At 40.7% G+C, this 57671-nt stretch carries 55 protein-coding genes and 1 riboswitch (1 of these 56 running past the window's edge); of the genes, 39 read left to right on the plus strand and 16 right to left on the minus strand.

The window, feature by feature from the left end:
- Positions 1-82: 82 nt before the first annotated feature.
- On the minus strand, positions 83-1363 hold the full coding sequence (locus tag ACI3E5_RS10280) for a 2-hydroxycarboxylate transporter family protein (protein ID WP_005230514.1): 1281 nt from the start codon (positions 1361-1363) through the stop codon (positions 83-85).
- A 13-nt stretch (positions 1364-1376) separates the two neighbouring features.
- Positions 1377-3038 carry a malolactic enzyme gene (locus tag ACI3E5_RS10285; RefSeq protein WP_276525021.1) on the minus strand — a complete coding sequence of 554 codons (1662 nt, stop codon included), beginning with the start codon at positions 3036-3038 and terminating at the stop codon, positions 1377-1379.
- Between the two features lie 116 nt (positions 3039-3154).
- Here ACI3E5_RS10285 and ACI3E5_RS10290 point away from each other — a divergent pair, with 116 nt between their 5' ends.
- From ACI3E5_RS10290 to ACI3E5_RS10360, 15 genes are all read left to right on the plus strand, one after another.
- The gene (locus ACI3E5_RS10290) at positions 3155-4051 is read left to right on the plus strand and encodes a LysR family transcriptional regulator (RefSeq protein WP_428208086.1); all 897 of its coding nucleotides are present in this window, start codon (positions 3155-3157) and stop codon (positions 4049-4051) included.
- Between the two features lie 269 nt (positions 4052-4320).
- Positions 4321-4464: a putative holin-like toxin gene (locus ACI3E5_RS10295; RefSeq protein ID WP_428208085.1), complete on the plus strand. Its 144-nt coding sequence runs from the start codon at positions 4321-4323 to the stop codon at positions 4462-4464.
- 1165 nt (positions 4465-5629) lie between these two features.
- Complete coding sequence (locus ACI3E5_RS10300) at positions 5630-6031, plus strand: hypothetical protein (RefSeq protein WP_005230519.1); 402 nt, start codon at positions 5630-5632, stop codon at positions 6029-6031.
- Positions 6000-6551 (plus strand): ATP-binding cassette domain-containing protein, encoded by a 552-nt coding sequence (locus ACI3E5_RS10305; RefSeq protein WP_005230521.1) that lies wholly within the window; start codon positions 6000-6002, stop codon positions 6549-6551. Before ACI3E5_RS10300 ends, ACI3E5_RS10305 begins: the two co-directional genes overlap by 32 nt.
- A gap of 17 nt (positions 6552-6568) precedes the next feature.
- The gene (locus ACI3E5_RS10310; RefSeq protein WP_231435919.1) at positions 6569-7168 is read left to right on the plus strand and encodes an ABC-2 transporter permease; all 600 of its coding nucleotides are present in this window, start codon (positions 6569-6571) and stop codon (positions 7166-7168) included.
- A 1537-nt stretch (positions 7169-8705) separates the two neighbouring features.
- Complete coding sequence (locus tag ACI3E5_RS10315; protein WP_005231945.1) at positions 8706-9257, plus strand: hypothetical protein; 552 nt, start codon at positions 8706-8708, stop codon at positions 9255-9257.
- Positions 9258-9666: 409 nt separating this feature from the next.
- Positions 9667-10158, plus strand: a complete 492-nt coding sequence (locus tag ACI3E5_RS10320; RefSeq protein WP_034869487.1) for a helix-turn-helix domain-containing protein — start codon at positions 9667-9669, stop codon at positions 10156-10158.
- Between the two features lie 114 nt (positions 10159-10272).
- Complete coding sequence (locus ACI3E5_RS10325) at positions 10273-10479, plus strand: hypothetical protein (protein ID WP_005230526.1); 207 nt, start codon at positions 10273-10275, stop codon at positions 10477-10479.
- Between the two features lie 54 nt (positions 10480-10533).
- Positions 10534-10740, plus strand: coding sequence for a hypothetical protein (locus ACI3E5_RS10330; protein ID WP_228077414.1), 207 nt, complete (start codon positions 10534-10536; stop codon positions 10738-10740).
- 222 nt (positions 10741-10962) lie between these two features.
- Positions 10963-11355 (plus strand): hypothetical protein, encoded by a 393-nt coding sequence (locus ACI3E5_RS10335; protein WP_034869483.1) that lies wholly within the window; start codon positions 10963-10965, stop codon positions 11353-11355.
- A gap of 518 nt (positions 11356-11873) precedes the next feature.
- On the plus strand, positions 11874-12122 hold the full coding sequence (locus ACI3E5_RS10340; RefSeq protein WP_005230532.1) for a hypothetical protein: 249 nt from the start codon (positions 11874-11876) through the stop codon (positions 12120-12122).
- 135 nt (positions 12123-12257) lie between these two features.
- Positions 12258-12542, plus strand: a complete 285-nt coding sequence (locus tag ACI3E5_RS10345; RefSeq protein WP_005230534.1) for a hypothetical protein — start codon at positions 12258-12260, stop codon at positions 12540-12542.
- A 116-nt stretch (positions 12543-12658) separates the two neighbouring features.
- On the plus strand, positions 12659-13030 hold the full coding sequence (locus ACI3E5_RS10350; RefSeq protein WP_498855868.1) for a hypothetical protein: 372 nt from the start codon (positions 12659-12661) through the stop codon (positions 13028-13030).
- A 643-nt stretch (positions 13031-13673) separates the two neighbouring features.
- Positions 13674-14024, plus strand: coding sequence for a winged helix-turn-helix transcriptional regulator (locus ACI3E5_RS10355; RefSeq protein ID WP_118214627.1), 351 nt, complete (start codon positions 13674-13676; stop codon positions 14022-14024).
- Positions 14025-14170: 146 nt separating this feature from the next.
- Positions 14171-15115 carry an NADP-dependent oxidoreductase gene (locus ACI3E5_RS10360; RefSeq protein ID WP_005230541.1) on the plus strand — a complete coding sequence of 315 codons (945 nt, stop codon included), beginning with the start codon at positions 14171-14173 and terminating at the stop codon, positions 15113-15115.
- Between the two features lie 267 nt (positions 15116-15382).
- Here the strand turns inward: ACI3E5_RS10360 and ACI3E5_RS10365 are convergent, their stop codons facing one another.
- Positions 15383-16249 (minus strand): aldo/keto reductase, encoded by an 867-nt coding sequence (locus ACI3E5_RS10365; protein ID WP_060791879.1) that lies wholly within the window; start codon positions 16247-16249, stop codon positions 15383-15385.
- 75 nt (positions 16250-16324) lie between these two features.
- On the minus strand, positions 16325-16744 hold the full coding sequence (locus tag ACI3E5_RS10370; protein WP_005230545.1) for a MerR family transcriptional regulator: 420 nt from the start codon (positions 16742-16744) through the stop codon (positions 16325-16327).
- Positions 16745-17133: 389 nt separating this feature from the next.
- On the opposite strand from ACI3E5_RS10370, the gene ACI3E5_RS10375 reads away from it, so the two are divergent.
- Positions 17134-17586, plus strand: a complete 453-nt coding sequence (locus ACI3E5_RS10375; protein WP_005230546.1) for a GNAT family N-acetyltransferase — start codon at positions 17134-17136, stop codon at positions 17584-17586.
- A gap of 130 nt (positions 17587-17716) precedes the next feature.
- On the opposite strand, the gene ACI3E5_RS10380 is transcribed toward ACI3E5_RS10375, so the two are convergent.
- Positions 17717-17875, minus strand: a complete 159-nt coding sequence (locus ACI3E5_RS10380; protein WP_008380281.1) for a hypothetical protein — start codon at positions 17873-17875, stop codon at positions 17717-17719.
- 62 nt (positions 17876-17937) lie between these two features.
- Positions 17938-19545 (minus strand): ATP-binding cassette domain-containing protein, encoded by a 1608-nt coding sequence (locus ACI3E5_RS10385; protein ID WP_005230550.1) that lies wholly within the window; start codon positions 19543-19545, stop codon positions 17938-17940.
- Between the two features lie 95 nt (positions 19546-19640).
- Between ACI3E5_RS10385 and ACI3E5_RS10390 the strand changes: the two genes are divergently transcribed.
- From ACI3E5_RS10390 to ACI3E5_RS10415, 6 genes are all read left to right on the plus strand, one after another.
- Entirely contained in the window at positions 19641-20909 is a 1269-nt protein-coding gene (locus ACI3E5_RS10390; protein ID WP_005230552.1) for a radical SAM protein, read from the plus strand.
- 10 nt (positions 20910-20919) lie between these two features.
- Entirely contained in the window at positions 20920-22182 is a 1263-nt protein-coding gene (locus tag ACI3E5_RS10395) for a radical SAM/SPASM domain-containing protein (RefSeq protein ID WP_005233213.1), read from the plus strand.
- A gap of 1132 nt (positions 22183-23314) precedes the next feature.
- Positions 23315-23956: a hypothetical protein gene (locus ACI3E5_RS10400; protein WP_005230557.1), complete on the plus strand. Its 642-nt coding sequence runs from the start codon at positions 23315-23317 to the stop codon at positions 23954-23956.
- A 25-nt stretch (positions 23957-23981) separates the two neighbouring features.
- Positions 23982-25391, plus strand: coding sequence for an amino acid permease (locus ACI3E5_RS10405; RefSeq protein ID WP_005230559.1), 1410 nt, complete (start codon positions 23982-23984; stop codon positions 25389-25391).
- 29 nt (positions 25392-25420) lie between these two features.
- Entirely contained in the window at positions 25421-26815 is a 1395-nt protein-coding gene (gene gad, locus ACI3E5_RS10410) for a glutamate decarboxylase (RefSeq protein WP_498821664.1), read from the plus strand.
- Positions 26816-27353: 538 nt separating this feature from the next.
- Positions 27354-28802 carry an AcpB/EbpR/MafR family transcriptional regulator gene (locus ACI3E5_RS10415; RefSeq protein ID WP_005230563.1) on the plus strand — a complete coding sequence of 483 codons (1449 nt, stop codon included), beginning with the start codon at positions 27354-27356 and terminating at the stop codon, positions 28800-28802.
- A gap of 296 nt (positions 28803-29098) precedes the next feature.
- Here ACI3E5_RS10415 and ACI3E5_RS10420 read toward each other — a convergent pair whose 3' ends face one another.
- The 4 genes from ACI3E5_RS10420 to ACI3E5_RS10435 form a co-directional block, all read right to left on the minus strand.
- Positions 29099-29488 (minus strand): YxeA family protein, encoded by a 390-nt coding sequence (locus ACI3E5_RS10420; RefSeq protein ID WP_005230565.1) that lies wholly within the window; start codon positions 29486-29488, stop codon positions 29099-29101.
- A gap of 421 nt (positions 29489-29909) precedes the next feature.
- On the minus strand, positions 29910-31331 hold the full coding sequence (locus tag ACI3E5_RS10425; RefSeq protein WP_034869476.1) for a cryptochrome/photolyase family protein: 1422 nt from the start codon (positions 31329-31331) through the stop codon (positions 29910-29912).
- Between the two features lie 242 nt (positions 31332-31573).
- The gene (locus tag ACI3E5_RS10430) at positions 31574-31939 is read right to left on the minus strand and encodes a DUF2512 family protein (RefSeq protein ID WP_005230569.1); all 366 of its coding nucleotides are present in this window, start codon (positions 31937-31939) and stop codon (positions 31574-31576) included.
- Between the two features lie 363 nt (positions 31940-32302).
- The gene (locus ACI3E5_RS10435) at positions 32303-32776 is read right to left on the minus strand and encodes a DUF3955 domain-containing protein (protein ID WP_050759621.1); all 474 of its coding nucleotides are present in this window, start codon (positions 32774-32776) and stop codon (positions 32303-32305) included.
- Positions 32777-33031: 255 nt separating this feature from the next.
- On the opposite strand from ACI3E5_RS10435, the gene ACI3E5_RS10440 reads away from it, so the two are divergent.
- The 8 genes from ACI3E5_RS10440 (at position 33032) to ACI3E5_RS10475 (ending at position 40234) form a co-directional block, all read left to right on the plus strand.
- Complete coding sequence (locus tag ACI3E5_RS10440) at positions 33032-33154, plus strand: hypothetical protein (protein WP_255209316.1); 123 nt, start codon at positions 33032-33034, stop codon at positions 33152-33154.
- Positions 33155-33201: 47 nt separating this feature from the next.
- The gene (locus ACI3E5_RS10445; RefSeq protein WP_005230579.1) at positions 33202-33516 is read left to right on the plus strand and encodes a rhodanese-like domain-containing protein; all 315 of its coding nucleotides are present in this window, start codon (positions 33202-33204) and stop codon (positions 33514-33516) included.
- Positions 33517-33518: 2 nt separating this feature from the next.
- Positions 33519-35177, plus strand: a complete 1659-nt coding sequence (locus ACI3E5_RS10450) for an FAD-dependent oxidoreductase (RefSeq protein WP_005230581.1) — start codon at positions 33519-33521, stop codon at positions 35175-35177.
- Positions 35170-35469, plus strand: coding sequence for a rhodanese-like domain-containing protein (locus tag ACI3E5_RS10455; RefSeq protein WP_060791880.1), 300 nt, complete (start codon positions 35170-35172; stop codon positions 35467-35469). The genes ACI3E5_RS10450 and ACI3E5_RS10455 overlap by 8 nt, the downstream gene beginning before the upstream one ends.
- Complete coding sequence (locus ACI3E5_RS10460; RefSeq protein WP_498821658.1) at positions 35466-35726, plus strand: metal-sensitive transcriptional regulator; 261 nt, start codon at positions 35466-35468, stop codon at positions 35724-35726. The genes ACI3E5_RS10455 and ACI3E5_RS10460 overlap by 4 nt, the downstream gene beginning before the upstream one ends.
- A gap of 306 nt (positions 35727-36032) precedes the next feature.
- On the plus strand, positions 36033-36875 hold the full coding sequence (locus tag ACI3E5_RS10465) for a PRD domain-containing protein (RefSeq protein WP_005230588.1): 843 nt from the start codon (positions 36033-36035) through the stop codon (positions 36873-36875).
- A 5-nt stretch (positions 36876-36880) separates the two neighbouring features.
- Positions 36881-38749, plus strand: a complete 1869-nt coding sequence (locus ACI3E5_RS10470) for a beta-glucoside-specific PTS transporter subunit IIABC (RefSeq protein ID WP_005230589.1) — start codon at positions 36881-36883, stop codon at positions 38747-38749.
- Between the two features lie 18 nt (positions 38750-38767).
- Entirely contained in the window at positions 38768-40234 is a 1467-nt protein-coding gene (locus ACI3E5_RS10475; RefSeq protein ID WP_005230590.1) for a glycoside hydrolase family 1 protein, read from the plus strand.
- Between the two features lie 86 nt (positions 40235-40320).
- On the opposite strand, the gene ACI3E5_RS10480 is transcribed toward ACI3E5_RS10475, so the two are convergent.
- Positions 40321-40527, minus strand: coding sequence for a hypothetical protein (locus tag ACI3E5_RS10480; RefSeq protein WP_005230591.1), 207 nt, complete (start codon positions 40525-40527; stop codon positions 40321-40323).
- Positions 40528-40889: 362 nt separating this feature from the next.
- Positions 40890-41630 (minus strand): SDR family oxidoreductase, encoded by a 741-nt coding sequence (locus ACI3E5_RS10485; RefSeq protein WP_005230592.1) that lies wholly within the window; start codon positions 41628-41630, stop codon positions 40890-40892.
- Positions 41631-41795: 165 nt separating this feature from the next.
- Between ACI3E5_RS10485 and ACI3E5_RS10490 the strand changes: the two genes are divergently transcribed.
- Positions 41796-42233, plus strand: coding sequence for a MerR family transcriptional regulator (locus tag ACI3E5_RS10490; protein ID WP_005230594.1), 438 nt, complete (start codon positions 41796-41798; stop codon positions 42231-42233).
- Between the two features lie 142 nt (positions 42234-42375).
- Here ACI3E5_RS10490 and ACI3E5_RS10495 read toward each other — a convergent pair whose 3' ends face one another.
- The 4 genes from ACI3E5_RS10495 to ACI3E5_RS10510 form a co-directional block, all read right to left on the minus strand.
- A complete protein-coding gene (locus ACI3E5_RS10495) occupies positions 42376-43125 on the minus strand; it encodes a SagB/ThcOx family dehydrogenase (protein ID WP_005231944.1) in 750 nt (249 codons plus the stop codon).
- A gap of 352 nt (positions 43126-43477) precedes the next feature.
- Positions 43478-45361 carry a glycosyltransferase family 2 protein gene (locus ACI3E5_RS10500; protein ID WP_005230599.1) on the minus strand — a complete coding sequence of 628 codons (1884 nt, stop codon included), beginning with the start codon at positions 45359-45361 and terminating at the stop codon, positions 43478-43480.
- 168 nt (positions 45362-45529) lie between these two features.
- Complete coding sequence (locus tag ACI3E5_RS10505) at positions 45530-46630, minus strand: iron-containing alcohol dehydrogenase family protein (RefSeq protein WP_005230601.1); 1101 nt, start codon at positions 46628-46630, stop codon at positions 45530-45532.
- On the minus strand, positions 46566-47567 hold the full coding sequence (locus ACI3E5_RS10510; protein ID WP_005230603.1) for a bile acid:sodium symporter family protein: 1002 nt from the start codon (positions 47565-47567) through the stop codon (positions 46566-46568). Before ACI3E5_RS10510 ends, ACI3E5_RS10505 begins: the two co-directional genes overlap by 65 nt.
- 600 nt (positions 47568-48167) lie before the next feature.
- Between ACI3E5_RS10510 and ACI3E5_RS10515 the strand changes: the two genes are divergently transcribed.
- The 8 genes from ACI3E5_RS10515 to ACI3E5_RS10550 form a co-directional block, all read left to right on the plus strand.
- Positions 48168-48803 (plus strand): NAD(P)H-binding protein, encoded by a 636-nt coding sequence (locus tag ACI3E5_RS10515; RefSeq protein WP_005230609.1) that lies wholly within the window; start codon positions 48168-48170, stop codon positions 48801-48803.
- A 341-nt stretch (positions 48804-49144) separates the two neighbouring features.
- Positions 49145-51793 (plus strand): HAD-IC family P-type ATPase, encoded by a 2649-nt coding sequence (locus ACI3E5_RS10520; protein WP_005230611.1) that lies wholly within the window; start codon positions 49145-49147, stop codon positions 51791-51793.
- A gap of 193 nt (positions 51794-51986) precedes the next feature.
- Positions 51987-52125, plus strand: a riboswitch (FMN riboswitch).
- A gap of 112 nt (positions 52126-52237) precedes the next feature.
- A complete protein-coding gene (gene ribD / locus ACI3E5_RS10525) occupies positions 52238-53314 on the plus strand; it encodes a bifunctional diaminohydroxyphosphoribosylaminopyrimidine deaminase/5-amino-6-(5-phosphoribosylamino)uracil reductase RibD (RefSeq protein WP_005230615.1) in 1077 nt (358 codons plus the stop codon).
- Positions 53299-53886, plus strand: coding sequence for a riboflavin synthase (locus ACI3E5_RS10530; protein WP_005230617.1), 588 nt, complete (start codon positions 53299-53301; stop codon positions 53884-53886). The genes ribD and ACI3E5_RS10530 overlap by 16 nt, the downstream gene beginning before the upstream one ends.
- Entirely contained in the window at positions 53864-55075 is a 1212-nt protein-coding gene (locus ACI3E5_RS10535; protein ID WP_005230620.1) for a bifunctional 3,4-dihydroxy-2-butanone-4-phosphate synthase/GTP cyclohydrolase II, read from the plus strand. The genes ACI3E5_RS10530 and ACI3E5_RS10535 overlap by 23 nt, the downstream gene beginning before the upstream one ends.
- 21 nt (positions 55076-55096) lie before the next feature.
- Positions 55097-55570, plus strand: coding sequence for a 6,7-dimethyl-8-ribityllumazine synthase (gene ribH / locus ACI3E5_RS10540; protein WP_005230622.1), 474 nt, complete (start codon positions 55097-55099; stop codon positions 55568-55570).
- 471 nt (positions 55571-56041) lie between these two features.
- Positions 56042-57115 (plus strand): FecCD family ABC transporter permease, encoded by a 1074-nt coding sequence (locus ACI3E5_RS10545; RefSeq protein ID WP_005233272.1) that lies wholly within the window; start codon positions 56042-56044, stop codon positions 57113-57115.
- Positions 57116-57119: 4 nt separating this feature from the next.
- Positions 57120-57671: the 5' portion of an ABC transporter ATP-binding protein gene (locus ACI3E5_RS10550; protein WP_005230626.1), read on the plus strand. It continues 231 nt past the right edge of the window; the window shows 552 of its 783 coding nt (coding positions 1-552); the start codon lies at positions 57120-57122; its stop codon lies beyond the right edge, outside the window.

Raw genomic sequence — 57671 nt, forward strand, 5'->3', positions numbered from 1 at the left:
CCTTTTAAGGGGCTAGCGAGTGGTGAGCCCTTCTAGGGCTGTTAAAAAGCCACCCGTTTCACGGGTGGATATTTACTTTAGATCAAGAATAGAAGAAACGGATCAAGATCCCACCTAAAATCAGCACGATCGCACCGCATAAACGGTTGGCCATTTGGGCAAAAGCAATCATTTCCATTCTATCAGAGGCAGACAATACAGCGATATTGCCTGTTCCCCCCATGGAGTTGTTGATCATACCGGCGCCAATTGCGGTTTCAACGGGGTACATCCCCAATACCATCCCGAAGAACCAGCTGGCAGCCCCCATAGATACGACACTGGTTAGGCAAAGCACGACAAATTGCCAAGTAAAGGCAGAAGCCAATGTTGACAGATCGATCAATGCCAAACCAATCCCCGCCAAGACCGCATGGGTCAAATTCGTCATCACAACATTGTTGAACATCACCACAGAATCTTCGAGTTTCTTAGGGACAATGTTCAAGGCTTTTAGAATAAAGACAATCACGATCATAAAGGCATACTCGTGAATTTTAGGGAAAAAGTCGCTTAAAATCGCACCAACGACCAACAGTGAGAAGGAAAACAGCATCCCGACCCCGATTTGTTGGGCATCAAGCGTTATTTTTGGTTTTTCTAATTCTTCTTTCGTGGCATTGATCAGTGTACCATGGCCATTGTATTTGGTTTTAGCAAAGGCCTTTGCGATAAATAAAGCACCAATAATGGCAAGAATATTCCCGAAAGTAACTGCTGGCGCTAATTGAGAAAAGATGGCGGCTTGATTGCCGTTTGCCAAGCCATCAGCATAAATTTGTGAAAGTGGGGTGATTCCCGCCCCCATCCCGCCAGACATCATTGGTAGAGACACATACATCACCGAATCAGCAAAGCCATTGCCTAGCAGCATACCGACAAGACCGACGGAGAAAAAGCCTACTACCATAGTGATCAAAGCAACAGGAATGAATTTCGTAGAAGCTTTCACCAACAAATTACGGTTCATACCTAAAATCGAGCCGCAAATCAAAGCGGCAATATAGAAATCAAGAAAGCCAAAACCGCCCCCCATGAAGTCACTGACCGCGTCAATGACTTTCGTGGGTACGAGATGGAAGGAGGCTAAAAGGGTGGCACCAAGCAGGGTAAAAACTGACCCACCGCCAAGATAAGAATTCATGATCGGGAGTTTTTCCCCAATGAAATACAGCAGGTGTCCTAAGGCAACCAGTAAAATGGTGATCCCAACCATATTTAATGGCAACTTGTCTAAGGCAATCGCACTGAATATGACAACCATGAAAAAGAGATACAAGGGAAGACTAATTCCCGAAATCGTCATCGTTTTTAATTTATTCATTTTTCAGACCTTCCTAGTATGTTGGATACCATTTAAGATTTTGGACAGCTTTTGCCATATCGGTTTCTTGCGCTTGGGCTAATCCTTGTTCTTTGGCTTTATTGGCAACTGCTTCAGCCACTTTGATAGAAACGTCCGCAACGTATTCAAATGGTGGAAGAACAGGTGCACCGGGTTGGCTCAAATCAACCAAACCACTTAATGAGTGAGCAGCGGCACCAATCATTTCGTCGGTCAAGAGAGAGGCTTCTGAAGCCAACATACCTAATCCTAGACCAGGATAGATCAAGGCGTTGTTTGCTTGACCGATTTGGTAGTCGACCCCTTTGTATTGGATCGTTCCTGAAGGGACACCGGTTGCTACAAAGGCTTTTCCATCAGACCATTCGATCACTTGCTCAGCTGTTGCTTCTAATTTTTTTGTTGGATTCGAGATAGGGAAAATCACTGGACGAGCAGTGTTTTCACACATCGCTTCCACAACTTCTTTGGTAAAGGCACCGGCATTGGTTGAAGTACCGACCAAAATCGTTGGTTTTGCGACTTTAATGACATTGATCAATTGCGTCATATCGCCAGCATTGGCAAAGTCAGCCCGTTTTTTGGCAAATGGTTTTTGTGCAGGAGTCAAATCGGACATATCATCGAACAAAAGCCCTTGTTTGTCAACCATAAAGAAATGATTGTAGGCTTCTTCTTCTGAAAGCCCTTCGCTGACCATTTCGGCATGGACTCGACTGGCAATCCCAGCACCAGCGGAACCACCGCCATAACATAAGTAGACTTGATCCGTTAATTTTTCACCTGTAATATCCAGTGCACCGAAGATACCGCCCAGCACAACGATTCCCGTTCCTTGGATGTCATCGTTAAAAGTTGGAATCGTTTGTTTGTATTTGTCCAAAATCGTTGCAGCATTTGAACGGCCAAAGTCTTCCCAATGCAAGTAAAGTTTAGGGAACAATGATTCTGCCGTTTGAACAAATTGATCGATGAATTGGTAGTAGGCATCACCGTAGACACGTTCTTGACGATTGCCTAGATACAAATGATCCTCTAACAATTCTTTACGGTTGGTCCCAGCATCGATCACGATTGGTAAAACAGAAGCAGGGTCGATCCCAGCAGCTGCTGTATAAATCATCAATTTACCGACAGAAATATCGACACCTTGGACACCCCAGTCACCAATCCCAAGAATTCCTTCAGCGTCAGTGGCTACGATCAAGCGAATGTCCCGATCGCCAGCGGCGTTTTTCAACGTTTCTTCGATGTTTTCTGGATGATTGATATCTAAGTATGCTGCATATTGAGGATCAACGAATAGGCGGCTGTAATTTTCAATTGTATCAGCAATCGTTGGATCATAGACGATCGGATTGAATTCAACGATATGTTGGTTGAACAAATAGTAGAACAATGTCCGATTGGTATTAAAAATCTCCATTAAAAAGTGACGTTTTTCAATGTCTGATTCTTTGGTGACATATTGCAAATAGGCTTGTTCTGCTTGTTCTTCGATCGTTTGCACGTGTGGGGGCAATAAACCGATCAGCCCTAGTTCTTTTCGTTCTTCTTGTGTAAACGCGGTTCCTTTGTTTAAAAATGGGTTATTTAAAATGTCATGTGCTTTCATTATGTTCCTCCAATGGATATATTTTGAGTACTCGTTCATTTCCATTAGCTACTTTAATCCTTGCATGGAATTATAGTCAACTATCGGTGGTATAATAAAAATTATTTATAACAAAACCGATGCGAGCTTGAATCGGCTAAGGGAGAAATCAGACGATGAACATACGAGATTTAGAATACTTTAACGCTTTGGCAGAGATGCTTTCTTTTACGCAAGTGGCGCATAAATTTGCCGTCAGTCAACCAACCGTCAGCTACGCTATCAAACGCTTGGAAGAGCATTATGGCTGTGATTTGATCGTGCGAGAAGCCTCTCATCGCTCCATCTCATTGACCACAGAGGGGGAAATTTTGAAGGCTCATGCGCAATATATCTTAGATGAATTTGTGACCTTGCACCGAGCCATCGACCATGCTAAAAACAACCGGACCCACATCGGCTTGCCGCCAATCATTCGTTCCAAAGTTTTTTCAAAACTCTTAGATGAAAAAGAGATCATCCGCTTTATTTCGAATTTCCACTTAGTATCTGGGGGATCCAATGAATTGCTTTCGAAACTATTGTCAGGAAAAATCGATTTTAGCTTGCTGGGCAGTGTCAATCCCCTCGTCCACCCGAATCTGCAGGTGAAATTATTGCACCAACAAGAGTTTTTTATCTTTGTGTCAAAAGAAAATCCATTGGCAGAAAAAAAGGAAATCTCATTCGAAGAAGCTGCCGAATATCCCTTTATCCTATTGGAAAAAGGCTATACCCACATGCGCGCCTTTCAGAATTTAAGTGAGAAATCAAAGAAGAAGCCAGAAGTCCCCTTTTATTTTTCAGACGTTCAGACGATTGGCCAGCTGGTCAGTTCCAATATCGGCATTACCTTGATGACCGAATTTCCTGTGTTTCAAGAAATGGAAGGCTTAGTGAAAATACCACTAGTCCCTGAAGATAAGGAAATCTTTTATATTCAATATGCCTATTTAAAGAGTGCGATGTTGAATCAAGAAGTTCAGAAGTTGATCAGGATCTTGGATGAGCTGTCTTGGGAGGATGAAGGGTGAGGAATGGGGATCTCTTGAGGTAAGGTCGGAGAAAAATGGTGTCAGTATGTGTTCTTGAGGTAAGAAAAATCTTTCAAAGTAGATAAAACGAGGGAATGGTTCCTTTAAACGATGAAACGAGAAAAATTTCCCTTTATTTTAGCCCTTTTTATCGCATGAAAAAACGCTAAAAACCTTGATAAATCTCGGTTTTTAGCGTGGATTTTTGGTATAATAGTAGGACAGTAAAGTTTGTGACGGTGGCTATCTTTTGAAAGGTGGTGGTGCTTATGAAAGTAAGTGCTCACTCTTTAGAAAGGAGAAGCCTTTTGTCTGTAGCTGAAGCATTAGGACTAATGATTAGTTTCGGTTCTTTAATCGCAACGATTATCTTTGGCATCCTAACTGCAGCAAAAAACGACAAAAAAAAGTAACCAGTCACTAAACTTTGGCGAGTTGACTGATTACTAAAATAATATAAAACTTGCCACCGTCTTAAACGGTGCTGTAGGGGAGTTGTTCACGCAACTCCTCTTTACACAGTAATTATAGCAAGATTTCGGTGAGATATCAATCATTGACGCTACAGACGTGCTATTGCACGTCTATTTTTTTGCCCTCCTAAGTGGTGGGGAGCAGCTGGAAGGTGGAGGGCAAAAAAGATCGCTTTTCTTTCTTAAAAATTTCTAAGTACTACCATTGTTCCATAATTTAATAACACATTTTCTCGGTATTATTAATCTATCGGGTACTTAAAATATCTTTCATGTGCATGAAGAAACTGAATGAACAATGGAAAATACCAATAACGCCCTACAATCGGCGCTTATACTGGCTGCCTAGCTGGACAAAATGTGATTGCGGTGAGTTAGTAAAACAAGTTTATGTGAAAAAAGGGGATTTTTTCTATCCTGATGGGCTTTTTAAGTAACGCTGCGACGGTTGAGAATCTGCAATTTACGCAAAGAAAAGAAGAGTTAGGTATTTTTAAGAAGAACGAAGCAAAGGCAATCCTTGATGCCATACATGCACTATAAGATGAAGAGGATGTGATCCGCAAAACTTTTACAGATAGCGGTCATGTTGACTGGGTATCTGGAACGTATTTTGATTTTGAGATTGCAAAATTAACGTTTGAATAATTACTGAAGGAATGGTCAAAACCAATTAGAGGAGGAACAACAATGGATGATTTATTTCTAAATAAGGAACACTTTTCTGGGCGCCATTTTTGGAGTTAGTAAAGAGTCTTATATAGGATTGAATAGTTTGATTAAGTCGGATAATCACTTAGTAAATATTCTAATAACCAAGGTCAATCCTTTTGAAATTATCAGTATAATCATACTCGCATATCTGTTTACAAAAAAATAGAAGGAAGTAAAAAAGATTTTACACTTATTATTTCTATATGGTATATCCTGGATTTGCTTATTCTTTACTTTTTTTCTAACTAAGAGGGGTTACTTTTCTGATGTTCCAAGATTACAAGAAAGAAATGCAAAATTAATGTGTTATTTTTTTTAACTTACTTTATTATTGTTATTATTAGTTTGATGTTCATAAACTTAGATCGGCCAGAAGTAGTAATGGGCGAAAATGATTTTTACTTTTTCACAAAAGTTTTTTTCAATAATTTCATTTTTTTTTATATTATGTAGCGGATGTGTTCTAAATAAGTATGTTACCTATGTTGTAATAATATCTAATGCTTATCTTCTAGGCATTAATACGCCGCTAATTATTATGTTACAAATGGGTGCAGTATCCGTTCTACTTCATGGAGGGATCGAGTTTTTTGGTTTTTTCTTGGGTGCACTTATTGGTTTGAAAAGTATTGAATATCATGTGGCAAACGTCAAAAATACAAAATTAATTTTATTATTAGGAATTATCGCTATTTTTCTAGGTGCATTGGTAGAAGCATATATCACCGCTATTTTTAATGATTTAAATAAGGAGAATTACTATGCAGGAAATTTTGAAAGTAACAGATGTTAATTTTGAGAGGAGCGACTTTAGTCTCAACAACATAAGTTTTAAACTCTACAGTGGGGATATTGTTGGTTTGATAGGTGAAAATGGTGCAGGGAAAACAACTTTATTTAACGTAATATTTAAAAATTTAGAGCCGTCCAATGGAGAAATATCTTTTTGGGGCGATCAGCACACAAAAACAGACAAATCAGAAATGGCCATTATTCTAGACAAAAATCATTTCAACGCATCATTTACAGCTATTGATATAAACTCTATTTTTAGCAAAGTTTTTAACAACTGGAACAAGGAGCTATTTTTTTCATACATAAAGGAATTCGACTTACCAAAAGATAAAAAAATTAACGATTATTCACATGGTATGAAAGTGAAATTAAATTTTGCCTATGCTTTTTTTCGAAAGCCCAAATTGTTGTTGCTGGATGAGGCAACTAATGGATTGGATCCCGTATTTAGAGATACATTACTATCTTATATATCAGATTTTTCAAAGGAAACTGGATGTGCTGTGTTTATTCCTTAAGGAATAAGATTAAAATAATGTATGTTATCTCATTTTTGATCATATACTTTACTGCTGTTTTGATATTTAAAGAAACTGGGCTTATAATAGCTAATATTATTAGTATATTTTTTTCTGTATCGATTGTACTACCATTATTCACAGATGATCATAAAGACGATTGGTACTATTTTTCTACTACTTTGCCTATTAGACATACGGATATAGTCCTATCAAGATATACTGTTATGGGAGTTGTTCTAGCAACTATTTCACTATTCAATTTGATTGTAGATTCTATATTTTTACTTTTTTACAACCAATACTCAATTTTGGTATACTTAAGTGTTATAGGATTATCAATAGCTATTAGTGTAATATACACTTCCCTTTTAATACCAGCGGTTTATTTAGCTGGAATAAACGGAAGCTCAATCGTTTTTCTGATACTGATTGTTATATTCATGTTAGTTCAAAACTTATTGAAAACTTCTATGATAAATGAAATATTTAAATTATCAAATTACATTCTCTTTTTCTGCTTGTTCTTAGTTTGTTTATTGTTTTTGCTTATATGGATATACCTATCTTTTAGAATTACAAAAAAGATGGTTAACCAATGTCCAAATACAGATTAAAGGAGCTTTAACATGTACGATGTAAAGTCAAAAAAATTTTATTGTAACAGATGTAAGAAAGAAATAAGTACTTATGAAACATGTTGGACTAAATGGCAATTTCCTCCCAAAATCAATAGCGCTCAAGAAAAATCCCTCAAGGCTTTAGAGAATCAAAATGCATCTATCTTATGTTTAAAGTGCGCCAACAATATTTTCTCTGAACCGTTTTAAAAAGTTGATGTATTTATACTTCCCGTTATTAGTTACCAAATAAGATGTATTTCAGGATAAAAAAGGTGTCAGAAACTTAATAGTTTTTGATCCTTTTTTGATCCCTCGTTTAAGGGGGCACTGGAACATCCGTACAGAAAATAGCGGTAGTTTTTGGGAATGATTAATTAGAATCATTTTGACAATGACTTTTTGAAACTATAAAACATTGTTATAATAAGATTTTATAACTTATTTTACTGATTGCCAAAAACTAATGTTCCAGTGGCCCTTATAGAGACAAATTTATAACAAGAAAAGTCTATTCTGAAAAACACTATATAATAAATATATACACGTTATAGTGTTTTATCACGAAGGGATGATTCATATGGTTTTTGAGCGGAAATGTTACGGTGACCAAGGGAAAGTACCTGTTACACCGTATAATCAACGATGGTATTGGCCACCTGATTGGATAGAATGCGATTGTGGTGATCTAGAAAAAATTACGGTAAGGAAAGGAAATTCTTTTTACTCAAATGGACATTATCTATGCAAAATTTGTGACCGAGAGTATCGAAAAATTGATGGTACTAATCGATTTGTTTTAGTGAGAGATAAGGTAAATTAAAAAATTTATTAATCCATGTATTCTTAGAGCATTGCTAATAGTGCAGTGTTTTTTTTATGAAGATGATGCAACTACTTTATAAAATTTACCTAATAATGTATTTCCCTTCTATATCAGTAATCGTTTACAGTATTGTTTTATTACATCTTCAAACTGTTATCTAGACTAAGACATGTTTTTTTTATATAATCAAGATAATTAATTACTTGAGGGGTTTAATAATGAAAAAGAACTATCAAAAATTATTTTTGTCAGTGTAATAATGGTCTCAACTTTGTTGATAATCAGATTCCAAAAAAAGAAGTTAGCTACCTTCCAGTTCATTATTTTACAGAAGTTATTACAGATAATAAACAAGAACTAATTGATAGATCGAATATAAACAAAGTCTCAATTGCTGATAAACAATTAATTGTAGAACTGAAAAATGAATTGAACAACTATGATGAAGTATCATATTTACTCGATGGAAATGATGATGAACTAACGTTGTCACTTTATATTAATCAAAATAATAATAGAAGTAATAATTCTCAGAGTCACAGTAAATCAACCTTAGTTTTTCCATTAACTAACAACATTGAATCTGGTATCAATATAGTGAATATATAAGCTAATAATTAATAAGAGAGCTGAATCGATTCGAAAAGAGTAACAAGGATGATTTTGAATTTTAAATTATTAGATTAGGTGAGTGAGGAATATAATATAATGATTATTTATATAGTATGTTATTGGGTGTTACTCATTGCTTGTGGTGTACTAATTAGACAAAATGAAAAAGGAAATAAACAAATTTACCAAAAAATTGCAAATGAGTTTGGCTCAATGTCTTTAAAAGAGGCTGAAGGATTGTTAAAAAAACAAACCAATTATTTTTTTAAAGAAAATCCTAAAACTGGTTTTTTCTTGCGTCACCTAGCGTATTTTTTTCAACTCATATTCATACTCCTATATTTTTTTACGCCATTCTTATCAATGGTGTACTGGTTAAGTGTCCTTTTTATTTTTTTTCAGTTAACTCTTATAGCGGATATTATAGCTATTTTATATGTAAAAAAAGTATATTCGAAGAACGAAATTGAATTGTTTTGGAAAGAATATTTAGACAATCATCCTACAAACTTATTGAAAGTAGCGTTAGATAATGGATATTACACACCTAAGTCAAATGTCCTATTAATTAATCGTTCTATATTGTTACTTGTTTTTTCAGCTACTGTAGCGTTAATCCAATTCTTCTATCACAACTTTGGTGTATGAGAAAATGACTTAGGTTTTTTTAGGGTGTTTATAATGCTGGTGTATGTATAGAATCATATAGTATACATTGAAGCGAAAAAGCACTTTGGTTTCTTCTAATAAGAATGATAGATAGAAAATCTTCTATTAACAAATTTTCTTGAGAAATGAGGGAGGGCAATAACCGGGAAGTTTTTGCTCCTCCTTTAATTATTTACAGATGCTTATAATTTCTGGTTTGACATTGTTTAGAAGATATTAGAATGCACAGCAACTATTGTTGTAAGGAAGGATTCGGTAGTATGTTTCAGGCAAATCGCCAGAAATAGCCATGAAATCCCCTCTATTCTACTCTCTTTTTCAAGAATTCCTGTTAAATGATAGGTTTTATGTCAAAATGAAGGGTAGAAATGGATGAGGAGTGGTTGGAATGAAAGAAACGATATTAGCAATGAAGCTGAAAGAATATAGAGAAAAAAACAAGCTGACGCAAAGTATGCTAGCAGAATTATTAGAAGTAAGTGACAAGACGATCTCAAAATGGGAATTAGGTGCTACGTACCCTAGCAAAAAAAATATGATCAAAATAGCCGAAGAATTGGATATCTCATTAGAAACATTACTTTTGGAAGAAACTAAGAAAGACAATGAGGATTTAAAAGTAAGTATCAAGTATGGGGTGATCAGTTTTTGCTTGATCTTTTTTGTCACGATGATCATAACTTCGTTCAATCAAGACTTCAGCACGATTATGAATCTTTCTATTCAAGAAAAATTTGGTGTATTGTTAACCACCGCTTTAAAACTATTGAGTATCTCTGTGCCGCCAGCGATTATCATTGGCTCCGTGTTTTATTTTTATATCTTCCCTAAAAATAAAAAAGAGAACGAACCATTTCCTCGATTTCGACGGAAATGGTAGATTAGATTATAGGAATCAAGTCATGGACAGAAAAACAGCATTTTAGATAAAAAAGAGTACTTCAGTCTGGCTGGTGTGAAAAGCGCATAAATTTTACAAGAAGGAGAGAGCAGGATGGGACTATTTGGTAAAAAGAAAGAAGTCAGAAATTTAACGAAGGAAGAAGAAGCAGAAATCAAAGAAGAAATGGCACGACAAATGCTTTCAAAAAACGAAAATGATATTGGCATGGTCAAGAAAATCAAAGATCTGACAAACATGAGCACAGGACAAGCGAAAGAGCTATTCCTGAAATTCAGGGATGAGTTAACCGAGAGATAGCGGATAGGGAATCAGCCAACAACAGTCTTTCAAATGGGAGCCAGATTCGCTTCATTGACAGCTTATGCGGTTGAAAAGGATGTTGTAATCTGGTCAGTTAGTTTTATAAAACTCGGTTACGCCGTAGCAATTCTATTACAATCAAGATTTTTATCTTCTACTGGAGGGCATAACGATGTCGAAAGAGTTAAAAAAGGTTTACAGTATTACGGTTATTCAGGTAGTGATTTACGTGATCGCATTCGCCATGGCTTTTCTTAATCGTGGGGTCTCACCGAACTGGCCCTTCTACTTGGTCCTAGTAGGAATATTAGTAGGATTTTTTCTCCCCAAAAAATATCGCTCACAATTTTCTTCGACTGCTCCGGGTATTTTTTTTTAAGAACCGTACGAGACGTACAGAAAATATAATCGAACTGACCGTCACTTGTTTCGTCATTTTTCTGGTTATTTATTTAAATCTTGTCTAGAGGGGGTGTGACCATGAATACTATCAAAAAGAAGCGACGGTTAGGATTGGTGGGTCTTTATTTACTTTTAGCTATACTGTCCTCACTTATACGACAAGTGAAGTACTATGGCATAACGGCGGTACTTATGATCATTCTCACTTTCCTCGTACTGGTCATTTTATGGGCGTCTTTGCTTCGTCACAACGTTATTCGTGTCACTTGGACAAGTATGACTTATGAACCAAATCTTCATAAAAGTGAACGGGTGTTTTTGTTTAGCCTCGTTACTTTAGTAGCGCCGGTTCTTAGATTTCATGACCTGACTGTCTATGACCTAATCGTTTCTGTTGTAGCTATATTGGTAGGGATAGTTGGTTTTGTAATAAATGAGCATCGATTAAATCGGAAAAAACAGAAAGGATAAAGAGAATTTTTGTGGTGGGTTAAAAAGATAAATTTACTGACTCCTTTCTCATTGCTTAAAGAATTATAATCAACTATTTATAGTTCAAAATATATGTTAAGAAAATAAAAATCAAGCATAGAGAAGAATTTCTCTGTCCTAATTCCTAGTATGATACATTGCTAACAGTATCATATTTTCTTTTATAGAGTGGAAAGGCTTACCCCGTCTTGATTAAATCAAGGATACCTCTTCATTAGGCAATTATAGTAAATATATAGTAGAGCTAGCGTGCCTGATAAAACAAATCATCTCATTCCTCTCTAAAATCCAGCTTTAAACAATTCTGTCAGTATACCAGTTGGTTCTTATGGACTGTTAATTAGTAATGATGATACAACGACAAACTGACTGTTTTCGTCGTTTTAAATAATTCTTTAAAATGAAAGCGTAAAAATAATTTAAACTTCTTTTTTGAGTGGTCGGCATATATAATAAGAACATACAGTAAGAAAGTGTATGCTGAAAAGAGGACTCTTATGAAAAAATTTGCAATTGGCTGTTTTGGGATCAGCCTTTTTATGACGATCGTTGGCCTTTTTTTACAGACGATTTTGATCCCTATTCAAGATTTTGACACAATCAGCAAAGAAGAACTTAAGAATATCCAACTTGATCTTGCTATTAATTATCCATTAGGAACTGGTATGCTCTATATCGGGCTTCCTTTGTTAGTATGCTCGAGTGGTTATTTGGTTTTTTGTTATTTTAGAGATAGGAAGAACTGAAGCTTATCTTGAAAAAAATGCTTAAGAGGAACGCAATATAATATGATGTATGTTTGTATTTAAATGAAAAGGTAATTATTGTTTGTTTGGATCTGTAATGTTTGAGGAAATACTAACTAATTAAGGAAGTGCTTTATGAAAATAAATGATGTTTTGCATAGACGCCAGTATACGATTAATTTATCTTCTAATACTCCACCGCTTGATTTAGCTTCTTTAAGTAATATGGGGGTCTGGAGTAATCCAAAAGAGAAACATTATATATTGATTTTGACACACAATGACGATCCCATTAACGATTCTTCTATGTTTGAGAAAATTTTTAAGGAGCGTACTGGATTACAGTCAAAAGATTTTATATATGAAGCAAAACATGGACCGATGACCCTACAACGTGCTGTTGATTCGACTTGGTTTTGAAAATATAGAGTTTTTTGAATAGATGCAATAGCACAATGCATGAAATCATGGTATTGAGATTATTTTGAAGGAATTGAAAATAATGAATTTTTTTAGGGAAGCAGGTCTGAATAGCTATGAACAATCACGAAAAGAATCGAAAACAACATTCAATTAGCAATCTATCTAGTAATTCCTTTAACGTAATGAATACAAAATCTGATCCTTCACAAACTGGATCACCAATACCTTTTCAAAATGGCGACTTTTCATCAGTTGATCGAAACATTCATTCTTCAAAAATAGTCGCTGAAATGCTTTGTTTCTATTTAGCAGGTAGTATTATTGCGGCAATTGGGTGTTATTTGTATATTAAGCTGCCCTTATTTGCTAATTTACTGGAGAATACGATTTTATCTTTTGCTATTACTTTTGGGATTATCATCCTAAGCTTTGTTTTGTCTCATTTTATAACGAAAGTACTTACTGCTCATATCAGAAATAAATGACCAATATGAAATGAATTGTGAGGATAAATAGATGTATTCAAATTACCAGAAGCTGCCGCACTATTTAAAAAAGTGGTATGCATTATTTTATATTTTACCATTGATGCTTCTCTTATTTGTTAATGCCCTGACAGCTTGGTTATCTTTTCCCATAAACATAGGAATTCTATTGATTCTTTATGGAGTAAGTTGTTTGATTGCTACCAAGGCGTCTCAAGGTAAAAAAGAATGGTTTGTTCTAGATGGCATCACTTTTGGGATTGCCTTGATCACTCTTTCTATCATTTAATTGAAATAAAGAGGTAGCCTTTGATGCAGAGATAATAGTGGAGAACCGATTATTGCGCATGTCGTCTCTTCTTTCGTTGTGATGGCAGCAGCCATCTTGATCTAAAAATTACTGTGCAGTGGCTGTCTATAAGCGTAAAGGAATTGAGGATGGCTTGGTTGTTCGCCTAGAAGCTCTAAAATTAGGTTGATTGAAGCCGATTTGAGAGTTCAGATAAGCGTTACGGGCTTGCTATTTTTTGCAGTCGTTATATACTGATGTCTATACTTCATGGTTTCGTATGTCGTCATCATTTCGGTAGTATTGCTGATATGAAAGACCGCAGCAAAAGTGAGCGAATAGGAGGAAGTAGTGATGCAGCAAACAGAAGAAACTGAATTTTTTGTAGAATGCCCAGTGGCTAGCGTCCAGAAGGTCGTACGCGGCAAGTGGTCCATGGTCATCTTGTCCTTTTTACGGCACAAAACGCTTCGTTTCGGTGCGCTTAGTCGTAAAATGCCCATGGTGACCCAAGCAAATTTGACAAAGGAATTGCGCATGCTTGAAAGCTATGGCCTCATTCATCGTGAAGACTATCCGCAAGTGCCGCCAAAAGTTGAATACTCACTGACCGAAATGGGACATAAATTCATGCCAGTTTTGGATGCCTTAGAAACATTTGCTTCTACCTATGAGTCAGAAAACGAAAAAGTAGTCAATCCTTGAAGCGTTCAAGGATTTTTTTTTGTACCTGAAATCCGTATGATTACACAAATCTATTGAAAACGATAGTACCTATCAAAAAATATGGTACTTTTTATTATTGAGGTAATAGGTCATAATGAAATCATCTTAAGAAAGAAGGGTTTTTTATGAAAAAAATGATACTGAATCAATATGGCTCTGTAGATGTGATGCAAATTGTTGAAACTGCTATCCCTGAGCCAGCTGCTAAACAAATTGTGATCAAAACCGCAGCGATCGGCGTGAATGATCCTGATATTGTTATTCGTGCGAATGGACCATTTCCAACGATGCCAAAAGAATTGAAACCTGTGCTTCCACACTCTTTGGGACAAGACTTTTCTGGTATCGTAACAGCTGTCGGAGATGATGTGACCCGCTTTTCAGTAGGTGATCATGTGGTTGGGATGGCGTTTATGAGTACATATTCTGAATACATTTTGTTAGACGAGTCAGCAGTTGTTGCTGCTGTACCGAAGGAGCTGGACTTGGTGCCGTTAGGTGGATTTTTCCTTGGCGTAGCCACAGCTTATGGTGCAACCATTCGTGATGGTCAAGCAAAAGATGGACAAAAAGTACTGATTCATGGCGGTGCTGGCGGTGTCGGGTCTAAAGCTGTTCAGCTGGCAAAACATGCCGGAGCGTATGTCATAGCAACAGGCAGCGCTGAACAAGCTGACTATATGAAGGCACTAGGTGCGGATGAAACGATCGATTATCAGACAGAAGATTTCACAAAATTGGTTTCTGATGTCGATTTAGTGGTCAACTTGACTGGTCCTAAAACATTGGAGAACAGTTATCAAGTAATCAAAAAAGGTGGACGCGTCACTTCTGTTAATGCGCCAATCAACCAAGAAGAAACGGAGCGTAGAGGAATTACTGGTATGTATTCTATGGGGTTCATGACTGTTGAAGAGCTGGAAAAAGTCATTGATCTTTATGCGCAAGGAAAACTTGATGTCCTTGTAGACAAGACATATCCCTTTGAATTAGAAGCAATCAAGCAAGCTCACCTTGATTTCCAAGCAGGCGGAAATACTGGCAAAAAGATCATTGTCTTTGATAAATAGGGAGTAGTAAATAGAAATCGTACAATAGAGATTTTAAGAGCGAGCGTAACAGAACGCTGTCCGTTGTTTAGCTACAAGCCCAGTGCTCCAGAGAAATGAGTTTAATCGATGGATTCTTCAGTTACTTGATCAAGGCAGAATCTCCAAAGAGTTTTGTGAGAATTACAATGAAAAGAGACAAGATACGACTCAGTAAGGACCAATACAAGTCCGCTTCCTTTCGAAACGGAAGCGGACTTGTATTGGTTTCCTTCAATAAAAACCCTATTAGTTTTCAGTATCTAACATCCGCACCATAAACCATTCCACTTGTTGCGGTGCATCGTGGTCAAAGAATGCGGACTCTTTTTTATCTAAAGCGGCTATTTTTTCAATGTCTTTCTGGGAAAGCTCAAAGTCAAAAATAGCAATGTTTTCAGCCATCCGTTCTGGACGAACTGTTTTTGCTAAAGCGACGATCCCTCTTTGCATCAACCAGCGAAGGACAACTTGGCCAACCGTTTTGCCATATTGCTTGCCAATTTCTGCTAATGTCGGATTGGTAAATAGGTCATGACGTCCTTCTGCAAAAGGTGCCCAAGCTTCCACTTGGACGTCATATTTTTCATGCCATTCCTGATCTTCCACTCGTTGATTCCAAGGGTTCACTTCGATTTGATTGATTTGAGGTTTCACCTCATTCAAGCCGACAAACTCGATCATCTTAGCTGATTTGAAATTTGAAACGCCAATTGCACGTAATTTCCCTGTTTTTTGAGCAGCAACCATTGAGCGCCAAGCACCATAAATATCTCCATATGGTTGGTGAATAAGGTAGAGATCAAGATAAGTTAATCCCATTGTTTCAAGCGAATGTTCAATCGTTTCTTTCGCTTTATCTTCGGAAGCTTGGAGAATAAATAATTTAGAGGTAACAAAAAGTTCTTCTCGAGTGACTAGACCTTCAGTGATGGCGCGCTTGATTCCCTCGCCTGTTTCTGTTTCATTTCCATAAATAGAAGCAGTGTCGATCAGTCGATACCCAGCTTTGATTGCTTGGTAAACAGCTTCTGCTGTTTCTTCCAAAGGAATTTGATAAACGCCAAATCCTAGTTGCGGCATGGTGACACCATTATTGAGTGTGATTGTTTGCATAATGTTTCCTCCTCTAATTTTCATTGCATGTTCTATCCTAAACCTTGGAGTTAAGTCCATAGCAAGTGAAAGATGTTACTTTTTTCGTTCCCATAATTTTTCCACTTTATCAGGGGTCATATTTCCTGCTTTAAATTTTGCGATATGCTCATCATACGTTTCTATCTTATAAATAAGTAGGTCTCTTACTTCCTGCATTGCTGCTAACTTTTTCTCTAATTCTTCGAGTTGATCGGCTAAAATCTGTTTCTGAGCTTTTTCGACATTTTGACTTTCACGTACTTGTGCCAATTGAGCAAATTCAATTAGCGATTCGATCGACAATCCTGCATTTCGTAAATGTTTTGCTAAATAGATCCAGTTTAGATCATTTGTTGTGTACACCCGATAGCCACTCTCATTGCGTTGGACAGGTGGAATCACACCGACTCGTTCATAATAGCGCAATGTGTCTACGCTCAAATCAAACATTTCCGCTGCTTTTTTTATATTCATCGTTGGTTCTCCTTATCTTTTCTATAAGTAATCATAAACCCTGAAGTGGACTCTAGGGCAAGTGGTTTAAAATCGTTTATTGAAAAGAATATATTTTGTTCGTTATGGCGACTATTCGGGAAGAAAAAGCTACAAGCATTTTTATTTCAACAGAATGATTTGAGAAATCATCAGTATTGAAAGCTCCTTTCTTAGTGTGTTTCAAAGCAAGTCATACTCTCTTAGAATTGATTGTTTCGTTATCTATTTGAGCGAGGCAGTTTTTATCCATAGATTTTAAATAAATCCATCTCATGTTATGATGATGTTGAAAATTCTTAACTTGGATCAATGAAACAGCGATTCTTGTTATGAAAAACGAAAATAAGCTGATGAGAGTGTGACTATCCATGAATATAAAAGAAGTAAGTAGTATGAATCAAAAGTTAGAGCAACAATTAATTGAAGTATGGGAGAGTTCTGTTAAGGCGACGCACACCTTTTTGTCAGAGACCGAAATCCAAGCCATTAAGCAATACATTCCAGAGGCATTGCATCATGTGCCACATTTGATTATCGTAGAAAGTGAAAATGGAGAGCCAGCTGGCTTCATGGGGATCTCGGATCGAAATCTTGAAATGCTTTTTATAGCAAATGAACAAAGAGGCAAGGGACTAGGAAGAAAACTCTTGGCATACGGGATGGAAAACTATTCTGTAAATGAACTGGGAGTAAATGAACAGAATCCTCAGGCGAAAGGATTTTATGAGCATATGGGATTTGAGGTATACAAAAGAAGCGAGTTAGACGAACAAGGAAACCCTTATCCAATTCTTTATATGAAGAAAGTTGATAACAAGTAGCTGTTAAAAATTATTTGCGTTTGCGGGAAATATGTAAGAAGGAGTCGAGACATATATAGCTAGTCACGACCCCTTCTTTGATTGCTATTATCCTTATTAATAAGTAAAGTAAGGATCAAATGATTTTCTCTTAACTAGCTTTCTCTTCTTTTTTTATCTCTTCTTTTTTCTGATTTGAAAATGGTGTATCAGTCTCTTCAGGTAAGATGATTGGTGGATGATGGGAATGCTGATTACTTCCACACATGGTGATGATTTGTTCTTTTGAAGCTTCAGAGATTACTTTCATTGTATACCTCTCCTTTCTTTTATATTTCCAGATGACATAAGGTAGGCCTATATCATCTAAATTCATGATTTATTTAACTGAATTAGCTCATCAAATGAACCTAGAAATTCCTGATTTGTTGAGTGAGTAACGACAATGATTATTTTATCTGTAAGTGAGCAGATTAAGTCACTGATAATCATCTCGTTTATACTGTCTAGACCAGATGTTGGTTCGTCAAAAAGAATAACATCGGAATCTTTAAAGATTGCCCGAGCAATCTCAAGCCGTCTAAGCTCGCCGCCAGAAAGAAAGTTTATCCATGTATTATCTTGCGTATCGGTTAAATCATTGTTATCAAAGCGATCATCTAATCCACTTCGTTTTAAAACATCAACGATTTTTTCAAGTTCGTATTCACTAAAAATAGAAACGTTGTAAGCAATACTCGTCTGGAAGATAGCAGTTTTTTGTTGGACAAGTGCAACTTTCTCATAAAGGGAGTCTCTAGATAGCTGATTCATCTCTTGCTGGTCAACCAATACTTGATGATCGTCGATAGGGTAAATTCCCGCTAAAATATTCAATAGTGTCGACTTCCCGCTACCGCTTGCGCCAGTGATAGCATATTTTTTTCCACGCTCAAATGTTTGAGTAAAACCATTAAAAATCAAACGATTTCCATGATGGAAATGCAGATTTTCAATCGATAAAGTAGTTATTGGTTCTGCAAGTTCAAGTGAGCGATTGGGCTCATCATCATCGGTACCATCAATGAAAGCTATAAGATCGTCCGCGACCTTCTTGCTCGCTAAAATATCTGTAACTGAAGTACTGAAATACTCTAACGGACCGGCAATCGTACTCATTAGTGTAGTCATCGCAATAAGATCGGGAATGGTGATTATTTTGGCAGCAACAAAGAAACCACCAACGATCCATGTCCCTGAATAGGCAAGATCCCCAAGTCCAAAAGAAATTGCATAAGTCAGTCCTTGTAAGGTTTCAAAAGTGATACTTTCCTTTTTTAATCGTTCACTACTGTTAGTAAAAATTTTCGTATATGTTGGAAAACCTTTGCCGACACGTAAGGTCAGGTATCCTGAGAGAAGTTGGTCAAATAAACTAAGTGTACGATCTTGCTCCAGAACAACGGACTTGCGACGATCACTAAGGATTCGCTTAGCGAAATAAGGGGCTAGCAAAGGACTAAAAGCTAAGAGCAGCATAATCAATGAAAAAGAAGTGTTTAATTTTAGTGTGAATAAAAGAGAGAATAGAAAGGTAAAAATGCTTAAAATCAGTCCAAATCCGGGCTTTAAAAATTCTAATTCAACGACTTTCATTTCATTTGCCAACTTTGAGAGATACTCGTTTTTCTCATTTTTAAGAAATAGTACCGGATTCATTCGAACGATTTTCTGCGAGAGACTCTCTCTCAGTTGATTCATTATTGATTGAACTAAGACGGATTTACTTCTTCTTGGAATAAAATCGCTCATCGTGTTCAATAAGATGTAAAAGAAGGCGAATATACCAATAAATAAAAGTCTTTTTACATCTCCTGACATAGCAACCTCGGTGATTTGTCTATACACCAAAGCAACCCCAACTTGAATGAGCGCTGCCATTGCGCATAAAATCACATGCAAAAAGAAAAGTGGTTGGTTTCTTTTTAATATTTTTTTCATTCTCTCCCTCCTATGTAAAAACTATATCACAAATTAAAAAAAAATTGAAATATTATTTTGTGAAATGTATAATTATTGAAAAAGGGGGTTAGGTGATGCGTTTTTCACGGTATGTCGATATCATTGAGAACGGTAACGAGACTATTCTTTGCAATACATTAACGCAAGAAATAGTTACTATTGATTCAAAAAAAATGAAAAGTAAAACGGAGATTTCGAGCGAAATAAGTGAAGGTGAACGAAAATATTTATTTGAAAATGGATTTATACACGGTGATTTGGAAAGTTATAAACAGAAAACAATCAATTTAAAGAGAGACTTAGTTACTATCACTATAAATATCACAGAAGATTGCAACTTTTCGTGTACTTATTGTTACCAGAATGATTTCCTTTCTAAAAATGTTATTACTGATCAGACGATAAATAATATAATGCAATACATTTTAGACATTGCTCAGCTAGGCGTTCGGAGACTATATATCTATTTTTTCGGGGGCGAGCCACTTCTTTATAAAAAAAGAATTCTCGCAATTAAAAGTAAGATTGATCAAATTGCGTCAGAGAAATCACTCTCAATTTCTTATGGTTTAGGAACAAACGCCTATCTACTCACTCCAGATTTTATAAATCATTTTGATTCTTTAATTGTCGATACTACACTAACATCTAGAAAAGATCATGATAGAAATAGATCTCTTAAGAGTGGAAGCGGAACGTATGATAAGATTTTTGAAAATCTAGCGGTAGCATCTAAGAGCGGACGTGTTAAAATCCATATTGGTTATAATACATCTGATAAAAATACAGAAGAGTTTCAGTCTTTTCTCGTTACGATCCGCCAAAGTGATATCAAAGCCCATATCAATTGCTATTACATTAATAACTATGAGTTTAATGAAAATTATTTCAATGCATTATCCTATGAAAAATATCTAAAGTGGGTATCTTCAACTGCAATTGATCACCTAATTGAAAACGGTTTCCTAGTGAATGTCTCTCCATTTTCTTCGTATCGCTTTGAGTGCGATGCGTATAATCCTTGGTCTGTAAAGTTTTTCTCTGATGGATCTATAGGGTTATGTAATGCAACAAATTTTTATGAACGTAGAATAATAAAAAGTTTTACAGAATCATCTTCTTTTGCAGAAGATGTTCAATATAGCCTTTATGACCAAAAGAGTGTTCTTCCGAAAAGCAACAATCAGTGTAATTCATGTGAATTAATTGCAGTGTGTCGAGGAAAGGTACAGTGTGATACTTCATGTAACCCCAACTATTCAATTGATAGAGAAACATTCATACGTTCTTTTGTAAAGCATACAAATCTAGGTAACAGAAAATTTTTTACCCAATTTAATTAGGAGTGATTTTATGAAATTATCGCAATATACGATTGTTGAAGAAGTGGATAATGAAATACTTTTGTACAATTCGGTATACTCTGCTATCGTTTTACTAACTCAAAGCGAGTTCCATGATCTACAGACTTTTATTAATAACGATAACTTTGAGAAAACAGAATTATTCTCTTATTTAGAAAATCAAAATATCATTGTTTCCGATGAGATTGATGAAGAAGCAAGATTAGTGTCTGTGGCAAATGAAAAACGATATAATCCTAGTCAAGTAACTTTCACAATTGCCCCTACGATGAACTGTAATTTTTCCTGTTTTTATTGTTACGAGCAAGGGTTTAGACAACATACTATGACTACTGAAACTGCTAAGAAAACAGCTGAGTTTATTCTTAAAAATGTATTACCCCATCAGTCATTGAAAGTAATTTGGTATGGAGGAGAGCCTTTGATGGGATTGAACTCTATTAAAGTTATAAGTGAAATAATAATGAAAAACGAAAAAAAATATAAAAATTTCAACGCAGAAATTGTATCCAATGGTTATTTGCTAACAGAAAAAGTTGCACAACTTTTAAAAAGTTATCACGTTAATTATGCTCAAATTACTCTGGATGGGGATCAGATAAATCATGATTCTAGAAGATGTTTAACAAATGGGAAAGGGACATTTGCAAGAATATTACAGAATATAGTTAAAACTCTAAAATATATTCCAGTAACTGTAAGAGTAAATATAGATAGGGAGAATAATCATGAAGATGTTATTCGTTTGATGAACTCGCTGGATAATTTTAATTTACTTAAGAAAGTTGGCTTTTATCTTGCGCCGGTAGAGGATTTTGATACCTACAAAACACCCACATGTTATACATCCCAAGAGTTTTCGAAAGAAGAAATAATGGTTTATAAAAGTCTTTTGGAAAGAGGGATAAATATTGTTGCCATACCACGGACAACGATTGGGTTCTGCGAAGCTATCAATCGAGATGACTATGTAATCGACCCTAATGGATTTTTATATAAATGCTGGGTTCATATTGGTAAAACGATTGGACGAGTTGGAGATATCTATACAGGAATACAATTGAACAGTGTGCATAAAACATTTACAGAGTACAAATTTTTTTCGAAAGCGAAATGTTCAAGTTGTAAAGTTCAACCTTTGTGTTTAGGAGGCTGTCCGTTAATTCGAATGAATACAGGTGAGTCGAAGTGCGTTAGCTATAAGTACAATATTGAAGAGCATATAAAAATGGCTTCGGCAAGACTAATATAATCTGGTGGAATATTTTTGCTTCAGAAGATTGATAAGGTCTTCTTAAAAAAATAGCTTAGTTAAATAAGGTTACTATGTTACATTGTGAATAGAATCTATACTTACTTATGAAAATAGAAAGCGTAACTCAATTTTCTCATTCATATTGTAATAAATGATTTCTCATATTAAAATTTTTATAAGAAAACTAAATAGTGAGCAAAGCTCACCCCAAGCAGCCTCCGAAACTGTTTTCGGGGGCTGCTTGAGGTTTGGGGGGCTTAGCTAGCTAAGTAATGATCGATCACTAAAAAAATGATCAAAACAGAATAGGCAATTTTTTCTTTTCAATCAAAAAATTTTGATCATTTTATCAAGCAGAGGATGGCACAAGTAAGTGGAAAGTAGGTAGTGGCTATTTTTTTGTTCAGGATGGGGAAGTAGATTTGTCTAGGATACGCCGGAGGATAAACGTTTTGAGGATCATTTGTTTTTGACTTACCTATGTGCCATCACTGCGGAAACCCTGTGGATGAAGGCGTCATGTACGACACCAGATACTCGGATGAGAGCTAAGGACGTTTGATTGCCGTGCCTGACACGCTTTTTCTAACCGCAAAGTCGTAGGGGCTAAAGAGCTACAGCGCTGAGACAGATGACTGCCCCGTGCGATTTTGGGTGTTTTTTGAACCCTACAAGCTGCTATTGCTACGCGTCTATTCGTCGCAAGCTTGGAAGGTCTTCTCATAAAATGCCCGTCAGCTGTCAACAGGCTGCCTTTTGCATCAGGAAGCATCAGCGTTCCAACAAATCTTTTTGATCCAGTAGTCGCCCACTCATTTTGGGCAACTTCTATCCGAGAAAACATTGCGTTAGAAGTATGTCTGTCCGTCTTTTCCAGATAAAAGTCAGCTGAAAGAGGGCTGATACTTAACAAAACGGCAGTTAGGACGACCACAAGCGCTCTCAAAAAAACTCAGTCCTTTCTTTTCAATGGTCATTGTTCTTATCTGCACTTCATGATAGCACCGAAACGCGAATTATTTTTCGCGTTTTTTTGTTTTTAAAATAAAAAATTAGGTATTCGCTTTTTTGGGTTAAATGGTATACCTGAGATGGAATAAAAATAATAAAAGAAAGGACAGGATTTACAATGAAGAAAACATCATTAGTTGCAGGTTTCGTTTTAGGTGTAGGCGTTTTGTTTACTCTAGGTGCATGCTCAACAGTGGAAGAATCAGGGGAAGTGGTCTCTGGGTCTGGAACGGAAACGTTGATCAGCGATTCGTCAGATGAAGTAGTTGTGGGAAGTGAAAAATTGAGTGATGACGGGTATTTTGAAGAAATCGTAACTAAGGGAATCGATCCGAAAATCAAAGACGTCGTTTGGTATGAAACGAATTATGAAAATGCTGGTTGGGATCACATTCGCTTTTTAGTGAATCATGTAAAAATCGTGAATGTAGAAGAATTCAAAGACAAAGACAAAGAATACAAAACATTGCTCTCACTGAAATATCAATTGTTTAATGAAGATTCGAAAGACAAAAAAATCAAACCTGACAAAGCCTATTTGGTGTTGAATGATGGCAAAAAAGTAGAAGCGGAAGTGTTTGTGGACTACTTAGATGATGAGATTTTGACCCATGACAAACATAAAGATGGCTTTATTCATTTTAAAGTGGCGCAAGAACAAAGTTTGCCAGCGATCAAAGCGGTCGAAATCGAATTTAAAGCAGATGGAGATTTGACACATACGTACCATATTGATCTATCTTCCGCTGCTGAAAAATAGTATCTAACGATAGGAGGTAAAAAAAATGGATACTAGCAAGAAAAAACTATCATTGTTGAGTTTTTTTGCAATAACTGCTTCAATGGTGATGACGGTATATGAGTATCCAACCTTTGCGACATCGAAGATGAATTTAGTTTTTTATTTACTCGTCGGCGGTTTCCTCTGGTTTATCCCTGTAGCCCTTTGCTCTGCGGAGATGGCTACTGTAAAGGGATGGGAAAAAGGGGGACTCTATACCTGGGTCTCAAAAACATTAGGGAGAAAATGGGGCTTTGCTGCCATTTTCTTCCAATGGTTCCAAATCACGGTAGGCTTTATTACGATGATTTACTTTATTGTCGGGGCGCTTTCCTATGCCCTAAATTGGCCGGCTCTTAATACGAATGTTTGGCTGAAGCTGATTGCCACTTTAGTGATCTTTTGGCTGATCACGATCTCGCAATTTGGCGGAACAAAAAATACTGCGAAGATTGCCAAAGTAGGGTTCTTTGTGGGGATCGTCGCAACAGGGATCATTCTTTTTATCTTAGGAATTGTCTACATTGCTCAAGGGAATCCCGTCAAAGTTTCTTTTGGATCAGGCGCTTGGATTCCTGATTTCACGAAAATCAATACGCTGGTCGTTTTTGTTTCCTTTATTTTAGCCTATGCAGGGGTTGAATCTTCTGCCAGTCACGTAAAAGATATGGACAATCCTGGAAAGAATTACCCGAAAGCTATTTTGATTTTAGTTGTAGCAACGATTCTTTTGGATACGTTAGGTGGGGCAACGGTGGCTGCCACGATTCCCCAAAATCAATTGTCTCTTGATACTGGCGTGATTCAAGCCTATTCTTATTTGATCCATCATTTTGGCGGCGGAGAATGGCTGGTTCGTTTGATTGCCGTGGTCATCTGTTTAGGTGTCATTGCAGAAATTGCTGCTTGGGTGGTCGGCCCATCGACTGCGATGCTTGAAGCAGCTGAAAATGGCTTGCTGCCAAAACAAATGGCCAAAGTCAATCAACACAATGTCCCAATCAATATCGTTTTGGTACAAGGCATCATTGTTTCCATTTGGGCGGTTGTCTTGACATTAGGCGGTGGAGGCGCCAATCTATCCTTCTTCGTTGCGATGGCGTTGACGGTCTGCATCTATCTGGTGGCTTATGTCCTCTTGTTTCTTTCCTATATTAAATTAGTCAAAGAAAAAGACGACTTAACAAGAACGTATCATATTCCTGGTGGGAAAAATGTGAAAATTGGTGTTGCGATGGTTGGTTTGCTTGTTTCTATTTTTTCTTTCTTTATTTCCTTCTTTCCACCGAGCGATATCGGCACCGGAAAGGGCGGAACCTATTTAGCCATCTTGATCATCAGTTGGCTGATTATTGTCGTGATACCGTTTGTCATCTATAAATATGTAGGTGAAAAAGCAAGCGATAAAAAATAAAAAGCACAACCTATGAGGAGGAGAGCTGCATGTTATTTAGTAAAAAAAATCGAAAAGAAGCCCAATATTTGGAGCCTATCTATGGGAATGAGGCAATGGATCAAGCGATCCCTATGTACAAATTACCAAAAGAGTCCTTGGTACCGCGGGATGCCTATGAATTAGTCAAAGATCAATTGATCGATGAAGGGGTCTCAAGACAAAATTTGGCGACGTTCTGTCAAACCTACATGGAACCAGAAGCAGTCAAAATTATGAGTGAAACCCTTGATAAAAACGCCATCGATAAAACCGAGTACCCACGGACAGCAGAAATTGAAAACCGCTGTGTCAATATGATCGCTGATTTATGGCATGCCCCAGAAGCGTCCGATTTTATCGGTACATCAACGGTAGGCTCAAGTGAAGCGTGTATGTTAGGTGGATTGGCCTTAAAATTTGCTTGGCGCAATCGGGCAAAAAAACTTGGCTTAGATATCAATAAACAAAAACCAAACTTAGTGATTTCTTCTGCCTATCAAGTCGTTTGGGAAAAATTCTGTGTCTACTGGGACATTGAAATGCGAACGATCCTTATCGATGAAGAACATGGCAGCATTAATGTTGAAAAGGTCACGGACTATTTAGATGAATATACGATCGGGGTCGTTGGTATTTTAGGAATCACTTACACTGGACGATACGATGATATCAAAGCACTAGACAAGAAATTAGAGGAATACAACAAACACACCGACTACAAAGTCTACATCCACGTGGATGCGGCTAGTGGGGGATTGTACACGCCATTTATGGAACCAGAACTTGAATGGGATTTCCGTTTGAAAAACGTTCGTTCCATCAGTACGTCTGGACATAAATATGGGTTAGTCTACCCTGGTATCGGTTGGGTGCTTTGGAAAGAAAAAGATTTCTTACCAGAAGAGTTGGTCTTTAAAGTAAGTTATCTTGGCGGTGAAATGCCAACGATGGCCATCAACTTTTCAAGAAGCGCCAGCCAAATCATCGGACAATATTACACCTTTATCCGCAATGGGTTTGAAGGCTACCGCTTGATCCACAAAAAGACCAGCGATGTTGCCCAATATTTAGCAAAAGAGATTGAAAACATGGGTTACTTCGATATTTATAATGATGGTTCACGGTTGCCGATCGTCTGCTACAAATTAAAAGAAGATGCCGATATTTCTTGGAATCTGTATGATTTGACGGATGAATTTGCGATGAAAGGCTGGCAAGTCCCTACCTATCCATTACCTGATAATCTATCACATATCAATATCCAACGCTTTGTTTGCCGGGCAGATTTAAGTATGCAAATGGCAATGGATCTGGTGCAAGACATGAAAGAAGGAATCGAGCGCTTGAACAAGCGACCAAGCCGTCATGTTTCATCCGATCAAACCTATGGCTTTTCACATTAAGAAACGGTATCGCTAGAAACCCTTTCATTGTTTTTTTCAATGAATAAAAAGTCCCTTTATGAAACTTTTTTTGCAAGACTGAATGAACATTGGTTTATAGAAAAATCAAAGGCGGTTGCATCGACTGCCTTTGATTTTTTTTGTTTATAAGAACGGGTAAGCACTTGATAGTGTCATTTTTTAAGAGTAAGTAAAAAAATGGCGCTTGATAATTTCATTTATTGACATTTCTGGCTTGTGATAGTATTAATTATTATGGTCTAAATATATTTTTTTAGAGAAGCATGTTTTACATATGCAAAAAGAAAATCCGAGAACATTGTCGCGAGAAAATTCTGAGGAAAGTTCGTCTGGCAGGGCGCATTTTTGTTCGTTCGTTTTGGTTTATTTGGGGAGTAAGTGAAGGAAAAGTATGTGTAGAAAGGGCATGTTTTTACTGCATTTGTTTGTTTCATAGGAAATGTACTGCTATCTTTTTCTGTAAATTGGTTGTAACTATTCGAAAAGAATAAGGATTTACACAGGAGGAAAAACAGTCATGTATAAAGAAGACTTACTGGATAAAGACTTGAAATTGGAGTATATCTTGCTCAAATTCTTGTATTTATCGACTGGTCATATCAAAAAAAGTGATGCTTGTCGGGAATTAGATATTACGATGCCAACCTTGACGAAACTATCAGAAAATCTTCAGCAACAACTAAAAAATGAGAAGGTCTCTTTTGCAATCAACCGTTATACCCTTGATCTGCAAGTAAACGACAGCGTCTCATTGGATGATTTGACCGACACGTTATTGAAAAAATCTGTAAAATATCAAATCATCCATTATTTGTTTCAACATGCAGGCTATGATGCTTTCGTATTAGCTGATGAATTAAAAATAAGCGTCGGGACACTGAATCGTGTGATTGCAGAGTGCAATCAGCTGCTGCAGCATTTTGAATTAAAGATAAAGAACAAAAAGCTAGCGGGAACGATGACGCAACGCATTTATTTTTACTATAATTTTTTAAAAATGGGGGAAACAGCGATCGACTCTGTCTTGATCGATGACCTAGTGGCGGAGCTAGCGAAAAAAATAACCCTCTCGATTGCGCAACAAAAGCAGTTGAAGATCTGGCTATTTGTGATCATGAAAAAAGTCACGCCTCACACAACCTTGGGAAGCTTAAGTCCGGAGGAACAAATCAAAATCAATCGCTGCCAAGAAATGCCGATTTGTCGCTTTATTCGACAAGCCTATGTGTCGAAAAAAAGCATCTGTTCAGTAGACGAAGCCAAGATCGTCCCCTTCTTTATCTGTCTTTTTCTCGTTACGGTAGGAGGAATTCCTTACGAGGAGCTTCGCTTAGGGCTGTATACCAATAAAAATCCTGTCTTTGAGATTACCGATGAAGTCATGGCAGCGATCCAGTCCATTTATTGTCTTGAAGCCTCGCATACGACGATCGATATTAAAGCCAGTGTCTTCTCCTTGATCGCACAAGTCTATTACTTTCATGGGGTAAATTACTCCATTGACAGAGTCACCTTGAATTATTACCACAAGCTGTTTCACAATTCCTTGCGAGATCAAGTGATTACAGACATCCTGCAACACATCATTGCACCAACCAACTTGTTTACGCCCACGAAACTCAACTACCTCAAGAAACGTCTGGTCTTTTTAATCTATCTGTTATCACCGAAAGAGGAATATCGGGTACGGATCGGGGTCTTAAATATGGGCTCTAGTCTTTTGGCAGATGCTTCCATTTACTTGTTAAAAAATGAACTAAAAGGGAAACAAAATGTGACTATTTCTCCTTATAACAATGAGGAAGAATACGATTTGCTGATTTCAAACGCCCGTGTCCCTCAACTTGGCAACAATTATGGTCAATTTTATCAAGTGACTGCCATCGGTGCCGATTTAGATGTCAATCAGGTTTCTGCGATCGTCGATCAAATTGCTTACTCTAAGTACCATTCTTTTGTGGTGTGAGCCATTACTTGTTAGTTAAAAAGCAGTGAGTCAACGGATAGGTGATTCGCTGCTTTTTCAATTATCTGCAAAGGATGAGAAGGAAAAGGAGCTTGAATTGCTCTTATCATGGATGACGGAATGAAAACAGGGATCAGTCAAGCAGCTTTCTGCTAGATAAATGTGCCCAGTATCCTTGTATAACGTATCGCAACAGAGCAGAAGACATCAAGCGTGAAAATAATAGAAGGGATTCAAAATGCTGATTTTGGAAGGATGTAAAAAAAGACCCACATAGAGATGTGGGTCTGGCATCGTTAGTTCTGATTTTCTAATCTCTCTAGAATCTTTTTGGGAATTGCGTCTTTTTCAACGCCATTCGGGCCTTTTATTGTACGCTTTTCACTGATCACCGCTTTTACATAAGAATTTGGTGTTAAGGGTTTTGCGTTATCTTCTGATAATGAAACCTCAAGGGTTTGGGTGCTGCCATCTTCTTTTACAAAGTCTAATGTGTAATCGTAAGAATACCAGGGAGACTGGTCGCCGATGCCGCTCTTACTTTCGTGTTGGACCTTAGGCGGAATCTCAGACGGGACATACGCGTAAGCTGTTTGTCCTGAGTAGGTGGATTGATAATATTCATAGCCTTTGTATCCGACAAACCCTAAAAGTACGACTAAGATGAATCCGATTATTTTTTTCATATAAACCATCCTTATCCTCAAATATGGAGCTATTATAACAGAATGGTTCTATAGATGACCTTTCATCAGACGAACAGTTTTGCAAGGAGAAACGTTACTAGCCAGTCGTGAAAAAGCAGGGAACGCCGCTAGTAAAGGGTTCAATCTATAAATTGTCAGGGGATTGTTGCTTAGAGCGACTAGAAATAAGAGGGGAAGTAGACAACAAGACCTTAATTAAAAAACACAGCATGGAAAATGCTTCTTTTATGTATGCCCAGCAACAGACAGCTTGATGAGACGTGCCGTTTGTTTTTTCACTATAGAAAGGCGAAAGAGGGCGCACCAGTTTCATAAAAAACCAGCAAAGACGCTCCGTAAGAGACCGTCTTTGCTGGTTTTTTTCTACCGAAAATGCTTGAGAGCAGTCCATGGCAGCTTTTTATGGTTCGATTTTACTATACAAATCGAGGGCTCTTTTCCTGGCTTCGTTATGGTCGACTATAGGCAACGGATAGTCGGTGCCTAAAACTATTTGTAGGTCGGCTTGTTCTTGGTTAGTCATCAGGTAAGGTTCGTGGACGAATTTTAGTGGCAACTGGGCGAGTTCGGGAACAAATTGTTTGATGAACGTCCCATCTTTGTCGAATTTTTTCCCCTGAGTGATAGGGTTGAAAATTCGAAAGTAAGGAACTGCATCGGTGCCGGTCGAAGCTGCCCACTGCCAGCCGCCGATATTGCTGGCAGCGTCGTAGTCGATCAATTGTCGAGCAAAATAGGCTTCTCCTTGCCGCCAATCGATCAGTAAATCTTTGGTTAGAAAGGAAGCGACGATCATCCGTAGACGGTTATGCATCCAACCGGTCTGATTCAGCTGCCGCATCGCGGCATCAATGATCGGATAGCCGGTTTGTCCTGCTTGCCATTTGTTTAGCGCCTCTTCATCTTTTTGCCAATCCATGTTTCGATATTTCTCAATGAGTTCATAGTTTTTTTGTTCTGGATGAGTGAAGTAGATCATATGATAAAAATCTCGCCAAGCCAGTTCTTTTAAAAAGGTCGCTTTGCCAGTGCTGGATGGCATTTCTTGGCAAGCGGCCCAAACCTTCCGAATAGAGATTTGTCCAAAAGACAAGAAAGGGGATAGACGACTGGTTCCTTTGATTGAAGGGATATCACGGTCTTTTTCATAGGCAGCCAAACGCTTTTGCACAAATGCCTGCAATTGCTTATGCGCATAGTCTTCCCCAACGATCGTTGAGAAATCAGTCTTTCTATTTTTTATCAGCTCAGCTAGCAGCATTGTCCCTGCTTTGAAGTGAGGGGCATCATTAAAATGAGCGGCTTTTTCAAAATCAAGGGCATGCTTTTGATACACCGGTTTGGGCAACTGGATCCATTTCTTATAATAGGGCGTAAATTTTTTGTAGTATGTCCCATCCTCTTTGGTGACTTCCGTTGGTTGATGCAGATGATGGTCTTCAAAAGAATGAACGGTGATGCCTTTTTGCTCGACCAATTCTGTTATGTAGAGATCGCGTTTACGACCATATCCACGGTTATCAAAGTTGAAGTAAAGCTGGCTCCATTCTGGATAGCAAGCGAACAACTGATCAAAGGCTTCTGTCAAAGTCCCCGTCAAGAGGTGGATCGTCAGATTTTGCTTTTTGGCAGCCTCGATAAAGTGAGCAACCGCGCTAAAAAAGTAATCATGGCTTGGTGCATCGGGGAGAAACTGCTTGTCATTGAGATGAAACACACACAACAATTGGTCGTTTGCTTGAAGAGACGCAAGCGCCTCAGTAAGTGCCGTGTTGTCCTCTAAGCGTAGATCCTTTCTAAACCACATCACATGAATTGCCATACAAACCTCCTTGATAGTATAACCGTGCAAAAAAACGATCGGATTTCGTTTATAGTAAAGGAAAGATGGGATTTATTCAAATTTGGCGATTGCAACAGCTAACCAGAAATCTTTGCAAGCGTCCGTGATTATAGAAAGCATATGGAACAAGAAGATGCGTCGCTTTTCAATAGCCGATCTTGTAAACAAAAAAAATCGAACACAGAACAAGAGTCTGCGTTCGATTCTAGCAATCAACAAAATTATTTTATTTTCCGTTCATCTGGCACGATGTCTGCTTTTAACAACCAGATGTGGAAGAACCATTCTGCCGCACCGATCAATACTGCTGGGATCAATACTAACATCCAGATGTCATTTGTATAGTCCATATAAGTCAGATACAGCCATAGGATAAGGGCTGCTGCGCCGGCATCTGCGATCGTTGCCGCAATGTTACCGATCTTCCGCAAAATGACCAAATCGCCTAGCACATAGATCATCACCACAATGATCACACCGACGATCGTCGAGTCCATAAAACTGACATCGTAAATTCCTGACAACACAATCCACAAAATCGCCCAAATCATTAGTGCTTTGACAACCAACGCTTTTAGATGTTTCATTTCATACACTCCTTTTTATTATTTATTCCAAAAGCAAGAAGGTCATCTTAGAGATAACCTTCTATTTCAAGGCTATCATCTGACATTTTTTTGTGTCAAAAATAATGATTGGAATGGTTTTTTATGCTATTTTAAGCATAATTACTTGACGAATGGTCGTGAATAGTTTAAACATTTTAAGGAATAAGTAGTGGGATTAATTTGTGAAACGAAAGAAGAATAGAGGGGTTTTTGTAAGGAGATAAAGTATCGGTACAGTATTTATTGGAGTCAAACAATTTAACAAGGAAATTTAAATGAAGCGACCCGCAAAAGTCAGGTTTTGATCTGCTTTTCGAGGGTCGCTTTATGCCTTCTTCTTATTTATTTTCTTCTAACAGCTCGAAAATAATTGAGCCCGGTTCCTGCAAATACTACGAAACTAGCCAATAGGAACAAAAATCCTAGGGGGATTAGATAGAAATTTTCATGTAAAATGCCGGATTGATCGATGTATTCCACGGAGCTAGCTTTGATGAAGAAGCAGGCAAAGCCGAAAAGTAGTAAAAATGTTCCGATCAAGGTAGTGATCAAATTGAGTTTGGCGCGTCGGGTCTCGCTGCCGTCTTTGATTAGTTTTTCAGTGATCTTGTTCACTTGAGTTCCTCCTAAAATCAATTCATCAAGCGAGAGTTGAAAAATCGTGGCGATGGCAATCAGCATTTCTAAATCTGGTAGATTGCGATTGTTTTCCCAGTTCGAAACGGCTTGTCTCGTCACGTGTAGTTGAGTGGCAAATTGTTCTTGGGTCAAGTTATTTCTTGTGCGTACTTCTTTGATTTTTTCGCCAAATTCCATCTTTTCTTCCTTTCGCTGATGTGACTTAAGCATAGTCGAACCCCGCGTTGGTTCCAAGAAAGCAGGGCTTGCTGCTTGATAAATCAAGGGAAAGTGGTGCTTGCGTCGCTTTTTTGTCCGCTCTTGGTTAGGGCGGGAGCCAATCATCTTTAATAATCAAAGCGATCAGCTGCTAAGTAAACGATTTGATGTGTGTTATTTTTACAATATATCTTTTCTTTTATTATAGCATTGTGATCGAGGGGAGGGAAATGTGTGATTCAGGCCTTTCGCTGCTTGATCGGTAGCTGTCCGGCAGCTGTCGAGAGTATCGAGTGGGGGATAGCGCAACAGCAAGTTTCTTTTCTTAAAGAAATTCACTTAGTTGACAAATCGTAAAACATCTTGTTTAATATACCCCGAGGGGTATACGAAAGGAGCAAGAAATGTTTTCACTATTTAAACGCATACCAAGTATGTCAACAGCAGATTTACAAAAAGAAGGAGCCAAAGAATGGACGGTTCTGGATGTACGCACGCCGGCGGAGTACCGCAGCGGGCACATTGCCTATGCGAAAAATGTACCGTTAAATAAGATTGCGGGCTTCACTCAAAAAGGCGACAAGAAGCTGGCAGTCATTTGCCAATCGGGGATGCGAAGCAAACAAGCAGCCAAAATCCTAAGTAAAAAAGGTTTTGATGTGGTCAACGTTCGTGGCGGCATGAATCAATGGCGCGGAACAACCAAAGGAGGAAAGTAATGATGGAAAAAATAGTTATTGTCGGTGGGGTAGCAGGGGGAATGTCGGCAGCCACGCGCTTACGTCGGCTTAAAGAAGCAGCGGAGATCATTGTTTTTGAAAAAGGTCCTTTTGTCTCTTTTGCGAATTGTGGGCTGCCGTATGCTATTTCTGGTGAGATCAAAGAGCGAGATGCCCTATTGGTCCAAACACCTGAGGCATTAAAAAAACGGTTTAACCTAGATGTGCGGCCTTTTCATGAGGTACTGGCGATCGATCCGCAGGAGAAAACGGTCACGGTCAAATATGGCGAACAGGTCTTCACGGAATCTTATGATGCGTTGATTTTATCGCCGGGGGCAAAACCGCTAGTACCAGCGATCAAAGGGCTAGAAGAAGCAACCAACGCCTTTTCTTTGCGCAATGTTCCTGACTTAGACCAAATTATGGCGCATCTTGAAGACAAAAAGCCTCAAAAAGCGACGATCATTGGCGCTGGGTTTATTGGTTTAGAAGTCGCTGAAAATTTACATAAAAAAGGCCTCGAAGTAACGATCGTAGAAAAAGCACCCCACGTATTGCCACCTTTGGACGAAGAAATGGCTGCGTATGTCAAAAATGAATTGATCAAGCAAGGGGTCAAAGTTTTGACCTCGCAGTCAGCGACCGCTTTTGAAAAAGCAGGGCAAGAAATCGTTCTGGAAGATGGCACGATCCTGGCTTCAGATGTCACGATTCTTTCGGTTGGTGTCCAACCAGAAACGGATTTGGCGAAACGTGCTGGTATCCAACTAGGACACCGGGGGGGTATCCTAGTAGATGAGCAATACCAAACCAGCAAGAAAGATATTTACGCGGTGGGTGATGCCATCGTTGTGAAACAACAAATCACCCACGAAGACACGCTGATCTCCCTGGCGTCACCAGCCAATCGCCAAGGTCGGCAAGTTGCTGATGTATTGGGAGGACTGGCTCGCAAAAACAAAGGCGGTATCGGGACGGCGATCGTGCGCGTATTCGATATTGCGGCAGCGTCCACAGGGTTAAGTGAGCGCAGCGCCAAACTGGCGGGGCTAAATCCTCAGGTGGTTCATCTTTCAGGCAAAGACCATGCTGGGTATTATCCTGATGCGACGGATATTTATTTGAAGCTGATTTTTGATGCTGACACTGGAAAAATCTACGGTGCGCAAGGCATCGGAACCAAAGGGGTCGATAAACGGATCGATATTTTGGCAACAGCGATCAAAGGCGACTTAACGATCTTTGACTTGCCTGAACTGGAATTCACCTATGCACCGCCTTTTGGCTCAGCCAAAGATCCAGTGAATATGATTGGCTATGCAGCGATCAATCTGGCGGAAGGAATCAGTGAGAATATTCAGTGGCACGAATTGACGGATGCCTTAGAAAACGGTAAGCAGTTGTTGGATGTTCGTTCAGAGATGGAATTAGCCAATAATGGACGTTTTCAACAGGCGCTCCACATTCCGTTAGATGAATTGAGGGATCGGTTGTCTGAATTGGATCCAAGCGTTTCGTATGTCGTTACGTGTCATAGCGGATTGAGAAGCTACATTGCCGAACGCATCTTAAAACAAGCGGGCATCAATTGTCAAAACCTCGATGGTGCCTTTTCGTTGTATAATACTATTAAGCCGGAGATGATTATTCATGATTAAAGCCATATCTATGGACGAATTTACCCAAAAAGAAAAACGTGAACCGCTTGAGATCCTTGATGTCAGAGAAGTTGATGAGTTTGCACAAGGGCACATCAAAACAGCACAAAACCTACCGTTGAGCGAGCTTACGGAACAAATCAGCGACTTAGAGAAGGATAAAAACTACTATGTCATCTGTCATTCAGGGGCTCGTTCGCAAATGGCGTCTGAGTTTTTGAGCCAGCAAGGGTTTCAAGTGACCAATGTCCTCGGCGGCATGTCAGCATGGAGAGGAGAAATCAAACGATGACCGCATGCAACAAAGATATTTTGAATCGGTTAAAACGAACCGAAGGCCAGTTGCGGGGGATTCAAAAAATGATCGAAGACGAGAAAGAATGCGTCGATGTCATCACGCAATTGTCCGCCGTCAGTTCCAGTGTTAACCGTATTATGGGGAACATTGTCGCTGAGAATTTGAAAAATTGTTTGGAAAATCCAGACAGCGACACGGAAACCCAAAAGCAGAAAATCGATCAAGCCGTTCAGCTGATCGTGAAGAAATAACGGAATTTTTGAAAGGTTTGTCGCGTTTTTTCATTTGAAAGAGTTTATTGTCAACCAGTTTGAAGATTCGAAGCTGACCGCAAAAGAAGGGAAATACCTATTTTGCGGTTTTTTGTACATTAAAAAAATGATTGCGTTTTCTTTTTTTGGATGCTATGATTAATTTAAGAAATAAATAATGATTTTTTTTATGTGTATGTGACTGTACGGCAGGCAAGGCATAATAAAATCAATTTTGCGAGGATTCGCAGATTTGATTTTATTATGCCTTTTTTTACGCTTAGAAAGGAGGAAGGAGAAGAATACATGTATTTGATTAAGAAGGTTTTGAATGTAAACGTTATTATTGTTGAGAAAGACAACAAAGATGTTATTGCTTTTGGCAAGGGTATCGGTTATCGGCAAAAGAAAGGTCAATTGATTTCGGAAGAGAAAATCTCTAAATTCTATCTTCCGATTGAAGATAATCGAATGGAGTCCTTGATTACGTTTATGAACAATGTACCTGTAAAGTATATCGAGCTAGCGTATGAAGTCATTCAAGAAGCGGAGAAATATCTAGATACGGAGTTATCTGCTAATACACTCTTTTCACTGACTGATCATATTTATTTTACTGTCGAGAGGATCAGAGACAATGTCATTATGACTTCTTCAATGTATTGGGAGTTCAAACGATTTTATCCTGAAGAATTTCAGGCTGCTCAAAAAGGTGTTGCCATTATTGAAAAAGCACTTGGTATTTCTTTGAACGAACAAGAAGCAGCGAACATTACTTTCCATATCATTAACGGTAATAGTCGCTCAGCAATTCATGCTAATGCTATCCAAATCACAAAAATCGTGACAAATATTTTAAAGTCTGTACAAATGTTGGTGAAGAAAAAATTGGATAGCCACAGTCTGCACTATGAGCGTCTGGTTACACATGCCAAATTTTTTGCAGAACGCTATTTAACGAACACGATGTTAAACAATGATGCAGTTTTAATAAAGACAGTCTCTACGCTGTATCAAGAACCGATGGCCTATAGTCAGCGAATAAAACGGACTTTAGAAGAAATCTATGAGAAACCAATCACTGAAGAAGAAATTGCATATTTAGCTATTCATATTAATAGACTATTACTATCACAAAACGAGGAGTGAACCAAATGGTTGATAAAAAGAAAGAATCAGTAGACAAAATCATTCAATCGATCGGTGGAGAGAAAAATATTAACGCGGTCTATCATTGTGCAACTCGCCTTCGCTTCCAGTTAAAAGATACCACGCAATTCAATCAAGCACAGGCGAAGGAAATTCCAGGAGTACTAGGGACTAAATTGACCGGAGATGAAGTACAATTTGTGATTGGTGGAGAAGTAGGAAATTACTATTCGACTGTAATCAATCAGTATAAAATCACGGAAAAAAACAGTGCTGAAGCTGTAGATACACCTAAAAACGGACTTGTGAAACGAATCGTCGAAAACATTGTTGGTGTAATGGCGCCAATCATTACAGCATTGATCGGATTTGGTTTAATTCGGGCGGTTTTAGCTTTACTGGTCCTTTTGGGATTGAGTAGAGAAAGTTTAAATTATCAAATCATCAATATGATTGGAGATGCCGCCTTTTACTTTTTGCCTTTTTTAATTGCGGCTAGTGCGGCAAGACAATTCAAAACCAATCTTTATTTAGCATTGGGGATCACAGGCGTCTTACTACATCCAACATTTCAGAGTCTGGTTGCCTCGGATGTTTCTATGCAGCTGTTTGGGCTTCCGATACGTGAAGCCGCTTATTCAGGAACGGTTATCCCAATCATCTTGATCGTCTGGGTTATGAGTTATGTTGATCGTTTATCTGAAAAGATCATTCCGAGTGTACTAAAAACCATGTTGAAACCGCTTTTCATCGTGATCATCATGGCTCCGCTAGCACTGATGATCTTAGGACCTATCGGCGCGATTTTTGGAGATGGATTGTTCTTTGTTGTGGATTATCTGCGAGTGACTGTTCCATGGCTCGTGCCGACACTGATGGGCATCTTCACGCCTTTATTAGTAATGGTTGGTATGCATACGGCTTTGACTCCGATTGCGCAAGTCTCCTTTTCAACCGTAGGCTTTGAGATCGTCCAAGGACCAGGTATGTTAGCAAGCAACATTTCGCAAGCGGGGGCCGCCTTTGGGGTATTTGTTAAAACCAAAGATAAACAGATGAAACAAATTGCTTTTTCCAGCGGTATCACGGCGCTGTCTGGTATCACGGAACCTGCACTGTACGGGGTTAACTTGAAACTGAAAAAACCACTGATTTATGTGATGATTTCAGGTGGAATTGCTGGTTTTTATGCGGGGATCAGCGGACTAGTCCGCTATTCATTCGGATCGCCGGGGCTTTTGACCTTGCCGGTATTTTTCGGAGAGGATGCCTCTAATATTGTAAAAGCAGCCATAACATTGGCGTTAGCTTTTTCGATATCGTTTGTTTTGACAGTCATTTTTGGTTTTGAAGAGAGTATTGAAGAAGATATGAAAACGTTGGAGAATCCTTCACCGATTGCTTCAGAAAAACGGACAGCGGCTGAAGAAGCATTGATTCAAGGCTTCGTCCGTGGCAGCGTTTTGCCGCTGAGTGAAGTAGCTGACGAGGTTTTTGCTACCGAACAAATGGGACCAGGGCTAGCGATCGATCCTGCGTCAGGAGAATTCCATTCACCGATTGAAGGCACGATAACGACTGTCTTTCCAACAAAACATGCCATCGGGTTGCGACATGATAATGGATTAGAAATGTTACTGCATATTGGATTAGATACAGTGAAACTGGATGGAGAAGGATTTGAACTTTTTATTGAGGAAGGTCAGCGAGTAAAGGCGGGTGAGTTGCTAGCCCGTGTTGATATTGATTTTATCAAGTCTAAAGGCTACGATCCAACTTCTGTTTTGATTTTTATGAACAATCAGAATGAACCGGTATTTTTTGAGCACGATGAATTGATTGATTACTCGAATAAATTAGTAACAATTATTTAGAAGAAAGAAGGGGAAAAAATGAAAACAAAATTTCCAGATGGATTTTATTGGGGTGGGGCGACAGCTGCCAATCAATTAGAAGGAGCGTATCAAGTGGGCGGCAAAGGAATGTCAATCAGTGATCTGCTTCTGGGAGGCGATGTGAACACGCCTCGGCGAATCACCACAGAAATTGAAGAAGGTGCTTTTTATCCAAGTCATGAGGCGATTGATCATTTTCATCGATACAAAGAGGATATTGCTTTATTTGCAGAAATGGGATTTAAGCTGTATCGCTTTTCTATCGCATGGACTCGTATTTTTCCGACCGGTTTAGAGAAAGTACCAAATGAAGAAGGGTTAAAGTTTTACGATGATCTGATCGCAGAATTAAAGAAGTACGAGATAGAACCGATGGTCTCATTGTCTCATTATGAATCACCGATAGAAATGACAAAACAGTTCAATGGCTGGGAAAGCAGAGGAATGATTGAATCGTATGAAAGATTCGCCAAGACGGTCATTGATCGTTATCAGGATGATGTGAAATATTGGCTAACATTCAATGAAATCAATATTTTATCCAGAGATGTAGGGGTGGGTACGTATTTAGGAGGAGGAATGTATCCAAAAGATATTGATGATTTTTTGAATACACAAAATATCGATAACAGTCAGCAACGGTTTCAGGCGCTCCACCACCAATTCGTTGCAAGTGCCCGAGTGATCAAGTACGCAAAAAGTCTACACAAAAATTTGCAAATGGGCTGTATGATTGCCTATCGAATGATTTATCCGTTGTCTTCTCATCCAGAGGATATTCGTTTTGCACAAGAGATGACTAATATCAGTAATTTTTACTGTGGTGATGTTCAAGTGAAAGGTCGCTATCCATATTTTGCTAAAAAGTTTTGGCAAGATAGAGGGATAGACCTTACTATCGAAGCAGGAGATTTAGAAGTACTGAAAGAGGGCACTGTTGATTTCTATACGTTTTCTTACTACCAATCTTCTACTGTGACTAAAGTAAATGATCAAGCCGAAAAGCAAACGGGGAATTTTTTCAATGGGGTTAAAAATCCGCATCTTACAGCGAGTGAATGGGGCTGGGAAATCGATCCATTAGGATTGCGCATTGCGTTAAATCAAATTTATGAACGCTATGAAATTCCCTTGATGGTGGTCGAAAATGGGTTAGGTGCAATGGATACCCTCATTGAAAAAAATGGTGAATATACAGTCGAGGATGATTATCGTATCGACTATTTACGAAGACATATTAAGGCAATGGCTGATGCTATTGCAGATGGTGTTGATCTTATCGGATATACTTCTTGGGGGCCCATCGACCTTGTTTCAGCAGGAACTGGACAAATGGCAAAACGCTACGGGTTTATTTATGTAGACAAGCATGACGATGGGACTGGCTCGTTGGCTCGCTATAAGAAAAAGTCCTTTTATTGGTACAAAAAAGTGATTCAATCAAATGGTGAAGGAATTAAATAGAAAACTGCAAGCTCAAGTTATTACAGAAAAAAGCGAAGGTGCTGCTGAGCCTTCGCTTTTTCGTCGCCTACAATTGGACAGGGGGATTAATTGTGGCTGACTTCTTCGTAAAAAATGGCGTTGCGTTCTGCAATCAGTTGGGTTTCCCTTCGCTCTAATTCGAGAAAGGTTTCGTCTGCCAGCAATTCGGCAGCAGAGTAGCCGGCCGCCAAGAAGTTTTCTGCATAGGTCAATTTCTGATTCGTGATGTTTCTTCGTTGCTCGGCAATAATGAGTAGCTGTTTCACATTCATACACTCACTCCATTCTTTTATAAAAAGCAAGTACTAAAAGAGGACAGCTGATAATACTTGCAAGTCAACGGTGAAGGCGGGAAAACGATCATGGTCAGCTATTTGTAAATAAGAGGAGAACGACAGGTTCGTTTCTGATTGATCGTTTTATACGGAAGCTTTGTACTAAGTATAAAAAAAATTCCCCCGTAGCAACAGAACGTAGTCGTTTACATAAAGCAACGATTGGTTTACATTCTTTGGACAAGTGGGTGTAACAAGAAAACCAAGCAATTTTGTCCTGGAAAACGGCGGGATTTGACGACAAAAAAACCTGCGGCCGCATCAAGCGGAAGCAGGTTTCACGGGCTAGTAGAAATAGCTTAAACGGTTTGTTTTGCTGGGCGTAGCAAGACTTCGCTGATCGCCACATGTTTGGGCTGTTGAATGGCATAAACCACTGCATTTGCTACATCTTCTGGTGTTAGGCTATTGCCTTCTACGCGAGAGGTTTCTTTCAAGGCTGCTTCTAGTTGAGCATTGCCGACGGTTTCAAACAATTCCGTGGAGACCATTCCTGGAGAGACGATGGTGGAGCGAATGCCATGTTCACGTTCTTCTTGGCGCAAGCCTTCCATGATTGCACGAACTGCAAACTTTGTCCCGTTGTACACGGCAGAACCTGGGTAAATGACATGTCCGGCAACTGAGTCAGTGGCGATGATCAAGCCGTCTTGTTGTTTTTGCATGATGGGCAGCACAGCGCCGATCCCGTTCAATACCCCCATGATATTGATATCCAGCATTTGTTGCCAGCTGTCATAGTTCAACTCTGCCAAGTTTCCTTGAGGCATGATGCCAGCATTATTAAAAAGGACATCAATCCGACCAAAGGAGGTCATGGCTAAATCAATGACTTGTTGGACTTGTTCGCGATTGGTGACATCAGCTGTTTGATACAAGACATTTTCTCCTAATTTTTCAGCCAGTGCTTTGATGCGCTCTTCACGGCGGGCAGCGATCACTACTTTTGCCCCTTGCTCGGCTAGTTTAACGGCAGTTGCTTCCCCAATTCCTGAAGAGGCCCCCATAATTACGATAACTTTCTCTTTGATTTCTGTCATTTGTATTTCCTCCAGTGAATGATTTTTTCAGCGAATCCTGCTACTGCCAATGGTGAACCTGTGAGACGATAGGTGATTGACAGTACAGTGCTTGCGGTGTATTTTAATTGTAGAATCTGAAGTTAGGTTTAGGTCAAGCGATAAATATAATTTTTTTTAGGAGCGATGCAAGTGAGTTACTCGATTGGCGAAGTATCACAAACGACCAATATCCCCATCTCGACACTGCGTTATTACGATCGAGAAGGGATGTTTCCGAAGTTGGCCCGCAGTAATGGCGGCATTCGGGTGTTTTCAGAAAAAGAAGTAGCGACGATCAAAGTGATCGATTGTTTGAAGAATACCGGCATGCCCATCAAAGACATCAAGAATTTCTTGGATTGGGGCGAGGAAGGCGATGCGTCTTTGCAGAAACGGCAGCAGCTGTTTCATGAACGTCTGGAAGAAGTCACAAAGCAAATGGCAGCCTTGCAAGAAACCATGAATACGATCAAATACAAATGCTGGTACTACGATACCGCGATGGCAGCAGGCACCGAAGCGGTGGTAAAAGAGTTGCCGCTAGAAGAAATACCCGAAGAAGTCCGAGCATACAAACTGTAAGCCCATCGAAAAACCACCTGCTGTTTTTGCAGGTGGTTTTTCGATTCTACTGGTTTTTCTGGGAAAATCAACCTTGCCAGTTGCCGTTTTCTAACGGCAGTTCATCAGTCCCATGAAAATTGGATTTCGTTCGTCGGCAGTGTTACTCAATAACGCCTACAGGAATCAAATAGCGGGGTTCATTTTCCGTTGGCAGCTGCAGCAGCTCTGTGAGTTCATAATCCGTGAAGGCGCCGATCGGCACAGCGCCTAAGCCTAACGCTTGGGCCTGCAAAAGGACGTTTTGGGCGGAATGACCGACTTCGATATAGGCATAGCGTTCGATTCCTCGGTCCCCATAGCGCTCGATCAGTCGTTCATAAACCACTGTATAAAGCAATGTGGCAGGTGCCCGTTGAATCGCTGGCTGATCCAACGAACCTTCCGCCAATGCGGTCCGAAAATCGCCGGCAAGAACTTTTGCTAAGGCATGTTGCTCAGGTTGATACAGATAAAGCCCTGGCTCAAGCCCCGTTACCTGTGTGACCACGACATAGAGGTCTAAGGGATACAAGGCACCAGCCGAAGGCGCTGTGCGGCGACCATCTTCTGTAGTGACACCGGCAGCGGCCCATAAAAGCTGTGCTAACTGTTCTTGTGTTAGCTCAGTATCTTGAAAATCCCGTTGCGAGCGCCGCTCGAAGAGAGCTTCCGCCACACTGGTATCCCCGTCTAAGATTGGTTGTGGCAATGGAAAGGTTTCATAGGAAACTGCTGGTTCGGAAGAAGTTGCGGTGTTGGCAGTCGGTTGTTCTTCAATTGGTGCCGTATCCGCACTGCAGCCAGTGAGGAGTAAGCCCAGCACCAAAAGAGCGACTAAATGAGCAAAGCGAAATCGTTTGTAACGGGTCATAAGGATTCCTCCTTTTTCTAAGGGCTTCGTGTTATTTATAAGTATAACAAGGATTGTTTTTTCATGCGCTTTTATTCACAAATTTGTGAGCGGTGACAAGCGCATCAGCTCAATCAGGTCATAGGGAAAGCAGACTCTTTAATATTTTCTAAAGGCTTAAAAAGTATTTACTATCGAGAAATCGTCTAGATTCTGTTCTGGCTCTTTCAATCAATGATCATTGGAAAAGTATGCAGCAAATGCCAGAGTGTTATCTAAAGGAAGACAATCATCATTAGATGGGGAACAGCCCTTTGAGGAGCCGTCTGGAATCAATAAAGCCCCCTTGTCTCTTGCGACAAAGGGGGCGGGACTAACTGTTCATTTCTGCGACTTCTTCCTCCATATCAAATTCCAACTGTTTGGCAGCATTGAGCTGGTCGCTATAGTAGCTGGCAAGCTCTTCAGCAGATTGCGGTGTTAGATTGTTAAAGGCAAAAGTCACATAGGAGCCATGATCCTCTAGGCAAATCGAATTGATAGTGAAGCGACGCTTATCATCGTAAAAGACGTAACTTTCACCTGGTATGAAGGTTTGCTCGGGATGAGTACGGACACGGAAGCCATTGAAACTCATTTGATACATCTCGAACGTCTTGGCATCATAAGAAAGCTGACGATTGATGGCGATACTCAAGGCTTCACTATCACTTTCGATAAAACGGTTTTTCCCGATCAAAATGGCATAAAACAAGCCATAGAGGTTATAGAGCGACCAAATCAAGGTCACGATATAGCCGAATTCATACCCTTCTCCTCGGTACAAACGATACCCAGCTACCAGACAGGCAAAGGAAATCCAAGTAAAGAGGATGATGTGGGGCAAGACGGTTCGCCAATCAAAGGCGTTGCTGCCGACGATCTCTTTTTTGGTCACGTTGAATTTTTTCTGTGATTTCATAAATTCTTTGATCAATGCCCCGGTGTGGATAGGAGCGACAAAGCAATCATAGATGTGGGAACTTGTCAGGTTCCTGATCTTAGGGACATACAGCCGAAACGACAGGGAAATCATAATGAAAGGCGGTAAAAAGAACAGCAACAATTGGTGATTGTTGCTTCTGACGATAAAGATATCAAAAACCATAAATAAGGTTGGTGCCAATAAAAAGATGATTTTTTGGAAAGAGGTAAACCAATACAAATAGGAGTTGTAATAACAAAGTTTTTGCATGAACGACAACCCTTTTAAGCGGCGCGGTTTGAAGTGGTCAAAAATTTGTTTCGTTCCTTGCGCCCACCGAGTCCGTTGTGAGGTCAGCTCTTTGGCAGTGTAAGGAGTGATCCCCAAGGCATAGGCTTTATTGATAAAAATCGTTTCATAGCCGGCGTCTTGTAAAAGCATCCCGGTCGCCATATCTTCGGTGATACTGCTGGTAGGAACGCCGCCGATCTCTTCAAGGGCACTGCGGCGAATGATGGCATTGGTACCGATATGGATCAAAGCATTCTCACGAGAAAGTGCGGGTTCTAGAAAGCGCATGAATAATTCCTGTTCGTTGTACATGGATTTGCGCAGTAATTGAAAAGGATCTTTGTTATAAAATGTTTGTGGATATTGCACCAATGCAACTTTAGGATTGCGGAAATAGTCGACAGCTTCAAAAATAATGTTCTTTTTGACGATAAAGTCAGCATCCAGAAGCAAAATCAAGTCACTGCTGGTTTGGGACAAGGCATAGTTGATATTCCCAGCTTTAGCATTGGCATTTCCTTCGCGGGTCAAATAGCCGAGGTTCATTCGCTCGGCCATTTCTTTTAGTTCCTCTCGATGGCCATCATCGCAGATATAGATTTTTTTATTGGGGTATTTCAAGGCTTTGACAGCCAGTGCGGTGGCGATCACCAGCTTGATGTCTTCATTGTAAGTACAAATAAAAGCGGCGACACTTGGCAAGAATTCTTCTGCTTCATCCCCCTCGTAGCGGTATTCTTTTGAGAGCTTATTGGAAAAAAGGTAAACAAAAAAGCCATAGACAAATAAACCAATGACTTCCGCAATATAGAGAATAATCCCAAATACTAGTGAAGCAGAACTATCAATCGGGATCGTGAAAAATAAACGCCAAACCAAGTAAATAAACAGAAAAGCAATCGTGATCTTCGAAAACAGCTGTTTGATTCGATTATTTTTCTTTGCCAGAAAATACAACAAGAAAATGACCAAAAACAACCCAGATAAATAAACCAATTCCAAACCAATCTCCTCCTTTGTTATACTAAAATAGTAATAAGTTTTTAAAAATAAATCAAAGTAAACGATTGCATTTTTTTAACATGTGAGAAAGAAGAAGGAGGACAAGTACGAAGAAGAGAAAAAGGCCAAACAAAAACCCTCCAGCAACGAATTGCTGGAGGGTTTCATTTAATTGGCAGCTGCCAATGCTGCTTGGTTTTGTTTGGCATGATAGGCTTCCACGTCTAGGATTGCCTGTTTAAACATTTCTCGCGTGATCTCATAAGGCACGTGGACGATGTCATTGGTGGTCATTGCTTTGTCTAAGATTGCCTCAAGATCGCTGGTGTCGTTAAGGCCCATATCTGCTAGGCAAACCGGCAGTTTGTTTTCCTTCATAAAGGCGTAGATGCGCTGGAAGAGGGCATCTTGCTGATCGAGCTGCAACAAGGCCAAAACGCCGTAACTAACGGATGCGCCGTGTAAATAGTCTTCCATTTTTTCCAAAACGGTCGTTCCGTAGTAAAAGGAATGAGCAAGGGCGGAGTTGTAATCATTGACGACTAAGACGGAAACTAAGCCGGTGGTTACGATGATATCCAAGACGACTTGCTCAATGGCATAAGACGGCTGATTGGCGGCACTGTCTTTCAAGGCTTGTGTGCCGTATTGCAATAAGCGTTCCGTGCACATTTTGCCGATTTGGATGCCTAACCCATCGGTGTAATCTAACTGATCGCCCCGCGCTGAAAATGTCGATTCGATCTCTTTGGAGAGGGCATCGCCGATTCCTGCCCATAAGTACTTGTCGGGGGCTTGGGCGATGATCTCACTGTCGATAAAGGCATGGGTCGGCGGTTGCGAAGGGAAAAACAACCCTTGCATCTCGCCGTTTTCTTTATAGATGACACAAACCGCGGTGACTGGTGAGCAGTTGGAGCCAATCGTTGGGAAGGTGAAGACTGGTTTGCCAGCTTTTTCCCCAACCACTTTGACGGTATCGCAGACGCGGCCGCCACCAACGGCGAATAGAACATCGGCGGCTTGGACACTTGGAGTAGCGAACAGCTGATCGACGTTTTCATAGGTCGAGTTGCCGCCGTACCACAAGGTATCCGTCACTTGGACTGCTGACGTTAAAGCGGCTTTGATCTTGTCTTCAGCTTTTTCAAGGGCGGTTTTTCCGCCGATGATCACGGCATTGGTGCCGTATGGTTTTACGATGTCATTTACTTTTTCGTAGGCGTCCGCCCCGATTGTGTAGTTTGGCAAAAAGATACTTTGACTCATACTTTTCTCCTTCTTTCTTGGCCACGAGATTGGCTAAAATTGGTCCGGTAATTTGATGGATCACCATGCCGACTGCGGCAGGGGTAACGGCTGCAGCAATGGCGGCAAAGTGGGCATTGGCTAACGAGATCGCTAGGCCAGTATTTTTCATTCCTAATTGAAACATGATGGATTTGGCTTGGGTGGCACTGACGCCCATCACACGGCTCAGACCATAGCCTGCGCCGTAGCCGATCAAGTTATGGAGCAAGACTAAGAAAATCACGATCAAGCCAGATTGGACGATGACGGCGCCGTTGCGAGCGACAGTTCCTGCAACGATCAATAAGATACTGACGGAAGAAATCAACACAAATGATTGCAGAAATCGCTCGATGTGCTTGGCAATGAGTTTGTGGACGATCACCCCTAAAATGATTGGCAAAAGCACCATCTGCAAGACAGACAAGAGCATTTCCCAGAAGGAGATCTCGGTGTACTGACCAGCCAAGACATAAACCAAAAAGGGTGTAACGACGGTCGCTAACAAGGTCGATACCGTGGTCATGGAAACGGTGAGGGCGACATCGCCTTTGCCGATGAAGGTCATGACATTGCTGGCGGTTCCACCAGAAACGCAGCCTAGTAAGACAAAACCGATAATCAAACTGGAAGAAAGACCAAACAGCTGCGCTAAGCCGTAAGCCACCAAAGGGCTGATGGTGAACTGGAAAAGCACCCCTAAAATGAATGCTTTGGGCTGTAAGACGACCATTTTAAACGCAGCAACGTTTAGAGTCATCCCCATACAAAACATGATGATGCTCAAAAGAATCGTTGTACGAGGCGGAATCCATAAGAAGGGTTGCGGGAAAAAATAAGAGACGATCATCAATAAAATCATGATGTAGATCAAATACTTGTTTACAAAAGCAGCGATCGTGTTGACGGTTTTCATAATAAAAAATCATCCTTCCTTTTTTCTGCTTGACCAATCAAGTGTCCAAACAGAAGGGGTCTTTAGAATAAGTGCAGTGCATAACCGCGGGGAATCGGCAGCAGTTGGTCAACGAGCGTTTTGGATCTATCTGACATCAAGGTGTCAGCTTGCAAAAGGCCGCTTTCTTGAAAATGGGTATAAAAAAACACTCCATCTCAAGAAGCTGTTCTTCTTTTTGGATGCAATGTGAATAGGGACTCTTTGAATGTATAAAATCAAACAGTCCCGACTATAATAATAAAATAATTCGTTTGCTAACATTGGTGCGGGTCATATACGCCACCGTCCTTTTCTTTATTTGGAATTTTCTAAATATTTAAATTATTTCTACCTAGTCTACAAAAGAGTCAACGCTTTGTCAATTGTTTGAGAAAATTTTTTTCATTTTTTTGGGTGTTTTTTAAAAAACATGGGTTTCTATGGGGAAAAACAGCAAGAATTGGTTTGTGCTGTGCTTTTTTCCCCTTCGTTTAGAAACAGAATAGTTGTTGGATCTTGGTTTTTGTCCTACGATGATACTAGCAAGAGTTGGAAAAAGAAACGAGAGGAGCAAAGAAAATGAAAATTTTTGTCGTTGGTGCTACTGGACGAGTAGGCCAAAAATTGATCACCTTTCTAGAAAAACAAGGACACATCGTTTATGCTGGTGCGCGCAGCAGTGAGAAAATCACAGAAACGGAGACGATCAAGCCCGTGTTCTTTGATTTACACACAGAACCGGAAGAGATGGCGGCGAAATTCGCAGATGCGGAAGCGGTATACTTCGTGGCGGGTTCCCGAGGCAAAGACTTGCTGCAATCTGATCTGTATGGTGCGGTCAAAGTGATGCAAGCCGCTGAAGCAAAAGGAATTAAGCGCTACATCCACCTTAGCTCAGCCTATGCCTTAGAACCTGAACAGTGGCAAAGGGAAGGCATGGCGTCATTGATGGATTACACGATCGCCAAATTTTTCTCTGATCGCTGGCTGATCGACAACACCGCACTAGACTATACGATTTTGCAGCCGGGTGCGTTGAAAGAAACGCCAGGTTCTAGTTTGATCGAGATCAGTGAAACGACCTCTGGTGCGATCCCCATCGAGGATGTCGCCGTCTTGTTAGGTGAAATGCTGGAACGTCCAGCAACTTATCAAAAAGTCATCAAAGTCCAAGCTGGGGAAACCCCCATCAGCGAGGCACTGGATCAGCTTTAAGGCGAGCCTTTGGGCTTGAAGAGAATGTACTGAAGGAGCTGTACGGCAATGAATCGTTGGCGTGCGGCTTTTTTTTGTGAAGAAGCCAGCCACTTTTCATTTTTGAAAGCGGTGACTCTTGACTTTGGAAAAATAGTTTGTTACGCTTATTGCTAACTTTAGAGGGGGTGGTAAACGAATGTCAAGCGACTCGAGTGACGGTGAGCAGAAACACTATTTTGACTTGCCTTACTTTTTAATTGAATAGGAGACAAACAACAGCGCGTTATTTAGGAGCAGTTTCTAAATAAGGGGCTTATTTGTGTTATCCATCAATGAAAAAGAAAAGGAAGAAGAAAAAAATGAATAAAAAAGAGTTTCAGTTATCAGTGTCAGAAACAATCGAACAGTATCAGGTGCCGTCAATCGATCAAGGGTTGACTGAGGCGCAAGTAACCGAGCGGTTAGAAACCTACGGATTGAACCAATTAGCGGTCAAAAAAACCGCCAAGTGGCGTTTGCTGCTGCGACAATTCCATAACACGATCATCTACATTTTGATTTTCTCTGCCATCTTAACGCTGCTGATGGGGCATTTCTCTGATGCCGTGATCATTGGCATCGTCGTGCTGGTCAATGCGTTGATCGGTTATTACCAAGAAGCGAATGCTTCCGATGCGTTAGAACGGATCAAAGAGATGCTATCAGCAGAAGCCACGGTCTATCGGAATGGGATTCGTCAAGATATTCCAGCTGCCGAAGTCGTTCCAGGGGATGTCGTATTCCTAGAAGCTGGTGACAATGTGCCCGCAGATCTGCGAATCATCGAAGCCGACAACTTGCGTATCCAAGAATCCGCCTTGACTGGTGAAGCCGATTCGGTGGAAAAAATAACAGATGCCTCAATGGATGAAGCAACGCCATTAGCGGAACAACGGAATTTGGCGTTTGCTTCGACTTCCGTGACGTCAGGAAGCGGGAAAGGGATCGTGATCGCTACTGGCGTCACGACTGAAATCGGGAAAATCTCAGCTGAAGTCAATCAAACGGAAGAACGAAAAACGCCGTTGATGAAAGAGATTGATGGACTGGGGAAAGGCATCACCTATGTGATCATGGGCGTGGCGGTCTTGCTATTTGTCGTCAGCTTGTTCCAGCAGACCTATGCGATCTCTGTCTTATCCTTAGCCGTTGTCACCATGATCGTCGGCTCGATCCCAGAAGGATTGCCAGCAACGACCTCGGTGGTTTTGGCGATGGGTGTCAGCGACATGGCAAAAAACAAGCACACCATCATCAAAACGCTGCCAGCGGTTGAAACGCTAGGCTCAGTGGATGTGATCGCGACGGATAAAACAGGTACCCTGACCAAAAATGAAATGACGGTCAAAGACATCGTATTGGCTGAGCAGGAATATGAAGTGACGGGTGACGGCTATGCGCCGGTGGGAGAAATTCGTCCAAAGCAGGAGGACGTCCACGCGCAAGACACCTTGCAGTTGTTTTTGGAAGCTGGTTACGAAGCCAACGATACGGTATTAGTGCCAGAAGGAAATCACTGGACGATCAATGGGGAACCAACAGATGGCTCCTTCTTGACGCTGTATCATAAGCAATTTGCCTATCCGCAAGCACCTGCTTACCAAGAGCTGGATATGCTGCCCTTTGATTCGGACAACCGCTACATGGCGAAACTAGTGGCAAACCCTGCGGGGGAACGCTTGCTATTTGTTAAAGGCTCCCCAGATAAATTGTTTGAAATGGTGCAAAAACAAGCGGCGCCTTTTGATGAAGCCTATTGGACAGACCATGTCCGCCGCTTGTCGGCAGAAGGCAAACGAGTGGTAGCGGTGGGCTATCAGAAAGTTTCGATTGATCACATTGATGAAACGATTTTTGAGCAAGGGCTGCAATTACTAGGGATCGCTGGGATCATCGATCCGCCGCGAGAAGAAGTGATTGCCTCCCTGAAGGAAATGAACCAAGCCGGTGTTCAAGTGAAAATGATCACTGGCGATCACCCTCTGACCGCCAAAGCGATTGGGGAAAAGCTTGGCTTAGCGGATGAGATTCACGTCGTGACTGGTGCCGAGTTGGATCAGATGAGTGAAGCTGAATTTCAAGATGCTGCCTTGACGAATCAAGTCTTTGCACGAACCACGCCGAAAAATAAATTGGACATTATCAGAGCGCTACAAGCCAAAGGCAAAGTCACGGCGATGACAGGGGACGGAGTCAACGATGCCCCTGCGTTGAAGCGGGCGGATATCGGTGTAGCGATGGGGATCAGCGGCACGGATGTAGCCAAAGACTCTGCTGATATGATCTTGACCGATGACAATTTCGGTACCATGTCCTTAGCGATTCGCGAAGGACGCAGGATCTATGACAACATCAAAAAGAGCATTCTGTTTCTGTTGCCGACATCTTTTGCCGAAGGGCTGATCATTGCCTTTACGATCATGATGCAAAAAGAATTGCCGCTGCAGGCGACGCAACTGCTGTGGATCAACATGGTTTCTGCTATTACGATCCAGTTTGCGTTTATCTTTGAACCAGCAGAGTCTGGGATCATGAACCGCACACCGCGAAAGACAGGCAATAAATTGTTGAATCGCCACGATATTTGGCAGATGGCGTATGTATCGATCTTGATGGCAGTCATCAGTTTGATCGCTCATGACTGGCTCTTGCTGCAAGGCGTCAGCGAAGCCGTTGCCAGTACCATGATGGTCAATATCGTGGTCTTGAGTAAGATTTTCTATTTGTTCAACATCCGTACAAGTGCACCAGCGTTTTCTAAAGCTTCCTTCACCAATCCAAAAGCATTCGTGATCATTGGTGTGATGCTGGTTCTGCAACTGTTATTGACCTATGTTCCATTTATGCAAAGCGCCTTTCATACTGAGGACATGTCCTTGATCGGCTGGGTCATCTCAGCAGCTTCTGGGATGGTCGTCTTACTCGTGACGGAGTTTGATAAATGGCTTCGTTCGAGAAAAAATATTTAACCTAGGTTTTCTCGTGTTTTTCACAGGCAAAACCGCCTTGCTGCAGCTTAGGAAAATGGCGGAACGACAAGAGATTTCTGCTGTCGCTGCTTTGGGGTTGCCAAAAGAAAAAGCCAAGAGGAATTCCTATCGGCTTGTAATCAGGCCTATTGACAAACAAAAATGGTCGGGCTAAAATGCACATGAATTGAATAGTATTCTTCGGGGCAGGGTGTAATTCCCGACCGACGGTGACAAGCGCAATGCTTGAAGTCCGTGACCCGCATAGCTATGCGGTGGAGCCAGTGTGAATCTGGCACCGACAGTGAAAGTCTGGATGGGAGAAGAAAAACCACAAAATTTCAAGGGGCGCAGTGCGTCTAAAATTGATTTTTTGCCGGTCTTGTTTGTCTATGCCTCGTGAGATTCTCACGAGGCATTTTTTTATTGAAAGGAGGAAGGAAGATGCATAACGAATACATGCGTTTGGCGATCGCAGAAGCCAAAAAAGGGCGCTACCAAACCTTTACCAATCCGCTAGTGGGCGCTGTGATCGTCAAAGAGCAACGGGTCATTGCCAAAGGGGCTCACTTAGTCTATGGGCAGCCCCATGCGGAACGAAACGCCATCGAACAATGCCATTCCTCCGAAGACCTAATCAATTCGACTTTATACGTGACATTAGAACCTTGCAACCATCAAGGAAAACAGCCGCCTTGCACCCAGCTGATCATCGACAGTGGCATCAAAAAGGTAGTCGTCGGCCAGTTAGACCCTAACCCAATCGTGGCTGGACAAGGCAAGCGCTTTTTAGAAGAACAGGGCATCGACGTGTTGGTGGGCATCGAAGAAACAGCGGTGCGACGTTTGAATCCACACTATAATTTTTACCATCAGCATCAGCGACCTTACGTGGCGTTGAAGCAAGCGATCACTTTAGATGGCCGGATCGCTCATGATGCGTTGACCCGCAGTGCGATCACTGGTTCAGCGGTTTGGCAAAACGTCCATCAAGAACGTGGGGACTATCAAGGAATCTTAGTGGGCAGTCAGACGGTGTTGACGGATGATCCCACCTTATTGACCACGGTTGAAACCAGCTTTCCGCCGATTCGCATCGTGTTAGACCGTCGGGGGCGAACGCTGTCGCAACCCCATTTGGCACTGTTTGTCGATGATTCGGCACCTGTGTGGATTTTTACGCAGCAGACAACTGTCAGTGATTTGCCAGCTCATGTGTCAGTGATCCAGCTGGAAGAGTTGACAATTGTTTCATTGCTGAAGGAGCTTGCCGCACGACAGGTCCAATCGCTTTACGTAGAAGGAGGCGCTGCGATCCATGATGCCTTTTTAGCCAGCGGACTGTGGCAAGAAAGCATTACCTATGTGGCGCCAAAGTTTCTTGGGGGCAATAGTCTCGCAAGTTTTACCAGTGAGCGTACCCCGAAACAGCTGCAGCAGCTAACAGAGGTGACGGTGACTGCAGTTGGGGAAGATGTTTGCATCCGAGGAAGGAGACCAGAGGAATGTTCACAGGATTGATTCAGGAAAAAGGCCGCATCAAAGAGATCCGCAAGCAAAGCCGCACGATCCAGCTAACTTGCAGTGCGTCCGAAGGATTACTGGCGGATTACCAGATCGGAGACAGTATGGCGATCAACGGGACGTGTTTGACGGCGATCGCCAAACAAGCGACGACGTTTACGGTGGATATCATGCCAGAAACCTTTCAACGAACGACCTTTAAACAACTCTCGGTGGGTGCCGAAGTCAATTTGGAGCGAGCGATGGCAGCAACGCAGCGTTTTGAAGGCCACTTTGTCGCTGGCCACATTGATGTAACGACCCGTTTGATCCAGAAAAAGCAGTTGGAAAATGCCTTGATCTTGACGTTTGCTTATCCTGTCAGTGTGCAAGGGGAAATCATTCCGCAAGGGTCGATTGCGATCAATGGCGTCAGTTTGACGGTTACCCAGACGACGGCACAGGCATTTTCCGTTAGCTTGATTCCCCATTCCAAAGACCAGACGACGCTGGGGCAGTTGAAACAAGGGGAGTGGGTCAATATCGAGACGGATATGATCGGGAAATATGTCAAATACCAACGAAAATGAAAGAAGGCAGACGATGCATAAAGTAGAACAAGCAGTGGAATGGTTAAAAAAAGGCGGCTTAGTGATTGTCGCCGATGATGAAAATCGGGAATCAGAAGGAGATTTGATTGGGATCGCTGAATACGCAACGCCAGAAGCCGTCAATTTTATGGTGACTTATGGCCGCGGCTTGATCTGTGCACCCATCTCACAAGCGATCGCTGAAAAGCTGGCATTGCCTGAGATGACCGCCAATAATACGGATGCCTTTGGCACCGCGTTTACCATCAGTGTCGATCACGTGACGACGAGTACGGGAATTTCTGCGAAAGACCGGGCAGTGACGATTGAAAAGTTGGCTGATCCTGCGTCACAAGCTGCGGATTTTTATCGCCCTGGTCATATCTTCCCTTTGACCGCTCAACCTGGCGGCGTGTTGGAACGCAGAGGACATACAGAAGCGGCTGTGGATTTAGCAAAGCTTGCTGGCAGCGTGGAAGCAGCCTACATTTGTGAGATTTTAAATGAAGATGGCACGATGGCTCGGGTCCCAGAATTGAAAAAATTAGCAGAAAAATGGCAGCTGCCGTTTTTGACCATTGATGAGTTGGCGGAATATCTACGAGGAACCACGCCTATCACGGTGGATCTGCCAACGGCTTATGGGGCGTTCCAATTGACCTTATTTGAAGATGAGTTCGGCAATGAACACCTTTTACTAGCCAAAGGCGAGATTCAACATACTACCGAGCCGCTGTTACTACGGATCCATTCAGAGTGTTTAACAGGCGACGTCTTCGGCTCTCATCGCTGTGATTGCGGCGAACAGCTACAAGAAGCGATGCGGCAGATCGAAGCAAAAGGCCGCGGTGCGATTTTGTATCTACGCCAAGAAGGCCGCGGTATTGGCTTGCGGAACAAGCTCCGTGCCTATCAGCTGCAGGAACAAGGCATGGATACTTATGAAGCAAATATTGCATTGGGGTTTGCAGCAGATGCTCGTCATTACACGTTTGCCGCCGATGTTTTACGTTCCTTAGAAGTGCAGGAGATTCAACTGATGACCAACAACCCTGACAAGGTGAAGGAATTAGAAAGCTTAGGGATCAAGGTAGTAGCACGGGTACCGCTGGAGATGCCTGCGCATAAAGAAAACAGCAGCTATTTGAAAACGAAGAAAGAAAAGTTTCACCATTACCTATCTATTTAATCAACCAAAGGAGAATGAGCGATGACAGTATTTGAAGGAACGTTTCAGGGAGAGGCAGTCAAAGTAGGGATCGTGGTCTCACGATTCAACGAGTTTATCACTTCCAAGTTAGTGGAAGGCGCCAAAGACAATTTGCTGCGTCATGGAGTCAAAGCAGAAAACATCGATGTGTATTGGGTACCAGGGGCTTATGAGATTCCGTATATTACCAAAAAAATCGTTGACCACAAGCAATACGATGGGATCGTGACATTAGGTGCCTTGATTCGCGGAGCAACGACTCACTATGAATTGATCTCAAATGAAGTGGCGAAAGGCGTAGCCCAAATTGGTCTGAATGCCGACATTCCGATCATGTTTGGTGTGTTGACGACTGAAACAATCGAACAAGCCATTGAACGGGCGGGAACCAAAGCCGGCAACAAAGGCAGTGAAGCCGCTCAAGGTCTTTTGGAGATGATTTCGTTGAATCAGCAAATCCTTGGCAACGCATAGGTTTCACGTTCGAACAAAGGGAAGCTACAAGAACAAGCCTGCCTGAGCATAGGCATCAGACTGGAGACAGACTTCGTACAAAATGAAGTCTGTCTTTTTTTCATCATTTAAAAGCATGGGATTATTTTTGCCAAAGGATTCGCTTCTTCACGGGTACCGTATTTTCGATAGGTCAATGGAGAGGAAAACGCCCAATCAATCACGAACATTAGAATAACTCTTATTTAAGGAAATTTTCAGAAAATTATTTACATTTCACAAAAGGTTCCTTATAATGACTCTATTCATTGAGAGTGATTCTCATTTGCAAATAGATGTCAAAGCAGTACATGGCTTTGGCGCTTTTCATGAGAAGAACTGTTATAAGCGAAAAAACGCACAGATGCTTCTTTTATGATGGTGGCGAGGCAACAGTCAGGTTGTTTTTGCTGTGAAATCAGGAGAGGATCGTGCTGAATAAAGGAGAATCACATGTCGGTAGGGTTGATTAAATCAAATCGTTGGATGGTTTCGACAATCATTTGCTGTGTTTTAGTTGTCGCCATTCTCTTATCTGCAGGAGTTGCTTTGGCAAACGGACAAGCCAATATCACCCTTGGCGAAGTTTATCAAATTCTCTTCTATAAAATCAGCCATGGATTGGTTGGTGATCTTTCAGGCATTTCAGACGCAAACATCAATATCGTCTGGTTTGTTCGGGCACCGCGGGTCTTGCTGTCTATTTTTGTGGGCATGGGGTTAGCGATCAGCGGGGCAGTGATGCAGGCGGTGGTCCAAAATCCGCTGGCAGATCCCTATATCTTAGGGATCTCTTCAGGCGCATCCTTAGGGGCGACCTTCGCCATCTTAGTCGGTTTTGGCGGCTCGGCGCTAGTCTTGCAGCTGGGCTTATCGTTTGGTGCCTTTGCAGGAGCGGGGATTGCCACCATTTTGGTGCTGCTGCTTGCTAGTATCGGTGGGAAAATGACTTCCACAAAACTCGTGCTGTCGGGGACGATCGTCAGTGCCTTATGCAGCTCTGTTTCAAACTTGATCATCTATCTGGCTAGCAATGCAGAAGGGATGAAGACTGTGGCGTTTTGGTCGATGGGCAGCTTAGCCTCGGCTTCTTGGAACAAATTGGGCTTTATCGTGGTTCTGGTTTCTTTGATCACGCTGTTCTTCCTGACGCAATACCGTGTTTTGAATACGCTTTTGCTGGGAGATGAAGTTGCTTCCACCTTAGGGGTCAAGCTGACCTTCTATCGTCGTTTTTACATGCTGCTAGCAGCGCTATTAACCAGTATCATCGTTGCGAATTCTGGTATGATCGGCTTTGTCGGCTTGATCATTCCTCATATCGTACGTGGAGTCAGCGGGTCGGATCATCGCCTGTTGATGCCTTTGACCGCTTTGACAGGCGCGTTGTTTTTGATTTGGGCGGATGTGATCGCCCGCTCGACCCTGCAAGGAGTCGAACTGCCGATCGGGATCATTACAGCGCTGATTGGCGCACCGATCTTTATCTATATCATTGTCAAACGGCAATACAACTTTGGGGGGTGACGGAATGAAATTAGCAGTTGAAAAGCTCAATCTAACGATCGGGGACCAACAGATTCTAAAAGACATCTCCGTCCAAACCGCACAGGGGCAATTTGTCGGCTTGATTGGTTCCAACGGCAGCGGCAAGTCTACATTGTTAAAAGCTATCTACAAAACGTTGAAACCTGACAGCGGCGACATTTATTTAGGTGAGATGAATATTTTGAAAAGTTCCGAAAAAAAAGTCGCCCAGCAAGTCAGCGTCGTCAGTCAGTTCAATGAGTTGAGCTTTGATTTAACAGTAGAACAGATGGTGCTTTTAGGCCGCACGCCCCACAAGGGTTTGTTGGAACAAGACACTAAAGCCGATCATGAGCTGGTCACCGCAGCCTTAGCCAAAACAGGGTTAAGTGCCTACAGAAAACGCAGCTACCTCTCATTATCAGGAGGCGAAAAACAGCGGGTCGTCCTTGCTCGTGCCATCACCCAAGAACCGAAATTTATGATTCTCGATGAGCCGACCAATCATTTGGATATCCGATATCAACTGGAAATCTTAGAGACCGTCAAGCATCTG

This window comes from Candidatus Enterococcus avicola (assembly GCF_047470845.1).
GTDB lineage: Bacteria > Bacillota > Bacilli > Lactobacillales > Enterococcaceae > Enterococcus_D > Enterococcus_D casseliflavus.

Excerpts from the sequence above, each read along its gene's own strand:
- ACI3E5_RS10280 (WP_005230514.1), bottom strand. The coding sequence starts at position 1,363 with ATGAATAAATTAAAAACGATGACGATTTCGGGAATTAGTCTTCCCTTG.
- ACI3E5_RS10285 (WP_276525021.1), bottom strand. The coding sequence starts at position 3,038 with ATGAACGAGTACTCAAAATATATCCATTGGAGGAACATAATGAAAGCA.
- ACI3E5_RS10290 (WP_428208086.1), top strand. The coding sequence starts at position 3,155 with ATGAACATACGAGATTTAGAATACTTTAACGCTTTGGCAGAGATGCTT.
- ACI3E5_RS10295 (WP_428208085.1), top strand. The coding sequence starts at position 4,321 with ATGAAAGTAAGTGCTCACTCTTTAGAAAGGAGAAGCCTTTTGTCTGTA.
- ACI3E5_RS10300 (WP_005230519.1), top strand. The coding sequence starts at position 5,630 with ATGATTTTTACTTTTTCACAAAAGTTTTTTTCAATAATTTCATTTTTT.
- ACI3E5_RS10305 (WP_005230521.1), top strand. The coding sequence starts at position 6,000 with ATGCAGGAAATTTTGAAAGTAACAGATGTTAATTTTGAGAGGAGCGAC.
- ACI3E5_RS10310 (WP_231435919.1), top strand. The coding sequence starts at position 6,569 with ATGTATGTTATCTCATTTTTGATCATATACTTTACTGCTGTTTTGATA.
- ACI3E5_RS10315 (WP_005231945.1), top strand. The coding sequence starts at position 8,706 with ATGATTATTTATATAGTATGTTATTGGGTGTTACTCATTGCTTGTGGT.
- ACI3E5_RS10320 (WP_034869487.1), top strand. The coding sequence starts at position 9,667 with ATGAAAGAAACGATATTAGCAATGAAGCTGAAAGAATATAGAGAAAAA.
- ACI3E5_RS10325 (WP_005230526.1), top strand. The coding sequence starts at position 10,273 with ATGGGACTATTTGGTAAAAAGAAAGAAGTCAGAAATTTAACGAAGGAA.
- ACI3E5_RS10335 (WP_034869483.1), top strand. The coding sequence starts at position 10,963 with ATGAATACTATCAAAAAGAAGCGACGGTTAGGATTGGTGGGTCTTTAT.
- ACI3E5_RS10340 (WP_005230532.1), top strand. The coding sequence starts at position 11,874 with ATGAAAAAATTTGCAATTGGCTGTTTTGGGATCAGCCTTTTTATGACG.
- ACI3E5_RS10345 (WP_005230534.1), top strand. The coding sequence starts at position 12,258 with ATGAAAATAAATGATGTTTTGCATAGACGCCAGTATACGATTAATTTA.
- ACI3E5_RS10350 (WP_498855868.1), top strand. The coding sequence starts at position 12,659 with ATGAACAATCACGAAAAGAATCGAAAACAACATTCAATTAGCAATCTA.
- ACI3E5_RS10355 (WP_118214627.1), top strand. The coding sequence starts at position 13,674 with ATGCAGCAAACAGAAGAAACTGAATTTTTTGTAGAATGCCCAGTGGCT.
- ACI3E5_RS10360 (WP_005230541.1), top strand. The coding sequence starts at position 14,171 with ATGAAAAAAATGATACTGAATCAATATGGCTCTGTAGATGTGATGCAA.
- ACI3E5_RS10365 (WP_060791879.1), bottom strand. The coding sequence starts at position 16,249 with ATGCAAACAATCACACTCAATAATGGTGTCACCATGCCGCAACTAGGA.
- ACI3E5_RS10370 (WP_005230545.1), bottom strand. The coding sequence starts at position 16,744 with ATGAATATAAAAAAAGCAGCGGAAATGTTTGATTTGAGCGTAGACACA.
- ACI3E5_RS10375 (WP_005230546.1), top strand. The coding sequence starts at position 17,134 with ATGAATATAAAAGAAGTAAGTAGTATGAATCAAAAGTTAGAGCAACAA.
- ACI3E5_RS10380 (WP_008380281.1), bottom strand. The coding sequence starts at position 17,875 with ATGAAAGTAATCTCTGAAGCTTCAAAAGAACAAATCATCACCATGTGT.
- ACI3E5_RS10385 (WP_005230550.1), bottom strand. The coding sequence starts at position 19,545 with ATGAAAAAAATATTAAAAAGAAACCAACCACTTTTCTTTTTGCATGTG.
- ACI3E5_RS10390 (WP_005230552.1), top strand. The coding sequence starts at position 19,641 with ATGCGTTTTTCACGGTATGTCGATATCATTGAGAACGGTAACGAGACT.
- ACI3E5_RS10395 (WP_005233213.1), top strand. The coding sequence starts at position 20,920 with ATGAAATTATCGCAATATACGATTGTTGAAGAAGTGGATAATGAAATA.
- ACI3E5_RS10400 (WP_005230557.1), top strand. The coding sequence starts at position 23,315 with ATGAAGAAAACATCATTAGTTGCAGGTTTCGTTTTAGGTGTAGGCGTT.
- ACI3E5_RS10405 (WP_005230559.1), top strand. The coding sequence starts at position 23,982 with ATGGATACTAGCAAGAAAAAACTATCATTGTTGAGTTTTTTTGCAATA.
- gad (WP_498821664.1), top strand. The coding sequence starts at position 25,421 with ATGTTATTTAGTAAAAAAAATCGAAAAGAAGCCCAATATTTGGAGCCT.
- ACI3E5_RS10415 (WP_005230563.1), top strand. The coding sequence starts at position 27,354 with ATGTATAAAGAAGACTTACTGGATAAAGACTTGAAATTGGAGTATATC.
- ACI3E5_RS10420 (WP_005230565.1), bottom strand. The coding sequence starts at position 29,488 with ATGAAAAAAATAATCGGATTCATCTTAGTCGTACTTTTAGGGTTTGTC.
- ACI3E5_RS10425 (WP_034869476.1), bottom strand. The coding sequence starts at position 31,331 with ATGGCAATTCATGTGATGTGGTTTAGAAAGGATCTACGCTTAGAGGAC.
- ACI3E5_RS10430 (WP_005230569.1), bottom strand. The coding sequence starts at position 31,939 with ATGAAACATCTAAAAGCGTTGGTTGTCAAAGCACTAATGATTTGGGCG.
- ACI3E5_RS10435 (WP_050759621.1), bottom strand. The coding sequence starts at position 32,776 with ATGGAATTTGGCGAAAAAATCAAAGAAGTACGCACAAGAAATAACTTG.
- ACI3E5_RS10445 (WP_005230579.1), top strand. The coding sequence starts at position 33,202 with ATGTTTTCACTATTTAAACGCATACCAAGTATGTCAACAGCAGATTTA.
- ACI3E5_RS10450 (WP_005230581.1), top strand. The coding sequence starts at position 33,519 with ATGGAAAAAATAGTTATTGTCGGTGGGGTAGCAGGGGGAATGTCGGCA.
- ACI3E5_RS10455 (WP_060791880.1), top strand. The coding sequence starts at position 35,170 with ATGATTAAAGCCATATCTATGGACGAATTTACCCAAAAAGAAAAACGT.
- ACI3E5_RS10460 (WP_498821658.1), top strand. The coding sequence starts at position 35,466 with ATGACCGCATGCAACAAAGATATTTTGAATCGGTTAAAACGAACCGAA.
- ACI3E5_RS10465 (WP_005230588.1), top strand. The coding sequence starts at position 36,033 with ATGTATTTGATTAAGAAGGTTTTGAATGTAAACGTTATTATTGTTGAG.
- ACI3E5_RS10470 (WP_005230589.1), top strand. The coding sequence starts at position 36,881 with ATGGTTGATAAAAAGAAAGAATCAGTAGACAAAATCATTCAATCGATC.
- ACI3E5_RS10475 (WP_005230590.1), top strand. The coding sequence starts at position 38,768 with ATGAAAACAAAATTTCCAGATGGATTTTATTGGGGTGGGGCGACAGCT.
- ACI3E5_RS10480 (WP_005230591.1), bottom strand. The coding sequence starts at position 40,527 with ATGAATGTGAAACAGCTACTCATTATTGCCGAGCAACGAAGAAACATC.
- ACI3E5_RS10485 (WP_005230592.1), bottom strand. The coding sequence starts at position 41,630 with ATGACAGAAATCAAAGAGAAAGTTATCGTAATTATGGGGGCCTCTTCA.
- ACI3E5_RS10490 (WP_005230594.1), top strand. The coding sequence starts at position 41,796 with ATGCAAGTGAGTTACTCGATTGGCGAAGTATCACAAACGACCAATATC.
- ACI3E5_RS10495 (WP_005231944.1), bottom strand. The coding sequence starts at position 43,125 with ATGACCCGTTACAAACGATTTCGCTTTGCTCATTTAGTCGCTCTTTTG.
- ACI3E5_RS10505 (WP_005230601.1), bottom strand. The coding sequence starts at position 46,630 with ATGAGTCAAAGTATCTTTTTGCCAAACTACACAATCGGGGCGGACGCC.
- ACI3E5_RS10510 (WP_005230603.1), bottom strand. The coding sequence starts at position 47,567 with ATGAAAACCGTCAACACGATCGCTGCTTTTGTAAACAAGTATTTGATC.
- ACI3E5_RS10515 (WP_005230609.1), top strand. The coding sequence starts at position 48,168 with ATGAAAATTTTTGTCGTTGGTGCTACTGGACGAGTAGGCCAAAAATTG.
- ACI3E5_RS10520 (WP_005230611.1), top strand. The coding sequence starts at position 49,145 with ATGAATAAAAAAGAGTTTCAGTTATCAGTGTCAGAAACAATCGAACAG.
- ribD (WP_005230615.1), top strand. The coding sequence starts at position 52,238 with ATGCATAACGAATACATGCGTTTGGCGATCGCAGAAGCCAAAAAAGGG.
- ACI3E5_RS10530 (WP_005230617.1), top strand. The coding sequence starts at position 53,299 with ATGTTCACAGGATTGATTCAGGAAAAAGGCCGCATCAAAGAGATCCGC.
- ACI3E5_RS10535 (WP_005230620.1), top strand. The coding sequence starts at position 53,864 with ATGTCAAATACCAACGAAAATGAAAGAAGGCAGACGATGCATAAAGTA.
- ribH (WP_005230622.1), top strand. The coding sequence starts at position 55,097 with ATGACAGTATTTGAAGGAACGTTTCAGGGAGAGGCAGTCAAAGTAGGG.
- ACI3E5_RS10545 (WP_005233272.1), top strand. The coding sequence starts at position 56,042 with ATGTCGGTAGGGTTGATTAAATCAAATCGTTGGATGGTTTCGACAATC.